56 protein-coding genes, 1 tRNA gene, 1 pseudogene and 1 riboswitch (2 of these 59 only partly in view) are annotated in these 54,470 nt (G+C 73.7%); of the genes and pseudogenes, 21 read left to right on the top strand and 37 right to left on the bottom strand.

From position 1 onward, the window contains the following. Positions 1-209, bottom strand: the start of a protein-coding gene (locus ACSNOA_RS25330; protein ID WP_436662012.1) for a BON domain-containing protein. The gene continues 478 nt to the left of window position 1, outside the view; only the first 209 of its 687 coding nucleotides appear in the window; its start codon is at positions 207-209; the stop codon falls past the left edge of the window. Positions 210-396: 187 nt separating this feature from the next. On the opposite strand from ACSNOA_RS25330, the gene ACSNOA_RS25325 reads away from it, so the two are divergent. Further along, a complete protein-coding gene (locus tag ACSNOA_RS25325) occupies positions 397-1,035 on the top strand; it encodes a maleylpyruvate isomerase N-terminal domain-containing protein (protein WP_436662010.1) in 639 nt (212 codons plus the stop codon). A gap of 139 nt (positions 1,036-1,174) precedes the next feature. Here ACSNOA_RS25325 and ACSNOA_RS25320 read toward each other — a convergent pair whose 3' ends face one another. Next, positions 1,175-1,579: a hypothetical protein gene (locus tag ACSNOA_RS25320; RefSeq protein ID WP_436662008.1), complete on the bottom strand. Its 405-nt coding sequence runs from the start codon at positions 1,577-1,579 to the stop codon at positions 1,175-1,177. 154 nt (positions 1,580-1,733) lie between these two features. Beyond that, on the bottom strand, positions 1,734-1,871 hold the full coding sequence (locus ACSNOA_RS25315) for a hypothetical protein (protein WP_436662007.1): 138 nt from the start codon (positions 1,869-1,871) through the stop codon (positions 1,734-1,736). 323 nt (positions 1,872-2,194) lie between these two features. Here ACSNOA_RS25315 and ACSNOA_RS25310 point away from each other — a divergent pair, with 323 nt between their 5' ends. After that, on the top strand, positions 2,195-2,557 hold the full coding sequence (locus ACSNOA_RS25310; protein WP_436662005.1) for an STAS domain-containing protein: 363 nt from the start codon (positions 2,195-2,197) through the stop codon (positions 2,555-2,557). Positions 2,558-2,588: 31 nt separating this feature from the next. Here the strand turns inward: ACSNOA_RS25310 and surE are convergent, their stop codons facing one another. Beyond that, on the bottom strand, positions 2,589-3,413 hold the full coding sequence (gene surE / locus ACSNOA_RS25305) for a 5'/3'-nucleotidase SurE (protein ID WP_436662003.1): 825 nt from the start codon (positions 3,411-3,413) through the stop codon (positions 2,589-2,591). Next, entirely contained in the window at positions 3,410-4,390 is a 981-nt protein-coding gene (locus ACSNOA_RS25300) for a PfkB family carbohydrate kinase (RefSeq protein WP_436662001.1), read from the bottom strand. Before ACSNOA_RS25300 ends, surE begins: the two co-directional genes overlap by 4 nt. Before the next feature lie 171 nt (positions 4,391-4,561). Between ACSNOA_RS25300 and ACSNOA_RS25295 the strand changes: the two genes are divergently transcribed. Beyond that, on the top strand, positions 4,562-5,032 hold the full coding sequence (locus tag ACSNOA_RS25295) for an SRPBCC family protein (RefSeq protein WP_436661999.1): 471 nt from the start codon (positions 4,562-4,564) through the stop codon (positions 5,030-5,032). Positions 5,033-5,065: 33 nt separating this feature from the next. Here the strand turns inward: ACSNOA_RS25295 and ACSNOA_RS25290 are convergent, their stop codons facing one another. The 5 genes from ACSNOA_RS25290 to ACSNOA_RS25270 form a co-directional block, all read right to left on the bottom strand. Beyond that, positions 5,066-5,584: a hypothetical protein gene (locus ACSNOA_RS25290; RefSeq protein ID WP_436661997.1), complete on the bottom strand. Its 519-nt coding sequence runs from the start codon at positions 5,582-5,584 to the stop codon at positions 5,066-5,068. Positions 5,585-5,722: 138 nt separating this feature from the next. Then, positions 5,723-6,790, bottom strand: a complete 1,068-nt coding sequence (locus ACSNOA_RS25285; RefSeq protein WP_436661995.1) for a coiled-coil domain-containing protein — start codon at positions 6,788-6,790, stop codon at positions 5,723-5,725. 4 nt (positions 6,791-6,794) lie between these two features. Next, positions 6,795-6,926: riboswitch (cyclic di-AMP (ydaO/yuaA leader) on the bottom strand. A 138-nt stretch (positions 6,927-7,064) separates the two neighbouring features. After that, on the bottom strand, positions 7,065-7,979 hold the full coding sequence (locus tag ACSNOA_RS25280) for a cation diffusion facilitator family transporter (RefSeq protein ID WP_436661994.1): 915 nt from the start codon (positions 7,977-7,979) through the stop codon (positions 7,065-7,067). 106 nt (positions 7,980-8,085) lie between these two features. Beyond that, on the bottom strand, positions 8,086-10,203 hold the full coding sequence (locus ACSNOA_RS25275) for a HelD family protein (protein ID WP_436661992.1): 2,118 nt from the start codon (positions 10,201-10,203) through the stop codon (positions 8,086-8,088). 124 nt (positions 10,204-10,327) lie between these two features. Continuing rightward, positions 10,328-11,266, bottom strand: coding sequence for an alpha/beta fold hydrolase (locus ACSNOA_RS25270; RefSeq protein ID WP_436661990.1), 939 nt, complete (start codon positions 11,264-11,266; stop codon positions 10,328-10,330). A gap of 145 nt (positions 11,267-11,411) precedes the next feature. Here ACSNOA_RS25270 and ACSNOA_RS25265 point away from each other — a divergent pair, with 145 nt between their 5' ends. Continuing rightward, the gene (locus ACSNOA_RS25265) at positions 11,412-12,110 is read left to right on the top strand and encodes a carbonic anhydrase (protein WP_436661988.1); all 699 of its coding nucleotides are present in this window, start codon (positions 11,412-11,414) and stop codon (positions 12,108-12,110) included. Positions 12,111-12,200: 90 nt separating this feature from the next. On the opposite strand, the gene ACSNOA_RS25260 is transcribed toward ACSNOA_RS25265, so the two are convergent. Further along, positions 12,201-12,530, bottom strand: a complete 330-nt coding sequence (locus ACSNOA_RS25260; RefSeq protein ID WP_436661986.1) for a hypothetical protein — start codon at positions 12,528-12,530, stop codon at positions 12,201-12,203. 318 nt (positions 12,531-12,848) lie between these two features. Here ACSNOA_RS25260 and ACSNOA_RS25255 point away from each other — a divergent pair, with 318 nt between their 5' ends. Together ACSNOA_RS25255 and ACSNOA_RS25250 are read left to right on the top strand one after the other, a co-directional pair. Further along, a complete protein-coding gene (locus tag ACSNOA_RS25255; RefSeq protein ID WP_436661985.1) occupies positions 12,849-13,340 on the top strand; it encodes a DUF3145 domain-containing protein in 492 nt (163 codons plus the stop codon). Between the two features lie 145 nt (positions 13,341-13,485). After that, positions 13,486-15,222 (top strand): glycoside hydrolase family 3 protein, encoded by a 1,737-nt coding sequence (locus ACSNOA_RS25250; protein WP_436662445.1) that lies wholly within the window; start codon positions 13,486-13,488, stop codon positions 15,220-15,222. A gap of 37 nt (positions 15,223-15,259) precedes the next feature. Here the strand turns inward: ACSNOA_RS25250 and ACSNOA_RS25245 are convergent, their stop codons facing one another. The 9 genes from ACSNOA_RS25245 to ACSNOA_RS25205 all read right to left on the bottom strand — a co-directional run bounded on the left by ACSNOA_RS25245 (position 15,260) and on the right by ACSNOA_RS25205 (position 25,375). Beyond that, positions 15,260-17,128 carry an NAD-binding protein gene (locus ACSNOA_RS25245; protein ID WP_436661984.1) on the bottom strand — a complete coding sequence of 623 codons (1,869 nt, stop codon included), beginning with the start codon at positions 17,126-17,128 and terminating at the stop codon, positions 15,260-15,262. 69 nt (positions 17,129-17,197) lie between these two features. Beyond that, positions 17,198-18,100: a MerR family transcriptional regulator gene (locus ACSNOA_RS25240; protein ID WP_436661982.1), complete on the bottom strand. Its 903-nt coding sequence runs from the start codon at positions 18,098-18,100 to the stop codon at positions 17,198-17,200. A 225-nt stretch (positions 18,101-18,325) separates the two neighbouring features. Then, entirely contained in the window at positions 18,326-19,552 is a 1,227-nt protein-coding gene (gene fabF, locus ACSNOA_RS25235) for a beta-ketoacyl-ACP synthase II (protein ID WP_436661981.1), read from the bottom strand. 2 nt (positions 19,553-19,554) lie between these two features. Further along, entirely contained in the window at positions 19,555-19,794 is a 240-nt protein-coding gene (locus tag ACSNOA_RS25230; RefSeq protein WP_007072348.1) for an acyl carrier protein, read from the bottom strand. Positions 19,795-19,879: 85 nt separating this feature from the next. Next, on the bottom strand, positions 19,880-20,824 hold the full coding sequence (locus ACSNOA_RS25225) for a beta-ketoacyl-ACP synthase III (protein ID WP_436661979.1): 945 nt from the start codon (positions 20,822-20,824) through the stop codon (positions 19,880-19,882). 58 nt (positions 20,825-20,882) lie between these two features. After that, positions 20,883-22,052: an acyltransferase domain-containing protein gene (locus ACSNOA_RS25220; RefSeq protein WP_436661977.1), complete on the bottom strand. Its 1,170-nt coding sequence runs from the start codon at positions 22,050-22,052 to the stop codon at positions 20,883-20,885. Between the two features lie 87 nt (positions 22,053-22,139). Beyond that, positions 22,140-23,390 (bottom strand): PucR family transcriptional regulator, encoded by a 1,251-nt coding sequence (locus ACSNOA_RS25215; RefSeq protein ID WP_436661975.1) that lies wholly within the window; start codon positions 23,388-23,390, stop codon positions 22,140-22,142. A 102-nt stretch (positions 23,391-23,492) separates the two neighbouring features. Continuing rightward, positions 23,493-24,185 (bottom strand): response regulator, encoded by a 693-nt coding sequence (locus tag ACSNOA_RS25210; protein ID WP_436661974.1) that lies wholly within the window; start codon positions 24,183-24,185, stop codon positions 23,493-23,495. Next, positions 24,182-25,375, bottom strand: coding sequence for a sensor histidine kinase (locus ACSNOA_RS25205; RefSeq protein ID WP_436661973.1), 1,194 nt, complete (start codon positions 25,373-25,375; stop codon positions 24,182-24,184). The genes ACSNOA_RS25210 and ACSNOA_RS25205 overlap by 4 nt, the downstream gene beginning before the upstream one ends. A 208-nt stretch (positions 25,376-25,583) precedes the next feature. Here ACSNOA_RS25205 and ACSNOA_RS25200 point away from each other — a divergent pair, with 208 nt between their 5' ends. Then, complete coding sequence (locus tag ACSNOA_RS25200) at positions 25,584-25,928, top strand: hypothetical protein (RefSeq protein WP_436661971.1); 345 nt, start codon at positions 25,584-25,586, stop codon at positions 25,926-25,928. 15 nt (positions 25,929-25,943) lie between these two features. Here the strand turns inward: ACSNOA_RS25200 and ACSNOA_RS25195 are convergent, their stop codons facing one another. Beyond that, on the bottom strand, positions 25,944-26,597 hold the full coding sequence (locus tag ACSNOA_RS25195) for a hypothetical protein (RefSeq protein ID WP_436661969.1): 654 nt from the start codon (positions 26,595-26,597) through the stop codon (positions 25,944-25,946). Between the two features lie 269 nt (positions 26,598-26,866). Between ACSNOA_RS25195 and ACSNOA_RS25190 the strand changes: the two genes are divergently transcribed. Then, positions 26,867-27,475, top strand: coding sequence for a copper resistance protein CopC (locus ACSNOA_RS25190; protein ID WP_436661968.1), 609 nt, complete (start codon positions 26,867-26,869; stop codon positions 27,473-27,475). Positions 27,476-27,481: 6 nt separating this feature from the next. On the opposite strand, the gene gltX is transcribed toward ACSNOA_RS25190, so the two are convergent. From gltX to ACSNOA_RS25175, 3 genes are read right to left on the bottom strand one after another with little or no spacing between them, the layout of a single operon-like run. Continuing rightward, positions 27,482-28,891: a glutamate--tRNA ligase gene (gene gltX, locus ACSNOA_RS25185; RefSeq protein ID WP_436661967.1), complete on the bottom strand. Its 1,410-nt coding sequence runs from the start codon at positions 28,889-28,891 to the stop codon at positions 27,482-27,484. A 49-nt stretch (positions 28,892-28,940) separates the two neighbouring features. After that, positions 28,941-30,218 (bottom strand): MFS transporter, encoded by a 1,278-nt coding sequence (locus ACSNOA_RS25180; protein WP_436661966.1) that lies wholly within the window; start codon positions 30,216-30,218, stop codon positions 28,941-28,943. Beyond that, complete coding sequence (locus ACSNOA_RS25175) at positions 30,215-31,543, bottom strand: GH1 family beta-glucosidase (RefSeq protein WP_436661964.1); 1,329 nt, start codon at positions 31,541-31,543, stop codon at positions 30,215-30,217. The genes ACSNOA_RS25180 and ACSNOA_RS25175 overlap by 4 nt, the downstream gene beginning before the upstream one ends. A 185-nt stretch (positions 31,544-31,728) precedes the next feature. Here ACSNOA_RS25175 and ACSNOA_RS25170 point away from each other — a divergent pair, with 185 nt between their 5' ends. Beyond that, complete coding sequence (locus tag ACSNOA_RS25170; RefSeq protein ID WP_436661962.1) at positions 31,729-32,175, top strand: SRPBCC family protein; 447 nt, start codon at positions 31,729-31,731, stop codon at positions 32,173-32,175. A gap of 242 nt (positions 32,176-32,417) precedes the next feature. Here the strand turns inward: ACSNOA_RS25170 and aceE are convergent, their stop codons facing one another. Further along, positions 32,418-35,162: a pyruvate dehydrogenase (acetyl-transferring), homodimeric type gene (aceE, locus tag ACSNOA_RS25165; protein WP_436661961.1), complete on the bottom strand. Its 2,745-nt coding sequence runs from the start codon at positions 35,160-35,162 to the stop codon at positions 32,418-32,420. Between the two features lie 175 nt (positions 35,163-35,337). Here aceE and ACSNOA_RS25160 point away from each other — a divergent pair, with 175 nt between their 5' ends. The 8 genes from ACSNOA_RS25160 (at position 35,338) to ACSNOA_RS25125 (ending at position 41,328) form a co-directional block, all read left to right on the top strand. Further along, a complete protein-coding gene (locus tag ACSNOA_RS25160; protein ID WP_436661959.1) occupies positions 35,338-35,715 on the top strand; it encodes a hypothetical protein in 378 nt (125 codons plus the stop codon). A gap of 26 nt (positions 35,716-35,741) precedes the next feature. Continuing rightward, a complete protein-coding gene (locus ACSNOA_RS25155; RefSeq protein WP_436661957.1) occupies positions 35,742-36,146 on the top strand; it encodes a YjbQ family protein in 405 nt (134 codons plus the stop codon). A 79-nt stretch (positions 36,147-36,225) separates the two neighbouring features. After that, positions 36,226-36,705, top strand: coding sequence for a MarR family winged helix-turn-helix transcriptional regulator (locus ACSNOA_RS25150; RefSeq protein ID WP_436661956.1), 480 nt, complete (start codon positions 36,226-36,228; stop codon positions 36,703-36,705). Positions 36,706-36,756: 51 nt separating this feature from the next. Next, complete coding sequence (locus ACSNOA_RS25145) at positions 36,757-39,318, top strand: thiamine pyrophosphate-dependent enzyme (protein ID WP_436661954.1); 2,562 nt, start codon at positions 36,757-36,759, stop codon at positions 39,316-39,318. Between the two features lie 113 nt (positions 39,319-39,431). After that, positions 39,432-39,869, top strand: coding sequence for a DUF3052 domain-containing protein (locus ACSNOA_RS25140; protein WP_436661952.1), 438 nt, complete (start codon positions 39,432-39,434; stop codon positions 39,867-39,869). 112 nt (positions 39,870-39,981) lie between these two features. Continuing rightward, positions 39,982-40,449: a peroxiredoxin gene (locus ACSNOA_RS25135; protein WP_436661950.1), complete on the top strand. Its 468-nt coding sequence runs from the start codon at positions 39,982-39,984 to the stop codon at positions 40,447-40,449. An 86-nt stretch (positions 40,450-40,535) separates the two neighbouring features. After that, positions 40,536-40,610 (top strand) — tRNA-Val (locus tag ACSNOA_RS25130). Positions 40,611-40,884: 274 nt separating this feature from the next. After that, positions 40,885-41,328: a hypothetical protein gene (locus ACSNOA_RS25125; RefSeq protein WP_436661948.1), complete on the top strand. Its 444-nt coding sequence runs from the start codon at positions 40,885-40,887 to the stop codon at positions 41,326-41,328. Positions 41,329-41,513: 185 nt separating this feature from the next. On the opposite strand, the gene ACSNOA_RS25120 is transcribed toward ACSNOA_RS25125, so the two are convergent. Beyond that, positions 41,514-42,011 (bottom strand): DUF1877 family protein, encoded by a 498-nt coding sequence (locus ACSNOA_RS25120; protein WP_436661946.1) that lies wholly within the window; start codon positions 42,009-42,011, stop codon positions 41,514-41,516. 101 nt (positions 42,012-42,112) lie between these two features. Between ACSNOA_RS25120 and ACSNOA_RS25115 the strand changes: the two genes are divergently transcribed. Further along, a complete protein-coding gene (locus ACSNOA_RS25115; RefSeq protein ID WP_436661944.1) occupies positions 42,113-42,283 on the top strand; it encodes a hypothetical protein in 171 nt (56 codons plus the stop codon). On the opposite strand, the gene deoC is transcribed toward ACSNOA_RS25115, so the two are convergent. Genes deoC through ACSNOA_RS25090 form a run of 5 tightly spaced genes read right to left on the bottom strand, consistent with a single transcriptional unit; the run spans position 42,280 to position 45,304 of the window. Beyond that, entirely contained in the window at positions 42,280-43,044 is a 765-nt protein-coding gene (gene deoC, locus ACSNOA_RS25110) for a deoxyribose-phosphate aldolase (protein ID WP_436661942.1), read from the bottom strand. The two genes, ACSNOA_RS25115 and deoC, sit on opposite strands and share 4 nt — an antisense overlap. Beyond that, on the bottom strand, positions 43,041-43,748 hold the full coding sequence (locus ACSNOA_RS25105) for a GntR family transcriptional regulator (RefSeq protein ID WP_436661940.1): 708 nt from the start codon (positions 43,746-43,748) through the stop codon (positions 43,041-43,043). The genes deoC and ACSNOA_RS25105 overlap by 4 nt, the downstream gene beginning before the upstream one ends. Positions 43,749-43,803: 55 nt before the next feature. After that, positions 43,804-44,202, bottom strand: coding sequence for an arsenate reductase ArsC (locus tag ACSNOA_RS25100; protein ID WP_436661938.1), 399 nt, complete (start codon positions 44,200-44,202; stop codon positions 43,804-43,806). Continuing rightward, complete coding sequence (locus tag ACSNOA_RS25095) at positions 44,199-44,936, bottom strand: aquaporin (protein WP_436661936.1); 738 nt, start codon at positions 44,934-44,936, stop codon at positions 44,199-44,201. Before ACSNOA_RS25095 ends, ACSNOA_RS25100 begins: the two co-directional genes overlap by 4 nt. Next, a complete protein-coding gene (locus ACSNOA_RS25090; RefSeq protein WP_436661934.1) occupies positions 44,933-45,304 on the bottom strand; it encodes an ArsR/SmtB family transcription factor in 372 nt (123 codons plus the stop codon). The genes ACSNOA_RS25095 and ACSNOA_RS25090 overlap by 4 nt, the downstream gene beginning before the upstream one ends. A gap of 98 nt (positions 45,305-45,402) precedes the next feature. Between ACSNOA_RS25090 and ACSNOA_RS25085 the strand changes: the two genes are divergently transcribed. Further along, complete coding sequence (locus ACSNOA_RS25085) at positions 45,403-45,873, top strand: ArsI/CadI family heavy metal resistance metalloenzyme (protein WP_436661932.1); 471 nt, start codon at positions 45,403-45,405, stop codon at positions 45,871-45,873. A 526-nt stretch (positions 45,874-46,399) separates the two neighbouring features. On the opposite strand, the gene ACSNOA_RS25080 is transcribed toward ACSNOA_RS25085, so the two are convergent. After that, positions 46,400-46,909, bottom strand: a complete 510-nt coding sequence (locus ACSNOA_RS25080; protein ID WP_436661930.1) for an N-acetyltransferase family protein — start codon at positions 46,907-46,909, stop codon at positions 46,400-46,402. A 523-nt stretch (positions 46,910-47,432) separates the two neighbouring features. On the opposite strand from ACSNOA_RS25080, the gene ACSNOA_RS25075 reads away from it, so the two are divergent. After that, positions 47,433-48,185, top strand: a complete 753-nt coding sequence (locus tag ACSNOA_RS25075; RefSeq protein WP_436661928.1) for an alpha/beta hydrolase — start codon at positions 47,433-47,435, stop codon at positions 48,183-48,185. A gap of 36 nt (positions 48,186-48,221) precedes the next feature. Here the strand turns inward: ACSNOA_RS25075 and ACSNOA_RS25070 are convergent, their stop codons facing one another. From ACSNOA_RS25070 to ACSNOA_RS25055, 4 genes are all read right to left on the bottom strand, one after another. Continuing rightward, a complete protein-coding gene (locus tag ACSNOA_RS25070) occupies positions 48,222-48,863 on the bottom strand; it encodes a hypothetical protein (RefSeq protein ID WP_436661927.1) in 642 nt (213 codons plus the stop codon). Positions 48,864-48,935: 72 nt separating this feature from the next. Then, positions 48,936-50,849, bottom strand: coding sequence for a transketolase (locus ACSNOA_RS25065; RefSeq protein WP_436661926.1), 1,914 nt, complete (start codon positions 50,847-50,849; stop codon positions 48,936-48,938). Positions 50,850-51,001: 152 nt separating this feature from the next. Then, complete coding sequence (locus ACSNOA_RS25060; protein WP_436661925.1) at positions 51,002-51,745, bottom strand: SDR family oxidoreductase; 744 nt, start codon at positions 51,743-51,745, stop codon at positions 51,002-51,004. Between the two features lie 104 nt (positions 51,746-51,849). Then, positions 51,850-52,455, bottom strand: a complete 606-nt coding sequence (locus ACSNOA_RS25055) for a Pr6Pr family membrane protein (RefSeq protein ID WP_436661923.1) — start codon at positions 52,453-52,455, stop codon at positions 51,850-51,852. Here ACSNOA_RS25055 and ACSNOA_RS25050 point away from each other — a divergent pair. After that, a pseudogene (locus tag ACSNOA_RS25050) lies at positions 52,431-53,312 on the top strand (phosphatidylglycerol lysyltransferase domain-containing protein); the annotation flags it as partial. The gene ACSNOA_RS25055 and the pseudogene ACSNOA_RS25050 overlap by 25 nt on opposite strands. Positions 53,313-53,328: 16 nt before the next feature. Here ACSNOA_RS25050 and ACSNOA_RS25045 read toward each other — a convergent pair. Continuing rightward, positions 53,329-54,470, bottom strand: the 3' portion of a protein-coding gene (locus ACSNOA_RS25045; RefSeq protein ID WP_436661921.1) for a glycosyltransferase. 139 nt of this gene lie beyond the right edge of the window; the window shows 1,142 of its 1,281 coding nt (coding positions 140-1,281); its start codon lies beyond the right edge, outside the window; the stop codon is at positions 53,329-53,331.

Here is a 54,470-nt window from a genome sequence, read left to right as displayed (position 1 = left end):
GCGACCGCGCGGACCCGGGCCACCCGGTGCGCGGCCCGCTCGGCGGCCCACTTCTTGGCGTAGCTGTCGACCCGGCCGCTCAGCGTGACCACACCCTCGGACACGGTCACGCCGATCTCGTGCGGTCGTACCCGTGGCTCCCAGGTCAGCTCGTCGAGGACGTCGGACTGGATGTCCTGGTCGGTACGCGTCACCGTCTCGGTGGCCATCTGTCCCCCCTCCCGTGGCGCGCGGCTTCCGGCACGGAGGCCGCCTTCAGGCGATGCTGCCGCCGCCCCGGGTGAGCCACCCTCACCCGCGTGGGGTGAGGACCGCGTTCCGGCGGCCCGGGCCGGTACCGCACGCGGGGCCGGCGGCTCCTAGGCTCGCCGTGGTCCCACCCCGAGGAGGTACGACATGGGTCCGATCAGAACGGCCTATCTGCACGCCGCGCGTTCGGCCGTGCGGCTGCTGGGCGATCCGGCGGTGGCGCAGCGCTGGGGCAGCCCGAGCGCGCTCGCCGAGTTCGGCGTCGCCGGTCTCGCGGGGCACCTCGCCTCGCAGGTCTTCCAGGTGGAGACGATGCTGGCCGAGCCCGTCCCGCCCGGTGACCCGATCGGGCTGCTCGACCACTACGCGCGGGGCACCTGGCTCGGCGCGGACGTGGACGCCGAGGTCAACGTGGGCATCCGCCGGGTGGGGGAGAGGATCGCCGAGGAGGGGCCCGCCGCCCTCACGGCCCGGACCGCGGAGGCGGTGGACCGGCTCGCCGGCGCGTTTACCATCGAGCCCGCGGAGCGGGTGGTCCACCTGGCCCGCGGGCCGTGGTCGCTCACGCTGGACGACTTCCTGACCACCCGGCTCATGGAACTCGCCGTGCACTCCGACGACCTGGCGGTCAGCGTCGACGTGCCCACCCCGGAGCTGGCTCCCGAGGTGATCGAACCGGTGCTGTCCCTGCTCGCCCGGCTCGCCGTACGCCGGCACGGCCAACCCGCCGTGCTGCGCGCCCTGACGCGCGCCGAACGCGCCCCCGCCCAGATCAACGCCTTCTGACTCCACCCCCACCCCCGCCGGGCGGGGCGGGGCCGGGCGGGTTGATCATGAAGTTATTGCCCCGACACGCCGGTGCGGATGGCAATAACTTCATGATCGACCGGGCGGCCGGGGCGGGCGCCCGGCGCGGCGCGGGGGTTCAGTCCAGGTTGACGGGGGAGTTGGGGCGGTCCACGTCGACGAACTCGATGTCGTCGACGGCCGGGTCGTCGCGGCTGCCGGCTGCCCGGGCGGCGGTGCCGGCGGCCCAGCCGACGGCCGCACCGACCAGAGCCGCGGCGACCAGCAGCGTCCAGGGCAGTGCCGGCCGGCGGCCGGCGAGCGCGTCGAAGGCGAGGGTCGCCCGGCGGCGCGCCTCGTCGGCGGCGGACCCGACGAGGTCGCTCGCCTCGTCGCCGAGCCGGTAGCCGCCCCGGCGGGCGGAGCGAGCGGTGTCGCGGACGCTGTCCCCGGCGGAGTTGACGGCGGAAACCAGGTGCTGCCACGCCTGGTCCGCGATCCGCTCGGGTCTGCTGCGGCGGTCGAGCAGGGTGCTTCCGAACATCGGGGTACCTCCTCGGGGGGCCGGACGGGACGGCCGGTGCCTGTTCGGCCGTCCGTCCCGGCTTGTCACGGTTGGCCTACCCGGTGCCCCGCCCCCCGACGACGCAAACCCCACGAGCCCGGGCCGGCGAGAACCCGCCGGCCCGAGCGGCGCCTCAGCGCAGGACGACCACCGTGGCGCCGCGGGCGAAGTCGTCGTCGTCATCGTCGTCGTCCCCGCCGCCGAAGCCGCAGGCCAGTACGAGGGCGAGCAGGGCGGCCACGCCGGCCAGGCTGGCAAGTCTCTTGATCATCGATCGTCCTCTCCGTCACGGTGGGCTCCCGGCCGATGCTAGGCAGCTCACGCAATGACGTGCCCCGGTGCGGGGCGTGCGGGACGTGCCGTTTCGGCCCCTGTGGGGGCCACCGGTTATCGTGGGTCGGTCGACGCGTCGTCGTGGCGAATCGTTGAACGAACAGACGAACAGGAAAGTCCGGACAAGGGCGACAAGACGTGTCCTGGTCCGCGAAATGCTCATCCCTCAGGGGTGGCGACCAAGGCCGTGAGAGGAATACTCTCGGTCGCGGCCCGCGTACTGATGAGGCGCCCGGGGGACGGGTGGGTGGAGGTGCTCGCGTGAGCCTGTCGATCGTGAAGTCGGTTCTGTCCGGTGGTGTCGTGGAGATCGTCCCGCGGGGCGAGATCGACGTCGACACCGCGTACGAGGTACGCGAGGCGATCGCCGAGGTGCTGGCCAAGGGGCGTCCGGAGCGAATCGAGCTCAACATGCGCCTGGTCACCTTCATCGACTCCGTCGGCATCAGCGCCATGGTCGCCGGCTTCCAGACCGCCGAGGTGAGCGGCGTCAAGCTGGTGGTCACCGAGCCGAGCCGCTTCGTGCACCGGCAGCTCTGGGTCACGGGCCTGCTCGGGCTGTTCGGCGCGCCCGAGCCCTACTACGCGGGCGCCCCGACGCCCGAGGTGCTGCCGGGCGCCTGAGGGCCACGAGACGAGCCGGCCGGCTGCCCGCTCACTCGCCGTCCAGACCGGACAGGTCCACGTCGTCCGCCTCCGTGACGGCCCGGATGGCCGTGACCGAGGCGTACCCCTGGGCGAGCAGCGCCACGTCGGTGCCGGCCTGCGCGGCCTGGCCCGGCTCCTGCAACGAGGTGCGGACGTAGCCGTGCCCGGTCTCGGCCACCGTCATCTGCACCTGCCCGAAGGTGGCCAGCGTGCCCCGGCGCACCCCGCGCAGCCGTCCGTGCGGCAGGTCGGGCGCGTTGACGTTGAGCACGCTCTCGGGTGGGGCCGCGGTGAGCCGGGGCAGCAGGTCCAGGGCGACCCGGGCGGCCGTCGACCAGTGCCGCTCCGAGTCGCGTACGCGCCCGGCGGCGGCCACGGCGGCGCCTCCGCTGGCCGCGGTGGCCTCGCCCGCGGTCAGCACGTCGAGCGAGACCGCCATGGCGCGGCAGCCGTTCGCGGCGCCTGTGAAGGCGGCGCCCACGGTGCCGGAGTGCAGGACGGCGCGGCCGGCGTTCGCGCCCCGGTTCACGCCGGAGAGCACCACGGACGGGGGCGGCCCGAACGCGCCGTGCACCGCGATGAGCGTGATGAAGCCGGGCGAGCCGCCGACGCCGTACGCGGGCACGCCCGGCAGGTCGGGCAGCGGGTGGTCGCGGACCACGACGTGCCCCTCCCGCTCGACCGCCGTCATGGCCGCGCTCATGCCGCTCGCCTCCTCGAGCGGGGCCGCCACGACCACGTCCAGCCCCCGGTCGACCGCCGCGCGGGCCAGCGCCTGGATGCCGGGCGCGCCGATCCCGTCGTCGTTGGTCACCAGCACGCGCACGGTCATCGCTCGGCCGCCCGGCCAGCCAGCTCGTCCGGGGTGGTGCGTTCCTGCGGCCGCGCGTCGGCGGGAACCAGCCGCACCCGGTCGACGAGACCGGCGATCGAGTCCGAGCGTCCGGTGCCGAGACCGTGCCGGGTGACGTTCAGCGCCCCCGCCGCCGCACCGGTCCGGATCGCGGTCCGCAGGTCGCCGCCGGCGGCCACCACGGCGGCGACCCCCGCCGTCATCGAGTCGCCCGCCCCCCGCGGGTCGGCCGCCTGGAGGCGGGGCATCTCGACCTCGAACACCTCGCCGTCGACCAGCGCCAGCGCCGGCCGGTCGGCCCGGCTCACCACCACGCTCTCGGCGCCCGCGGCGTGGAGGTCGTACATGGCCCGGGAGAGCTGGTCCTCGTCCTCGCCGGCAGCGCGACCGTCGCGGATCAGCTCCTCGTGGCTGACCTTGAGGAAGAACACCCCGCCGTCGAGTACGGCGGTGAGGTGCTCACCGGAGAGGTCGACGACCACCCGGCCGCCGTTGGCGCCGAGGTCGGCCGCGAAGCGCCGGTAGAGGTCGGGTGGGACGAGCGCGGGGTCGTTCGGTCCGCTGAGGACGCTGACGGGTGCGCGCAGCCCCTCACCGAGAGCGAGGTTGTACAGCTCGTCGAGCTCGTGCCGGCTCAGGGGCTGGCCGGGCACGTCGACGATCTCCTGCCGGGAGCCCTCGCGCCGGTCGTGGACGTACCCGCCGCTGCCGCCGGAGTCGCGGACCACCACCTTGAGGTCCACCCCCTCGCTCACCAGCAGCGGCTCGAGCACCTGACCGATCTCGCCACCGAGAGCCGTGCAGAGCACCACCTCGCCGCCGAGGGAAATGATCATCCGGGCCTGCCACACGCCCTGGCCGCCGGGGTGCAGGTGGATCTCCGGCTGTCCGGTGGGCTGGTCCACCGTCACCGTGAGCAGCGGTGTGGGGGCGAAGACCATCACGTGCCCGCTCATCCGCCGTACCCGCCTGTCGTTCCGCTCGTTCGTCGCCGCGTCATCGCGCCAGTGTGCCCGGCCAGGTGACGGTCGCGCGGCAGGTAACGAAAACATCGGTGAATGTCGGGGGCATTGCGAGCGCGGCCCGCGTACGCGACGATCGGGCGACCGACGGCGGCAGGAGACGGTGTGCTCAGGCGCGATTCCTTCACGTACACCGTCCAGGCGCGCTGCACGCCAGCCGACGCCGCCGCGCTGCTCGGCGACCTGAGCCGGCAGGGCGAGCTGCACCCGTTCATCGTCCGGGTCCGCCGGCTTCCGACGCGGCCCGGGGCGCACGCCAGCTACGCCATCAGCGACCGGCTCCCGGCCGGCCCGGTGCGGCTGCGCACGACCTATCGGGCCGACGTGTTGATCAGCACGCCGGAGGAGATCGTCACGGTGGCCCGGCAGTGGCCGGCCACGACCGTACGCAACCACACCCGGCTGCGCGCCGAGCCGGGCGGCCTGGTCCGGGTCGACGTCGAGATCACCCTGGCCGCGCCGGCGCCGCTGTTCCCGTACGCCTTCCGGCAGGCCCGGGCCGCGCACCTCGCGCTCGCCACGCGGCTCGCTGCCGTGCTCGATCACGACCCGGACGACCCGACCCCGCCGGAGTGACCCGGCCGGCGCACGGGACGCCCGGGCGCCGTTTCAGGCCGCGCCGCGTCCGGCGGATGCGGGTGTCCGGCGTGTACCGCCCGGCGTGGCCCGGCGCAGCCGTCCCCACGGCTTGTAGGTGGACAGCACGGTCGCGACGACCATCAGGCTGGTCGACACGGCGGGCGCGATCACGAGGTCGGCCCGGTCCTCGGGCGGCAGGGCGGCGCCGAGATCTCCCGCGGCGCGCAGGTTCGGCGTGAGGAGGAACAGCACGAGCAGGACCATCACCGTCGTGATGACCAGCTTGACCAGCACCCAGCGGTGGCGGAGCAGCCCCCACGGCGTGAGCAGCGCGCTCGCCACACCGACCACCCACGTGAGCACGCTGAGCGGCGCGAACAGCGTCGTGCCGACGAGCGCCGCGACGGGGTAGACCACGGCGGGATCGGCACCGCGCAGCACGGCGATGCTGAGCGTGAGCAGCACCAGGTCGGTGCCGAGCCACCCGAGGGAGGTGACCAGGTGCAGGGTGAGCAACGCCTTGCGGGTGGTGGGTCTGGTCCGGGTCATGCCCCGATGCTGCCGGCCGGCGCGCCCCGGATCGTCCGGCGGCGGACGACACCGCTCCTACGTCCCGTGACGTACCGGAGGGGGCGGGGGCGCGTACGCGGGTGGCCCGCCACACGGCGGACCACCCGGGAAGCGAGGTCAGTACACCGAGAGGTGCACGTGGTTGGTGTGGTCGCTGGACGGGTCGCCGCCCGCACCGCTGTACGACTTCCACCCGCTGCTGGGCAGCCAGATCTGCCGGTACCAGATCACGTAGAGCACGGCGAGCCGGTCGGAGTTGCGGATGAAGTACGCGGCCAGGTTGTTGCCGTACGTCTTGTCCCCGCCGGTGGCGTCGCCGCCGAACCCGTTCTTCTGCGCCGCGAAGTCGCAGGCGCGGCCCTTGGGATGCTCGCCGGAGCCGCCGTTGCGGTGGCAGGAGACGTACCGGGTGAACCCGGCGGCCTTGGCCTGGTTGAGCGCGTGCAGCATGCGGGGGGTGATGCACCCGTCCGCCGGTGTGGGGTCGTTGACGCTGCACGACTCGGACGGCCACGAGCCGTCGGAGTTGCGCGGCGCCGGTGCGGCGTTCGCCGTGGAGGTGCCCCGGTTGGAGCCGCCGGAGGCTGCGGCCGCGGAGGCGTTGGCGACCTCGAGGGCGCGCTCGGCCTGCTCCTTGCGCTTGGCCATCACAGCGACCTGCCGGCGCTGCTCGGTGATCTCCCGGTCGAGCGCGGCCCGGGTGCTGTTGACCTCGTCGCGGGTGTCCCGCAGATCCCGTAGCGCCCGGTCCTCCTTGGCGGCGACCACCTCGAGTTCCGCGGCGCGGTCGAGGAAGCCGTCCGGCGTGTTGCTGTTGAGCAGCGCCGACACGGTGCTGAGCCGGCCCGTGCGGTAGGCCACCTCGGCGATCTCGCCGACCTTGCCGCTGCGCTCGGCCAGCTCGGCCTCGGTGGTCTTGAGCTGGGTGGTGAGCTGCTTCTGCCGCGCCACCGAGCGGGCGAGGGCGCTCTTCGCGTCCAGCCAGCCCTTGCTGGCCGCCTCGAGTTGGGCGCGCAGGCTGGGGGTGCCGCCCTCCGGGTCCTGGCCGGGGGCCGCCGCGGGTAGGGCGGCCGGGAGAGCGGCCGCCGCGGCGCTCGGGGTGATCGCGACGCAGAGGGCGAGCGTCGCGGCGATGAGGGCCGCCATCCGGGCGGCGTGTCGTCGTACGGGTGCCACTGCTGGCATGCACATGTCCTTCCGTCAGCCGCCGACCGGGTTAGCTGACGGGTTCGGGACGGAAGATCCCTACCGCTGACGCGGATGCACCCCACGAACGTGGTTCCCCGGCTCGCCCTTCCGGGCGATTAGGCGACGACCGCCGCCGGCACCGGTGGGTGCCGCCTGGCGGAGGCCGGGACAGAGCCTACCGGGACAGGTGGGGCGGACGCAGCAGTTGTGACTGTGTGTGCCCATGTGGTGACGTGGACGTTCGGTCGTCCGGTCGGAAAGCCGTCAACGGCTACCACTCGACCGGGCCGCAGGCCCCCGGGGCGGCCCCGGGCTCGATCTGCAGCGTGGCGTGCTCGATGTGGAAGTCCTCGTGCAGGGCGCTCCGCGCGGCGGCGAGCACCGCGCCGACCTCGGCGTCAGGCGCCATCGTGAGGTGGGCGGAGGCCACCTCCATGCCCGAGGTGAGCGTCCAGACGTGCAGGTCGTGGACGCCGGCCACGCCGGGCACCGCGGCCAGCCGATCGTGCACCGCGGTCACCTGGAGGTGCTCCGGCGCGGCCTGCACCAGGATCCGCACCGCGGCCCGCCCGAGCCGCCACGTCCGGGGGAGGATGAACACGCCGATGGCGACGGCGACCACCGGGTCCGCCCACCACCAGTCGGTCACCGCGATGAGCGCCGCCGCGCCGATCACGCCGAGCGAGCCGAGCAGGTCGCCCAGCACCTCGACGTACGCCCCCTGCACGTTGATGCTCTCCCGCGCGCCCGAGCGCAGCAGCGCGAACGCGCCCACGTTGGCGAGCAGGCCGAGGACGGCGACGGCGAGCATGGGGCCGGCCAGCACCTCCGGCGGGTCGCCGAACCGGCCGACCGCCTCGACCACGACGTAGACGGCGACGCCGGAGAGCAGCACCGCGTTGCCGAGCGCGGCGAGCACCTCGAGGCGGTAGAGGCCGAAGGTGCGTTGCGGATCCTGGCTGGCCCGCCGGCTGGCGGTGATCGCTGCGAGGGCCATGCCGATGCCGAGCACGTCGGTGAACATGTGCCCGGCGTCGGAGAGCAGGGCCAGCGAGCCGGTGCGGAACGCGGCCACCGCCTCGACCACCATGAGCCCGGCGAGCAGGCCGAACGCGGCCCAGAGGCGGCCACGGTGGTGCTCGGCGGCGTTCGCCACCGACCCCCCGTGGTCATGACCTGCGCCCACCGACTCACCCTTCCGCCGCCGCTCCGGACCGGTCAAATATATGCTCACATAGCTATGTGTGCAACTGTCGGGTCGGAATCCCGCCCACTCGCGGGCGGGCGCTCCGTCAGCCGGTCGGCTCGATCGTGGTGAGCCGCTGCGTGGCCCGGGAGAGCGCCACGTACAACGTCCGTACCCCGGAACCCGCGTCGGCGCGGATCTCGCCTGGTGCGATCAGCACCACCCCGTCGTACTCCATACCCTTCGCCTCCAGGCTGGTCACCACCTGGAGCCGGGGCGCGCCGAGGGCGCCGAGCCAACCGGCCACCTCGCCCCGCCGCGGAGCCGGAGTGATCACCCCGACCGTCCCCTCCACCTCGCCGAGCAGCGCCGTCACGGCCGTCACGGTGGTCGTCTCCAGCTCCGCGGCGGGCACCGTGAGCTCCACGGGGTCGACCCCGGTCGTGCGGACGGCGGTGGGCAGCGGCAGGTCCGGGTCGATCCGGCGGATCTCGGCCGCCGCCACGGCGAAGATCTCGGCCGAGTTGCGGTAGTTCGTGGTGAGGGTGAAGTGGTGCCGGCGCCGGCGGCCCAGCGCCTGGTCCCGGGCCCGGGTCAGCTCCGCCGGGTCGCCGGTCCACGCCGTCTGCGCCGGATCGCCCACCACCGTCCAGGACGCCAGCCGTCCGCGCCGCCCGATCATCCGCCACTGCATCGGCGAGACGTCCTGCGACTCGTCGACCACGACGTGCGCGTACTCCCGGTAGTCCGCCGGGCGCTCGCGGGCCGCCTCGCGGGCGGCGCGCTGCCGGTCGGAGGACGTGCTCAGCTCACGGACGCCGCCCGCGAGCTGGAACGGGTCCCGCTTCGGCCGGGCCGGCTGCACCGGCTTGCCCAGCAGCGCGTCCAGCTCGTCCAGCAGCGCGATGTCGGCGATGGTGAGCCCGTCCGTGTCCAACGTCCGGTACGCGGCCTCCAACAGCCGGATCTCGGCGCCGGGAAGCAGGCCCCCGGCGTACCGGCGCAGCCGCTCCGGACGGGCCAGCCAGCCCAGCACGTGCCGCGGGTGCAGCCGCGGCCACCAGGCCTTGAGGAACTCCCGGAACTCGGGCCGGTCGACGATCTCGTCCTCGAAGACGCGCTGCTCCGGCAGGCGGCCGATGCCCAGCCGGCGGGCCTGCGCCCAGAGCGCCGCGAGGACGCCGTCGAAGCCGGCCCGGCGCGCCTCGTTGCGGCGGGCACCGCGCGGCAGCGCCCGATCCCGGATCGCGTCCAGCTCCCGCCGGTCCAGCCGCAGCAACTCGCCCCGGTAGAGCAGCCGCAACTCCGTCGGGCCGTCCGGCACCGCGTCGCGTGCCGCCCGTTCCAGCACCCGGCGCATGCGCAGCGACCCCTTCACGGCGGCCACCTCGGGCGGGTCGGTGCGGGTGGCGCTCATCCCCGGAAAGAGCGTGCCGAGCGAGTGCAGGGTGGCCGTGTCCTCGCCGAGGGAGGGCAGCACCGAGGCGATGTACTCGACGAAGACCGAGGACGGGCCGACCACGAGGATGCCGCCGCCGGCGTAGCGGCTGCGGTCGGAGTAGAGCAGGTACGCGGCGCGGTGCAGCGCCACGGCCGTCTTGCCGGTGCCGGGGCCGCCGGAGACGATCGTCACCCCCGAGCCGGGGGAGCGGATGGCCTCGTCCTGCTCCCGCTGGATCGTGGCCACGATGTCGCGCATGCCCCGGCCGGTCGCCCGGGAGAGCGTGGCGAGCAGCGCGCCGTCCCCGACCACCGCCATGTCCGGTGGGGCGGCGCCCGGGTCGAGCAGGTCGTCCTCGATCCGGGTGACCCGCTCGCCGCTGGACTGGATCATCCGGCGGCGCACCACGCCGAGCGGCTGCGCGGGCGTGGCCTGGTAGAACGCGGCGGCGGCCGGGGCGCGCCAGTCCACCACCAGCGTCGTCGCGTCCTCGTCCCGGATGCCGAGCCGCCCCACGTGCAGCACCTGACGGTCGCGCAGGTCGAGCCGGCCGAAAACCAGCCCCTCGTGTTCGGCGTCGAGGAGGTGCCGCCGCTGCGCCGCGTGGAAGACCATGGCGTCCCGCTCGACCAGCGCCCCGAAGTTGCCGACCCGGGCCAGCCGGTAGCCCTCCTTCTCCGCGCGGACCGCCGACCGCCGCAGCTCGGCGAGTCGGGCGTACACCCGGTCGAGATGCCGCTGCTCGACGGCGATCTCCTGCGCCAGGGTGGTCTGGTCGGTCACGCGCGCTCCTGAGTCCCGTCGGCGGCGGGCACCGCGGTACGCCGCGGGCCGCGCGCCGGGCCAACCGCACGAGGGTACGGCCCCGGCCGGCCGCACCGCCTCCGAGGTGCGACGGAGCGCGTCGTCAGGCCCCGGCCGCGGGCGCGACCCGCCCGGGCGGCAGGGGCCGGCCCCGCACCTGACCGAGCACCGCGAGCAGGGCGGCGTTCACCTCGTCGGGCCGCTCCATCATGAGCATGTGCCCCGCACCGGGGCAGACGGTCAGGTCGGTGGCCGGCAGCGCGGCGGCGATCGACTCGGCGCACGGCGGCGGGGTGAGTCGGTCCCGGTCGCCGACGAGCGCGGCGGCCGGCAGGTCGGCCAGCTCCGCCAGGGTCTCCAGCCGGTGCTGCGCGCCGAAGGAGGCCCGGAAGCCGCCGATCGAGCGGAGCGAGGCGCGGGCCACCGCCGAGGTGACGAGGCGGATGTCGGTCGGGTCGCAGTGATCGCCGAAGAGGAGCCAGCGGATGCTCGGCCGCAGCGCTCGCAGCAGCGCCCGGGGCGGCCGCCACGACCCGCAGCGGGCCAGGACCCCGGCGCCCGTGGTCTCGGCGAGCCGGATGAGCCGGGCGATGCGCGGTGTGAGCCCGTAGGCGGTGTGGGTGTGCCCCTCGGCCGTCGTGGACACGAACACCAGGCCGGCCACCCGCGTCGCGAAGTGCTCGGGGTGCCGGTGGGCGTACTCCATGATCGTCATGCCGCCCATCGAGTGCCCCACGAGGACCACCCGCCCGGTCGGCGCGACCTCGTCGACCACCGCCGCGAGGTCGTCCCCGAGCTGGGCCAGGGTCGCCGTGCGCAGCGGCATGCAGCTGGACCGGCCGTGCCCGCGGGCGTCGTACGCCACCAGCCGCACCGACGTGCCGACCGCCTCCCGCACCGCGGTGAGCTGCCGGTGCCAGCTCCGCGCGTCGAGCGTCCAGCCGTGCAGGAGGATCGCCGTGACCTCGGCGTCGACCGGGCCGGTCGACTCGACGTGCAGGCGCACGCCGTCGGGGAGGAGGACCTCCGACTGATCCGTCATCGTCACCTCCCCAGGCCGCCCGGAACCGTGCACCGGGATACCCGGTGGTAACACCGGCTACCCGCCATGACACCACGCCAACCGCCGCGGTGAGAAGATTCCCAACCTCCCGCGCGGGCCCGCGACGGCCGCCAGGCTGGTGGGCATGGACGCGCCGGGGGAGATTGGGGGAAGGCGCGACGGCGGGACCGGCGGCCGGCGGGCCGGGGCGCTGTCGGGCGGGCGACCCGCGGGCGGCACGCCCCGCGCCGCGCTCGCCGAGCTGCTCGCCGGCAACCGGCGCTTCCTGAGTGGCCAGCCCATCCACGGTCACGACGTGACGGCCGCCGCGGCGAGCGCCTCCGGCGAGCAGCAGCCGTACGCGGTCGTCCTGGGCTGCATCGACTCCCGGGTGCCGCTGGAGGCGATCTTCGACCAGACCTTCGGCTCGATCTGCGTGATCCGCACCGGCGGGCACGTGCTCGACCGGGCGGTACGCGGCTCGATCGAGTACGTCGTCGGTGAGCTGGGCGTACCGCTGGTCCTGGTGCTGGGCCACGAGCGGTGCGGCGCCGTGGCGGCGACGGTGGCGGCGCTGCGCGAGGGCCGCCGGCCGGCCGGCTCGCTGGCCCACCTCGTCGATGAGATCACGCCGGCTGTGTTGGAGGTCGGTGTGGACGACCCGCAGGTGCATCCGCTGGCGATCCGCCGCCACGTGCTGCGGACGGTCGCGGCGCTGCGCGCCGACGACCTGCTCGCCGCCCCGGTCGCCAGCGGCCGGGTGGACGTGGTCGGCGCCCTCTACGACCTGGCCACCGGCCAGGTGACCCCCCTGTCCCCGGACCCGCCCCGCCCGTCCGCGTGATCATGAGGTGTGCGGCCGGTTCGGTGTGGAGACGCAGAACCGCCCGTCGGGGAGTCCCGACGGGCGGTTCGCGATGTGCTTCGGGGAGGCTCAGGCCTCGAAGACGCCGGCCTCGACCAGGCGCTTCTCGGTCGCGTCCCAGCCGTCGCCGGGGTGCGCCTCGGCCAGAACGTTGAGCTCGGCCCGGATCTTGGCGGCGTGACCCGCGGCGGCCAGCGTCCGGATCTCCTCGACGAAGGCCTCGGAGTCGGTGCGCAGGTGCGCGGTCTTGCCGTTGGTCAGGTTCCGCACGTAGGCGTGCTTGCCGCCGTTGAGCGGGATGAGGTACTTGAACTCGCCCAGCACGCTGAGGGCGCCACCCTGGCCAGCCTGGCCGGCCCGGACGGACGCGCGCGCGGTCTTAGAGGTGTTGCTCGCCACGGAGGTACTCCTTGCAAGACGTACGGGAGGACTGGACGTCCGGGGGCTGTGCGGGCGACACCGGATGGATGGGCCCGCGAAAGACGTGCGCGGCACAAGCCGCCGATGGAACTGTACACGAACACGATCCCTGACTGGTCATCGCGCCGTCAGGGGTTCCAACCGCCGCCACCCGTACGGCTATTCCGGCGACTTCCCGTCGGCAATTTTCCGATTCTCTGGCGCACCATCCGTCACAGCAGTCATCATGTGTACCAGGAACCACTCGGTGGATCGAGGTCGTAGGGGAAGACGCACCTCGCTCTCCGGGAGGTCACCGTGCCAACGCGTGGCGTCGTATACGTCCACTCGACCCCGCTCGCCGTGTGCTCGCACGTCGAGTGGGCGATCGCGCGCGTCCTCGCCGCGCCGGTCAACCTGCAGTGGACCGCACAGCCCGTCGACCCCGGCGCCCGCCGGGCCGAATGCGGGTGGACCGGCCGTCCGGGAACGGGCGCCGAACTGGCTGCTGCCCTCCGGCAGTGGCCCATGCTGCGTTTCGAGGTGACCGAGGAGCCAAGCCCGGGCGCCGACGGCGAGCGGTTCATGCACGTCCCGGGGCGGGGTCTGTTCCGGGCCACGGTCGGCGCGGCCGGTGACATCCAGCTCGGCGAGGACCGGCTCCGCAGCATCCTGGCGACCGCCCGGGCCCCCGAGGCGATCGCGCACGCCCTCGACAAGGCGCTCGGCACGGCGTGGGACGCCGAGTTGGAGCCCTACCGGTACGCCGGCGACGGCGCGCCGGTGACGCTGCTCACCCGGGTCGGCTGACCGGGCCGCCCTCGCCGGTCAGCGCGCGGGGCAACCCGGACGCGGCGCGGCAGGTGGGACGGCCCACCACCGGGCGGCGGCGCGCGGAGCGACGCCGTCCGGGTGAGCGAGGTCAAGTTGCCCCGATACGCGGTGAACTGGTGGGATAGGCGGCGTGTCGATTCGCCCGCGTCGCGCCGCCGTCGCCGTCGCCGCCCTGACCGCACTGCTCGCCTCCGGCTGTTCGGGGAGCGAGCCGGAACGGCCCGGTCCGGCACCCTCCGCGTCCACCACGACGCCCGCGCCGACGCCGAGCGCCACACCGTCGGACGACCCGGCCGCCCGCGCCGCCGCCCTCGTGGGCACGCTCGCCGACGAGGACCTGGTCGGCCAGGTGCTGATGCCGTACGCCTACGGCAGCGCGGCGACCACCGTGTCGCCCGGCTCGGCGGCCGGCAACCGGGCCCTCGCGGGCGTGGACACCCCCGCCGAGATGATCGCCAAGTACCGGCTCGGCGGGCTGATCCTGGTCGGCTTCAGCGCCGACGACCCGACGAAGGGCAACCAGGAGACCACGAACGTCGACAGCCCCGCCCAGGTGCGACAGCTGACGACCGGGCTGCGCGAGGCCGCGGCGAAGCTGCCCACCGGTGCGGCGCCGTTCCTCGTGGGCACCGACCAGGAGTTCGGCGTGGTGACCCGGATCAGCGACGGGGTGACGGTGCTACCGAGCGCGCTGGCCGCCGGGGCCGCCGGTGACCCGGCGCTGACCGAGGGCGCCTGGCGCGCCGCGGGCGCCGAGCTGGCGGCCATGGGGATCAACCTCGACTTCGCCCCCGTCGCCGACGTGCTCGCCACCCGCAGCACGGTGATCGGCTCCCGGTCCTTCGGCGGCGACCCGAAGCGGGTCTCCCCGCAGGTGCAGGCCGCCGTCCGTGGCCTCCAGGGCTCCGGCGTGGCGGCCACCCTGAAGCACTTCCCGGGGCACGGGCACAGCGCCGACGACTCGCACGAGGAACTTCCGGTGCTCACCCAGTCCCGGGCGACGCTGGAGGCGGGGGCGTGGCCGTCGTTCAAGGCCGGCGTCGACGCCGGCACCATGGCCGTCATGTCCGCCCATCTCGACGTGCGGGCGGTCGACCCCGGCACCCCGGCCACCTTCTCCCACAAGCTCCTCACCGACGTGCTCCGCGGCCAGCTCGGCTTCCAGGGCGTGGTGATCACCGACGGGATGAACATGGCGCCCGCGAAGCGCTGGTCTCCGGGAGAGGCCGCCGTGCGCGCCCTCAACGCCGGCAACGACCTCATCCTCATGACCCCCAACGTCACGCAGGCGTACGACGGACTGCTCGCCGCCCTGCGCGACGGCTCGCTGCCCCGGGCCCGCCTCGTCGACGCGGTGACCCGCGTGCTCACCATGAAGTTCCGGCTGGCCGGCCACCCGGCGCCCGCGATGTCCACGCTGAACGACCCGGCGCACCGCAAGGCGGCCGACGCGCTGGCCGCCGCCGCGGTGACCGTGCTGCGCGGTTCCTGCGGCACCACGCCGGTCCACGGCCCGGTGACCGTCAGCTCGTCCGGCGGCCGGGACGGGACCCGGGCGCTGCTGACCGACGCCCTCAAGGCGGCCGGGGTACGGGTGGTGCCCAGCGGCGGGACGGTGGTGCACCTCGTGGGCTACGGCGACGGCGCCGGTGACCTGCGCGCCGACGCCGCCGTGACGGTCGCCATGGACACCCCGTACGTGCTGGCCACCGCGAAGTCTCCGACGCTGCTGGCCACCTACTCGTCGAGCCGCGCGTCGATGACGGCCCTGGCCCGCGTCCTGGCCGGCAAGGAGCGCCCGGGCGGCCGATCGCCGGTCGCGGTGTCCGGCCTGCCCGCCACCACCTGCGGGACCTGAGCCGGCGACGGCCTGACCCGCGGCCGGTGGCCGTGGGTCAGGCCGGGCGTCCGGTCTCCGTGCGGCCCGTCCCCGTGCGGTCCGTCCCCGTGCGGTCCGTCCCCGTGCGGTCCGTCCCCGTGCGGCTCGCCCCGCGGGCCGGGGCCGTGAGCAGCGGCAGCGGTGCCGGCTCCGCCAGTGGCGGCGGGTCGGCGCTGGGCACCGTTCGGGGAAGCAGCGCGGCCAGGCCCGCCCGGGTCGCCACCACGATGAGCCGGTCGGTCCGCACCAGCGGACGCCGGTCCGGCAGGGACCAGATCGTCTGGCCGCGGCCGGTGCGCATCGCGATCACGCGTACCTCCCCGGGCACCGAGATGTCCGGGCAGTACCGCCCCTCGATGTCCGAGCCCGCGCCCACCGGCAGCTCGGCGACGAGCAGGACCCGCCGGCCGACCGAGATCGTGTCGATCACCTCGCGCCCCATCATGGCGGCGGCGAACGCCGGCGCCGCGAGGTACGACACGCTGCGGGACCGGGTGAGGCCGAAGGTCCGCTGGACGCGCTGGGCGAAACCGTCGTCGAAGAGCCGCAGCACGACACGCAGGGCCCCGTCCGGCTGGCCGGCGGTGCCCCGGGACCGGTGGACCGAGCGCCCCAGCAGGGCGGTCTCCAGGTTGGTGACGTCGTCCCCGGTGAGCACCACCAGAGCCCGGCACGTCCGCGCGGAGGCGGCGCGGAGCGTCTCCGGGCTCGTCGCGTCGCCGACCACCACGGGCAGCCCGAGTTCCCGGGCGACCGCGACGCCCCGCGCCGACTCCGCCCGGTCCACGCCGACCACCGTCACCCCGAACGAGTGCAGCTCCTGGAGCACGCGGGTGCCGACGTTGCCGAGCCCGACCACGATCACGTGGTCGTCGACCGGATCGGCGAGCCCACCGGCGGCCACCTTCAGCCGCGCGTGCACGAGGGCGTCCACCACCAGCGCGGTGACCGTCGGCACCAGCGCGACGCCCGCGACGGCCAGCACCAGCGCGGTCACCTTCTCGACCGGCGGCGCGGCCGGGTCGGCGTCGGCGCCGCCCAGGGCCGTGAGCAGGGCCAGGTAGGCCGCCTCGGCGGGTGCCAGGCCGCGGGCGTACGCGAGGACCGCGGCGGCCACGGCGAACAGCACGGCCATGCCGCCCAGCGCCAGCCGCAGGTTGCGCCCGAAAAGCAGCCCGGTGGTGCGCAGCAGGCGCGGCCGGCGGCGCCGCGGCTCGGGCCCGCGCCGCCCGTACGCCCGGACGAGGACGAGGTCGGCGCTGTCCTCGTCGGCCGGCAGGGTGACCGGGTCGAGGCCGCCGGTGTCCGCCAGCGCGCAGACGATGTCGGCGGTGGTCCCCTCGACGGCGCGCCGGCTCGCGGCCCGGACCAGTTCGCCGTCGGCCAGCCGGAGATAGGTGGGAGCCTCGTCGCCGAGTGTCGCCGCCACGAACGCGGGCGCCGCGATCTCCGACCCGGACAGCACGGCGCAGTCGCCGAGCATGCTCGCCACACCCTCGCCGAGCACCGTGTTGAACAGGCGCACCACGAGCCGTACGTCCAGGTCGAGCTCCCGCACGATCATCGCGGCGTCCACGTTGCCGACGTCGTCGGCCCCGACGAGCGCGACCGCGGCCGCCTGCCGCACGCCGGCTCGTTCCAGCACCTCCGCCGTGAGCCGGCGGGCCACGAGGACGTCCGGCCGCAGCCCCGGCTCGCCGGTCTGCGGCCCGAACTCGGCGATGTCCGCAGCGTGGTTCCCCGTGAGCGAGGGCAGCACCACCGTCACCGGGACGCCGTACCGGTCGACCAGCTCGGCGACCAGCCGGCGGGCGAGCGCGCTGTCGCCGCAGACCACGAATCGCGCGGCGGACGGCTCCGTCGCCGGTGTGGTGTCGTCGGACACGCCCGGATCGTAGCCGCAGCGCTCCACTGGAGACGGCCCGCGCCGGGCGGCGCGGGCCGTCGGGAAACCTCAGCGGTCGGCGCGCAGCGCGGCGATGAGCCACTCCACGGCCGGCACGGCGGGCGGGAACGGTGGCTGCCGGTTGAGCACCCCGATGAGCTGCCAGTACCGCTCGACCCGGCGGTCGGTGAAGACGGCCATGCCGTCGGCCAGCCTGCGCCGCTCCGCACGGGAGAGCGCCGGGTCCACCATCGCGTCCAGCACCTCCCGCGCCCGCTCGGAGTCCGGGGCGATGCCGGCGGCCAGCGCCGACCGGGCCGACTCGATGGACAGCATCGGTTCCGGCGGCGGGGCGTCCTCGCCCGCCGAACCGGCCACGGCCATCTCGCGGGCGCGCCGGCGGAAATCCGGGTCGGCGACCAACTCGGCCAGCTCCAGCCAGGCATCCACCTCCTCGTCGGTGGGCTCGTCCGGCAGCTCCGCCGGCATCGCCCGCATGGCCTGCGCGATGCCGGTTCCCGGGCCGTCGTCGAGCCCGGCGAAGACCTCCGTCACGAAGTCGTCGATGATGCGTTGCCGCTCCTGCGCGGAGAGGCGGGCCAGATCGCTCATGATTCTCCATTCCTCGGTCGTGACCCCACGTCGGGTGAGCGACCGCAGCACCGCCCGGCGTACCCGCAGCGTCCGGATCTCCGCGTCCAGCGCGCGGACGTGCGCCCGCGCCACCTCCCGGACGCTGGTCTGCCGGTCCAGGATCCGGCGTACGTCGTCCAGGCCGATCCCCATTTCGCGGAGGCTGCGCAGCAGCTCCAGCCGCGCCACGGCGGCCGCGTCGTAGAGCCGGTAGCCGCCGGTCGACCGGGCGGTCGGTGGCAGCAGCCCCTCGTCGGACCAGAAGCGGATGGTCCGGACCGGAAGGCCGGTCCGGCGGGCGAGCTGCCCGATGCTGAACAGGTCGGTGTGGTCGTCCACGCGGCCCAGCCTCCCGTCTCCAGCCGCTGGAGAGTCAAACCGACCGGCGGAATTTCGGCTCGCGCCGGCCGGGCCGCTCCTGACACCCTCGGCGGATGGGCGAGGCCGAGGGATTCCGGCACGTCGAACGCGCCGACCGACACGCGGAAGGGCCCGCGCTCGCTCCGAGCGCGGGCCCTTCTTCCGTACGGTCGTTGCCGGGGGTCGTGCCGTGCCTCTGCGGTCTCAGGCTCGCGAGAAGACGAGAGCCACGTTGTGACCGCCGAAGCCGAACGCGTTGTTCAGCGCGGCGGGGATCTCCATGTGACGGGCCTTGTGGGCGGCCACGTCCAGGGTGAGATCCTCGTCCGGGTCGTCCAGGTTGATCGTCGGCGGAACGACACCGTCGCGGATCGCGAGGATCGTGGCGATCGACTCCAGGGCGCCGGCAGCGCCGAGCAGGTGCCCGGTCATCGACTTGGTGGCGGCGAGGACGGGGTGGTCGCCGAGCGCCTTGCGCAGCGCGCCGATCTCCAGCATGTCGCCGATCGGGGTCGACGTGGCGTGCGCGTTGACGTGCACGATGTCCCGCTTGTCGATGCCCGCGTCGGCGATCGCCTTCGCGATCGCCCGGATCGCGCCCTCACCCTCGTTGTGGGGCTGCACGATGTCGTACGCGTCCGAGGTGATGCCCGAGCCGGCGAGGCGCGCGTACACCCGGGCGCCCCGCGCGGCGGCGTGCTCGGCCCGCTCCAGGACGACCACGCCCGCGCCCTCGCCGAGGACGAAGCCGTCACGGCCCTTGTCCCACGGCCGGGACGCCTTCTCCGGCTCGTCGTTGCGGGTCGACATGGCCCGCATCGAGGCGAAGCCGGCGATCGGCAGCGGGTGGATGACGGCCTCCGTGCCGCCGGCCACCACCACGTCGGCGCGGCCCGACCGGATCATGTCCAGGCCGAGCGCGATCGCCTCCGCACCGGTCGCGCAGGCACTGGCCACCGAGTGCACACCGGCCTTCGCGCCGAGCTCGAGCCCGACCCAGGCGGCCGGGCCGTTCGGCATGAGCATCGGCACGGTGTGCGGGGACACCCGGCGCGGCCCGGAGGCCTCGAGGATGTCGTCCTGGGCCAGGAGGGTGGTGGCCCCGCCGATGCCGGAGCCGACGCTGACCGCCAGCCGCTCCGGGTCCAGTCCGGAGTCGGCGAGCCCGGCGTCCGCCCAGGCCTGCTGCGCCGCGATGATGGCGATGGCCTCGGAGCGGTCCAGCCGGCGCAGCCGCACCCGGTCCAGCACCTCGGACGGCTCGACGGCGAGCTGCCCGGCGATCCGTACCGGCAGTTGCGCCGCCCACTCCTGGGTGAGCGGGCTCACCCCGGAGCGGCCGGCGAGCATGGCGTCCCAGGTCGACGCGACGTCCCCGCCAAGCGGGGTCGTCGCGCCGAGCCCGGTGACGACGACGTCGGGGCGAGTCATGATCAGGACTGCGCCTCGATGTAGCTGACCGCGTCACCGACGGTCTTGAGGTTCTGCACCTCGTTGTCCGGGATCTTGACGCCGAACTTCTCCTCGGCCGCCACCACGACCTCCACCATGGAGAGCGAGTCGACGTCCAGGTCGTCGGTGAAGGACTTCCCCTCGGCCACGTCGTCCGGGTTCACCCCGGCAACCTCTTCGAGGATCTCGGCGAGGCCGGCGGTGATCTCGTCACGGGTCATTGCGGTTGGTTCCTCTCCATCGGGATTGTCGACGGCCGACGACGCCGGCCGTCACTCCTCGGCGCTTCGCGCCCGAGGGGGTCTCTCACGGGCAGCGGACGACCTGGCCGGCGTAGGTCAGGCCGCCGCCGAAGCCGAACAGCAGCACCGGGGCCCCGGACGGGATCTCCCGCCGCTCGACCAGCTTCGACAGGGCCAGCGGCACGCTCGCCGCCGAGGTGTTGCCCGACTCGACGATGTCCTTGGCGATGATCGCGTCGGGAATGTCGAGCCGCTTGGCGATGCCGTCGATGATCCGCGCGTTCGCCTGGTGCGGCACGAACGCGGCCAGCTCCGAGGGCGCCACCCCGGCCCGCTCGCAGGCCTCCAGCGCCAGCGGGGCGAGCGACGTTGTCGCCCAGCGGAACACCGCCTGCCCCTCCTGCTGGACGTACGGCCGCCAGCCCTCGATCCGGACCGCCTCGCTCTTCTCCGGCACCGAGCCCCAGAGCACGGGGCCGACCCCGGCCGGCTCGTCGTCACCGGTCGCGGTCACCACCGCGGCGCCCGCGCCGTCACCGAAGATGATGCAGGTGGACCGGTCGGTCCAGTCGGTGAAGTCGGAAAGCTTCTCCGCGCCGATGACGATCGCGTTGCGCGACGCGCCGGCCCGGATGGCGTGGTCGACGGTGCCCAGCGCGTACGAGAAGCCCGAGCAGGCGGTGTTGACGTCGTACGCCCCGGGCGCGGTGATGCCCAGCTTGGCGGCCACCCGGCAGGCCACGTTCGGGCTGCGGTCGACCGACGTGCAGGTGGCGACGACCACCAGGTCGATGTCGGCGGCGGTGAGGCCGGAGTTGGCCAGCGCCTTGCCGGCCGCGGCGGCGGCCATGTCGGCCACCGTCTCGCCGTCGGCGATCCGTCGGCTGACGATGCCGACCCGGTCACGGATCCACTCGTCGTTGGTGTCGACCATCTGGGCGAGGTCGTCGTTGGTGACCACCCGGGCAGGCTGGTAGTGCCCCAGGGCGACGATGCGGCTTCCGGCCATCAGTGCATGCCTTTCGTTCGCGACTGCGGGACTCGCAGACCCGGCTCGTTCCTCGCGCTCACAAGTGTCCGCCGAGGCGGGCGAGCGGCTGCCCCGGGGCTACCGGGTCGTTCTGGTCGGCGAGCCATTCGGTGAGCACGCCGCCGTCGTGGGCGATCACCTCGACCGCCCCCTGCCGGGTGGCCACGTGGCCGATCACCTGGCCGGTCCGGAGCGTCCCGCCCTCGGCGAGGCCCTCGGCCGGCGCGAACGCGCCGGCGGACGGGGCGACCACCACCCGGAAGGGGCGGGTCGGCCGGTGGCTCGGCGCCGCGCCGTGGCGCGCGATCAGGTCGCGGGCCGCGGGCAGGTCGTCCGGGGTGTTCAGGGTGACGATCTCCGGGGCGCCGGCGCCCTTGAGCTCCCGCTTCACGAGGCCGGCCAGGGTGCCGGCCGGCGGAAGCTCGATCACGCCGGTGACGCCGAGGTCGGCCAGCGTCCGCATGCAGAGGTCCCAGCGGACCGGGGCCGTGACCTGGCGGACCAGCCGCTGCACCATCTCCCGGCCGTGGTCGACCGCGGAGCCGTCGAGGTTGGACAGCAGGATCCGGGCCGGGTCGGCCGGCGTGATGCCGGCGGCCACCGCGGCGAGCGCGGCCTCGGCCGGGGCCATGTACGGGGTGTGGAACGCCCCGGCCACCTGCAGCTTGATGATCCGGGCCCGGGTGGGGGGCTCCGCGGCGAGCTTGTCGAGGTTGTCAACGGCCCCGGCGGCGACGACCTGGCCGGCGCCGTTGCGGTTGGCCGGGTGCAGCCCGTGCGCCTCGATGGCGGCGAGCACCTCGTCGGGGTCCCCGCCCAGCACGGCGGCCATCCCGGTCGGCTCCAGGGCGCAGGCGGCGGCCATCTCCCGGCCGCGTACGCCGGCCAGGGTGACGGCGGCCTCGGCGGGGAGCACACCGGCCAGCGCGGTGGCGCCCAGCTCGCCCACGCTGTGCCCGGCGGTGACCGCGACGTCGTGCATCGGAAGGTGCTCGGCGGCCAGCAGGGCGGCGGCCACCAGCAGCGGCTGGGTGCGGGCCGTGTCCTTGATCTCGTCGGCGTCGGCCACGGTGCCGAGGTGCACGAGATCCACCCCGGCGAGAGCCGACCACCAGCGCAGTCGGGCCTCGGCGCCGGGCAGGTCGAGCCAGGGCGTCAGGAAGCCGGGTTTCTGCGAACCCTGGCCGGGGGAGAGTACGGCGAGCACGTCTATGACTCTCCCGGATACGCGTGGGTAGCGCTGTGCGGGGTTCGACCAAACCGCACTAGAACCTTTGGCCGGATCCTACAAAAATCAACGGTGATCGTCACTTGTCTGTGACGTTTTGCCGACGGCTGGGCCCATTGTCTGGGTCGGGACCATCGGGACCAGTGGGTCGAGGCGGCCGACCGTCAGCGCCACCTGGAGCGCGAACGCGTCCCGCGGCGCCAGCGGCGCGAAGCCGGTCACCTCGGCGATGCGGCGCAGCCGGTAGCGCACCGTGTTCGGGTGGACGAACAGCGCCCGTGCGGCGCTCTCCAGCGTTCCCCCGGCGGCGAAGAACGCGTCCAGTGTCTCCAGCAGTTCACCGCCGGCGCGGACCAGCGCCGCGTACACGTCGTGCCGCAGCCGCCGGCGTGCCTCCGCGTCGCCGGCCAGCGCGCGCTCCGGCAGCAGGTCGGACGCCGGGACGGGCCGCGGTGCTCCCGGCCAGGCCGGCGCGGCCCGGAACCCCGCCAGCGCGGACCGCGCCGACTCGGTGGCGCCGTCGAGGCTCGGCACGGCCGGACCGACCACCACCGGCCCGTCGCCGAACGCGCCGAGCAACTTCCCGGTGGCGGCCACCGGGTCCGCGGCGCCGCCGAGCACGATGACCAGCCGGTCGCCGTGGACGCCGCCGATCACCTCGACGCCGATCCGCCGGGCCTGGCGGTACACGGTGTGCAGCACGGCCGAGACCTCCCCGCCCGGTGAGCGCCCGACCGCCACCGCGACCGGCGGGGCGTCCGCCCAGCCCAGGGCCGCGGCCCGGCTGGCCAGGACGTCCGGCGAGTCACCGCGCAGCAGCGCGTCCACGAGCAGCGCCTGCAACCGGGCGTCCCAGGCGCCGCGCGACTCCGCGGCGCGGGCGTACACCCGGGCGGCCGCGAAGGCGATCTCCCGGGAGAACCGCAGCACCGCGTCGCGCAGCTGCTGCTCCTCGCCCTCCGCCGCGAGGTGCGGCACCTGCTCCTCGACCACGTCGATCGTCACCTTGATCAGCGCCACGGTCTGCTGGAGCGTGATCGAGCGGGCCAGCGCCTGCGGCGCGGCCGCGAAGACCTCGTCGGAGACCTCCTGGGTGCTGTCCGCGCTGCCGCCACCGGAACGCAGCCACTGCACCAGCGACCGGGCGCCGGCCTGGGCCACGACCATGACCCAGGAGCGCTGGTCGGCCGGGAGGGCGCGGAACCAGGGGAGCGTCTCGTCCATCCGGGCCACACTCGCCGTGGCGAGAGACCCCGCCGACCGTTCGATACGCCGCAGTGTGGCGCTCAACTCCCCGTCGCCCGGCTCGTTCCCCATCCCATCAGCCTGACACACGCCCTGGCCAGGATCGACGCGCCCGGTACCGGTCGGCCGCGGCGGGGCCGTCGCGGACCCGGCCACCGGGCCGGGAGGTGGACGTCAGGCCGGCGGCGGCGCGGGCAGGCCCAGCTCCTGCGCCAGGATGGCCGCCTGCACCCGGCTGCGCAGCTCCAGCTTGGCGAGGATCCGGCTGACGTGGGTCTTGGTGGTGCTCTCCGCCATCGCGAGGTGGTCGGCGATCTGCTGGTTGGACAGGCCGAGGCCCAGGCAGGCCAGGACGTCCCGTTCCCGCCGGGTGAGGGCGTCCACGGCCGCCGCCGGCGCGTCCCCGGCGGGCGGGGCGGTGGCCGCGAACGCCCGGATCAGCCGCCGGGTCACCGCCGGGGCGATGAACCCCTCGCCCCGCGCCACCGTCCGCACCGCCGCCAGGAGTCCCGCCGCGTCGGTGTCCTTGAGCAGGAACCCGGCCGCCCCGGCCCGCAGCGCCCCGAAGACGTACTCGTCGAGGTCGAACGTGGTGAGCACCAGCACGTCGGCGAGGCGGTCGGCGACGATCTCCCGGGTGGCGGCGACGCCGTCACGGCGCGGCATGCGTACGTCGAGCACGGCGACGTCGGGACGTAGCGACCGGCACAGCCGGACCGCCTCGTCGCCGTCGCCGGCCTCGCCCACCACCTCGATGTCGGCGGCGGCGGCCAGGATGAGGCCCAGTCCGGCGCGTACCGCGGCCTGGTCGTCGGCGAGCACCACCCGGATCGTGGCGTCGCCGCCGCGGCTCGCCGGGCCGGTCATGACCCCTCCCGGGCGGTGGGCAGCGCCGCCCGGACGCGCCAGCGGCCGTCGTGCGGGCCGGCGGCGAACCGGCCGTCCAGCAGCACCGCGCGTTCCCGCATGCCGATGAGGCCGGCGCCGGCGCCGGGCAGCCCGCCCCCGCCGGCGCGCAGCGGGTTCTCCACGGTGACCACCACCTCCGCGGGCCGGTACGCGATCTCCAGGTCGGCCTCCCCGCCGCCGTGCTTGAGAGCGTTGGTCAGGGACTCCTGCACGATCCGGTAGGCCGCCAGGTCGACGCCGACCGGCAGCGCCTCCGGTGCGCCGCTGGTGCTGACCCGCACCGCGAGCCCGGCGGTCCGTGCCCGCGCGACCAGCCCGTCCAGCTCGCTGAGCCGGGCCGCGACCGCCCCCTCGGGATCGGCGCCGGGAGCGGGCGGCTCCGCCGGCGCCCGCAGGACGCCGATCATCTGCCGCATCTCGGCGAGGCCCTGCACGCTGTTCTCCCGGATCACGCGCAGGGCCGCCTCGACCTGCGTCCGGTCCAGGCCGGGCACGGAGAGCGCGGCGGTCGCGTGGATGGCCACGGCGCTCAGGTGGTTGGCGATCACGTCGTGCAGTTCCCGGGCCATCCGCGCGCGTTCCGCGGCGACCGCCTGCCGCCGGTCCAACTCGGCGAGGCGCGCGGTCTGCTCGGCCCGGGTCCGCTCGGCGGCGGCCTGGTCGCGGTACTGCCGCACACTGATGCCGGTCAGCACCGGCATCAGTCCGGCCAACGCCACCGGGGTGCCGAAACCCACGCCGCGCCAGGTGCCGACCAGCAGGACGCCGAGGGCCGCGCCGAGCACGCTCAACACACCGGTCACCCGCAGGAGCCACCGCCAGACGCGGGGCGGGCCGTACACGCACGCGTCGTACAGGACCTGGGTGTAGACCAGCACCGTGCTCAGCGAGCCGCCGAGCACCAGGTCGACCACGACGGCCGCCGTGCCGAGGGCCAGGCTGGCCCGGGAGGCCACGCGGCGCAGGGCGACCGCCGCGCAGGCCGCCCCCAGCGGCGGCAGGAACACCGTCTCGGGCAGGCTTCGGTGCCACGGCAGCTGCGGCTGGGTGCCCAGGGCGAACAGCACCAGGCCCCCGACGAGCGCGGTGGCGGCCAGGGCGAGGTCCCGGCCCCGGGTGCCGGAGGCGAGCCACGGGGGCAGTCGCATGCGTCGATCTCACCACATCGGCCACGGCTCTCCCTCCGTCCGCCGGAGGAGGCGCCGCGCCGGCACGTCCACCGAAGGAGGTACGCGGACAGCCCGGCCGCCCGGCGGTCCGGGTACGCCCTGCGCAGGCCGTCCGGCCCGGCCAGTACGGTGACAGGGCACGTCGGCGCGACCGCCGGCGGGCGACAGCGAGTGTGAGGAGACCGGGATGGCGCAGGGGGAGGCCGAGCACGGCTGCGCCCGTGGGGAACCCTGCCGGCCGGGCCACCACGACCAGCAGCCGTCCGCGAAGCACCGTCGGCTCACCGGTGGTCTGCCCTCGTACCCGGCGGATCCGGCGGGGGCCCGTCCCGCCGAGCGGGCCGAGGACGACGCGCCGGTGCCGCGCCAGCGGGCCGGGGAGCCGGTTCCGTCCGCGGAACCCGAGCCCGTGGCCGACGAGCCGGGCTGCCGCAGCGACCTGCCCGGGTGGGCCGGGGCGCACCGGCACGGGCCGGTCCGCCCGCCGCAGCGCGGCGGGCGTCGCGAGCGGCCGCCGCGGCGCTGGTGCTGATCCTCCGGAGGCGGGTCAGCGGGTGCGGCGGCGGATCAGCAGCGCGATCCCGGCGAGGCCGGTGGTGATGACCAGTACGACCGCCACGTTGAGCAGCAGCAGTCGCTGAAGCGCGCCGAACGCCTCGTCGATGTCGCGGCCCGGGTTCAGCGAGTCCTCCGGGATGACCCGCTCGCCGCCGCCCACGCCGCCGCTCACCGTGTCGAACTCGCGCTCCAGCGGGACACCGGCGGTGCGCAGCGTCTCGGACATGGACAGCCGGCCGAGGAACCAGCCGGCCGCGACCTTGCGCGAGTCCGGCTGCTTGGCGGGCCGGTAGATCCGGGGCCCGCCGACGGCCTTCGGGTAGAGGTCGTACGTCTGCTTCGGAGTGTCCCCGGCCAGCACGACGACCGTGTACTTCGGACCGAGGTCGGCCTTCTTCGGCACGCTGGCCGTGGCCGTGCGCCCGAGGAAGTTGACCTGGTCGATCACGGCGTTCACCAGCGTCTGCTGGGTGTCGATACGCAACCGCAGCGGCGCGGCGAGCCCGGTGCCGCTGATGTCGACCCCGGGCGGCGGCGGTGGCGGCTTCGGTGCCGCGTGGGCGGCGCCGGCGAAGCCGAGGGACAGGGCCGCGGTCAGCGTGGCGGCCAACACGGCGACAAGCCGCCTCACCTGTCGGACCATCGCCGCCTCCTCGCCCCGTTCGATGGATGGCTTCGCTGCGCCTGACGTCGGTCGGCGACGGTGACCGGACCGAGCGGCCGGGCGCCCCACCTCAAGACTCCGCAGAATGTTGAATGGTTGCAGCACGTGGAACAGTAATTGGAACTATCTGCGATCTCGGCCCGACAAAATGAACAGCCGTTGATCAGCGGGCGGATCGTACCTTTACGGAGGAGTCCATGGGGGGCAGGGTCGCACGTGTGGCGCGCGCCGTGCTAGCGGTGTCCGGCGTGGCGCTCGGTGTGTCGTTGGTGCTGCCGGCGACACCGGCCGCCGCGCACAACTCCTTGACCGGCAGCGATCCGCGCGACGGGGCCCGGATCGCGACCGCGCCGGCCCGCGTCGAGTTGCGGTTCCTGTCCCGGCTGGACCCGGGTACGACGAAGATCACAGTCACCGGGCCGGACAATGTGGCCGCCACGGGCGGCGCGCCGACCTTCTCGGGCAGTCGCGCGACCGTGCCGTTCAAGCCCGGCAAGGCCGGGCTCTACATCGTGGCCTACCAGGTGGCGTCGGGCGACGGGCACCCGGTGAAGGGCGAGGTGCGGTTCACGCTCACCTCGGGCACCCCGGCCGACCCCTCGGCCACGGCGTCACCCACCACGTCGCCCACGGGCGGGACGGCGCCGGCGACGTCGGCGCCCGCCGCGACACCGTCCGGCGCGGTCCCGCCGCCGAACACGGCGGGACCGGACGCCCCCACTCCCAGCGCGGCCGCGGTGCCCGCCGCCGACGAGCGGGACGAGACCAGCGGCTGGCTCTGGGCGATCGGCGCCCTCGTGCTGCTCGCCGCCCTGGCCGCCGGCTTCCTGCTACGCCGCCGCGCCGCCCGTCGCTGAGCGTCGTCAGACCAGGCGTACGCGGGCGGCGCGCAGGCGGGCGAGCGTGCGCTCGCGGCCGAGCACCTCCAGCGACTCGAACAGCGGCAGCCCCACGGTCCGGCCGGTGACGGCGACGCGGACCGGCGCCTGCGCCTTGCCGAGCTTCAGCCCCCGCTCGGCGCCGACCGCCTCCAGGGCCGCCTTGATCGGCTCCGCCTCCCAGGACGGCAGCGCCTCGAAGGCCGCCGTGGCGGCGTCCAGCAGCTCGGCGGAGCCCTCCTTCATGGCCTTGGCCCAGGCCGCCTCGTCGATCAGCGGGTCGGCCAGGAAGAGGAAGTCGACGTTCGGCACGATCTCGCTGAGCACCGCGATCCGGGTCTGCGCCAGCGGCGCCACCGCGGCGAACACCGTCGCGTCGAACTCGGCCGGCTGCCACGGCGGCGGGGCGATCGTGTCGGTGCCGGTGAGCCACGGGCGGCAGGCGGCCACGAAGTCCTCGACCGACAGCGCCCGGATGTACTCGCCGTTGAACGCGCGCAGCTTCTTCTCGTCGAAGAAGGCGGGGGAGGGGTTCACCCCCTCCAGCCGGAACTCCTCCTCGATCACCGACCAGGGCACGATCTCCCGGTCGCCGGAGGGGGCCCAGCCGAGCAGCATCAGGTAGTTGCGCATCGCGTCGGCGAGGTAGCCCTCGTCCCGGTACGCCTCCAGGGCGACCTTGTCCCGCCGCTTGGACAGCTTCTGCCGCTTCTCGTTGACGACCACCGGCACGTGGGCCCAGACCGGCGGCTTCACGCCGAGGGCGTCCCAGAGCAGCTGCTGCTTCGGCGTGTTGGGCAGGTGCTCCTCGGCCCGGATCACGTGGGTGATCCCCATGGACATGTCGTCGACCACGTTGGCGAGCAGGAAGACCGGGGACCCGTTGCCGCGGGCGATGACGAAGTCCTCGATGAGCTTGTTCTCGAACGTCGGCTCGCCGCGGATCAGGTCGACCACCACGGTCTCGCCCTCGTCGGGCGTACGGAAGCGCAGCGCGCGACCCTCGCCGGGCGTGAGCCCCCGGTCGCGGCAGTAGCCGTCGTAGCCGGAGTACTGGGAGCCGGTGCGGGCCTGCACGTCCTCCCGGGTGCAGTCGCAGTAGTACGCGCGGCCACCCTCGTAGAGGCGCTGCGCCGCGGCACGGTGCTCGCCGGCGTACGACGACTGGAAGTACGGGCCCTCGTAGCTGCCTCGGGCGATGCCGATCCAGTCGAGGGCCGACAGGATGCCCTCGGTCCATTCGGGCCTGTTGCGGGCCGCGTCGGTGTCCTCGATGCGCAGCACGAACACGCCGCCCTGCTGCTTGGCGTAGATCCAGTTCTGCAGCGCCGAGCGGGCGCCGCCGACGTGGAACATACCGGTCGGGGAGGGGGCGAAGCGTACACGTACCGTCACGTCCTCCAGCCTACGGCGGCGCGCCACCGCTTTCCGGCAGGGGGCCGGTTCAGGGAACCGACCTGATCTTGAGTACGAGGGCGCTGCCGAGCAGTGTGACGGCCGCCGTGACCGCGTACAGGGTGGGGTAGCCGCCCAGGTGGACCACGATCGGGGCGGAGAGCGCCGGGCCGAGCACCTGCGGGGCCGAGTTCGCGATGTTGATCACCCCGAGGTCCTTGGCCCGGTCGGTGGCCGCCGGAAGCACCTGGGTGATGAGCGCCGCGTCCACGGCGAGGTAGACCCCGTAGCCGGCGCCGAGCAGCAGCGCCGCGACGATCGACATCGACCAGGTGGGCGCCACGGCCAACAGCAGCGCGGCCACCATCATGATCAGCCCGGAGACGATCACGAAGACCTTCCGCCGCCCGGAGCGGTCGGACAACCGACCGGCCACCACGGCGGTGAGCACCATCCCGAGCGTGTAGAGCAGGATGAGCACGAGCAGCGCGCCCTCGGGATCGGCCACCCGCACGCCGTCGGTGAGGAAGTACAGCAGGTAGAGCGTGCCCAGGGCGTTGCCGGTCTGGACCAGGAACCGGGTGAACCAGGCCCAGGCGAAGTCCGGGTGCCGGCGCGGGCTGATCCACATGGAGGCGAGCAGCGCGCGCAGCCGCAGCGGCGCCCGGTGCGCGCGGGGCAGCGGGTCGTCCTCGGTGAGCAGCGCGAACGGCAGCGCCAGCAGCAGCACGGCCAGGCCGATGGCCGCGTACCCGGCCTCGTTGCCGGTCACCACGGCGGTGACCAGCACCGCGCCGACCACCAGGCCGAGCGCCTGCGGGATGCCCACCCAGCCGGAGACGCCGCCGCGTTGGGCGACCGGGACGCGGTCGGGGATCGCCGCCGTGAGGCTGGCCAGCATCGCGTTGAAACACACCTGGGCGGCGACCCAGCCGACCGCCACCCCGGCGATGGTGTCCTGCCGGGCCAGCAGCACGAGGGCCAGCGCGCCGAGCACCGCGCCCGTGGCGGTCCACACGTGCCGGCGGCCGAGGTGCCGGTTCGCGATCCGCAGCACCGTGCGGTCCGACAGCGCGCCGGCGAGCGGGTTGGCCAGCACCGCGGCGAGCGCGCCGAGGCCGGTGACGACGGCTAGCGCGGCCTCCTTGTCGCCGGGCACGATCCGCTCGACCTGCTGCGGCAGCAGCACCTGGATCGGGGTGAAGAAGGCCATCCAGACGCCGAGGTTGGCCGCGAAGACCAACGCGATCCAGCCGCACCGGACCGGCACCGTCGGCTCGGCGAGCGCCGCCGGCAGCGAGGCCGGCGTCGGATCCAGCGTCGTCATCGCCGCACCAGGTCGCGGAACCAGGCGTACGAGGACTTCGGCGTACGCCGCTGCGTGGCGTAGTCGACGTGCACGAGGCCGAACCGCTTCGTGAACCCCTCCGCCCACTCCCAGTTGTCGAGCAGCGACCAGACGAAGTACCCGGTCACCGGCACGCCGGCGTCGATCGCCTCGCGTACGGCCCGGACGTGCCCGTCCAGGTAGGCGATCCGCTCCGCGTCGTGCACCCGCCCGTCGGCGTCCGGCACGTCGTCGTACGCGCAGCCGCTCTCGGTGACCTGGATCGGCGGCAGCGCGTCGCCGTACGTGTCCCGCAGCCACCGCAGCAGGTCGCGCAGCCCGTCCGGGGCCACCGGCCAGTCGAAGGCGGTGCGCGGGTACCCGGCCAGCGGCACGATCTCGAACGGCAGCGGCGAGCCCTGCGCGGGAGCCCGGATGCCGGTCGGGTTGTAGTAGTTGACCCCCAGCACGTCGATCGGGGCGGCGATGGCGTCGAGGTCGCCGTCGCGCACCACGCCGGGGTCGAGGCCCGGCCCGTCGGGGTAGCCCCGGCCGAGCAGTGGGTCGGTGAAGAGCCGGTTGTGCAGCGCGTCGTACGCCGCCCCGGCGGCCCGGTCGGCATCGGAGTTTCCGGCGAGCCGCACCGGCGAGTAGTTGTTGGCGATGGCCACCGGGCTCGTGGTGCGGGCGCGCAGCGCGGCCACGGCGAGGCCGTGCCCGAGCAACTGGTGGTGGGCGACCGGGAAGGCGTCGAAGAGCAACGCCCGGCCCGGTGCGTGGGTCCCCGTGCCGTGCCCGAGGCTCATGTGGACGAACGGCTCGTTCAGGGTGATCCAGAGCTTCACCCGGTCGCCGAGACGGGCGGCGGTCAGATCCGCGTACGTGGCGAAGCGGGCCGCCGTGTCCCGGTGCAGCCAGCCGCCCGCGTCCTCGAGGGGTTGCGGCAGGTCCCAGTGGAAGAGCGTGGCGACCGGCTCGACCCCGGCGTCGAGCAGCGCGTCGACCAGGCGGTCGTAGAAGTCCAGACCGGCCGGGTTGGCGGTGCCGGCACCGGTGGGTTGCACCCGGGGCCAGGCGACGGAGAAACGGTACGCGGACACCCCGAGGTCCGCGAGCAGACCGACGTCCTCGGCGTACCGGTGGTAGTGGTCGCACGCCTCGTCGCCGGTGCTGCCGTCGACGATCCGGCCGGGGTCGCGCGCGAAGGTGTCCCAGATGGACGGTCCCCGGCCGTCGGCCGTGGTCGCGCCCTCGATCTGGTACGCCGAGGTGGACACACCCCAGCGGAAGCCGGGCGGAAACGGGGGCAGTGGCGCGGTCGTCATGTCGCCCTCCCACGACGTGAATCGTGTTCGGGACTCTAGGGCGCGCACCGCCGATGCGCCATAGGCCCGCCGGCGGGCTGGCGCAAGGGTTTTCGGCGTGTCTTTTCCAAACCCGTCCAGGTAAGTCCGATTTTGCGCATACAGTGCGGATTATCGCGGATGTCCTTAGTGGGGGAAAGACGGAAATGATCCTCGTGGAACGCAGCGCGCACGTGGCGGCGCCGGTGGAAGCGGTCTGGGACGTCGTACAGCGGGCCGAGCAGCTGCCGGCCTGGCTGGCGGGGGTCCGTGCGGCCGAGGTCCTGTCGGGGGAGGGATTCGGCAGACGGCAGCTGGTCCAGGCCGGGCGCGGATCGGCGCACGAGGCCGAGGTGATCGCCTATCAGGAGCCGACCCTGATCGGGTGGCGCGAGCGGGCCAAGGGCGCCGGCGCCCGGGCCGAGGCGCGCACGGAGATCTACGTACAGCTGACCCCGGACGAGGAGGAGGGCGGGACGATCGTGCGGCTCATCGTCGTACGGTGGCCCGCCGGGCCGGTCAAGGCCGCCCTGCTCCGGCTCGGCCTGCGTCGGGTCGGTGCCGACCTGGAGGAGTCCCTCGCCCGGCTGACCGACCTGGCCGCCGTCGGTTGACCGGACGTGTCCCGGCGTCGCCCGCGATGGTGATGGTCCGGCGTTCCCGCCAGGGACGCCGGACCATCGTCGACTTCCGCCCCCGTTCCCACCGTCGATCATGCAGTTGTGGTGGGGGATGGAGCGAGGCAGAACACGACGTCTCCGGCACCACAAGTGCATGATCGCCGGGGCGGACCCGCCACTCGACGTGAAGAAAGGGGCCCGGCGCGTGCGCGCCGGACCCCTTTCTGTCGATCAGGTCAGCTGTCGCCGCCGGTCTCGCCGACCGGGGCCGCGTTGACGTCGTCGATCGCGTACTTCTTGGCCGCCTCGGCGGGGACGGTGGCCGGCACCTTGCCGCGGAGCGCGAGCTGCCGCAGCGTGCCGACCACCACCGACTCGGCGTCGACGTGGAAGTGCCGGCGCAGCGCGTGCCGGGTGTCCGACAGGCCGAAGCCGTCGGTGCCCAGCGAGGTGTAGTCGCCGGGGACCCAGCGGGCGATGAGGTCCGGTACCGCCCGCATGAAGTCGCTCACCGCGACCTTCGGCCCCTCGGCGTCGGCCAGCTTGCGGGCCACGTACGGCACCCGCTGCTCGGCGCCCGGGTTGAGCAGGTTGTACTCCTCGCACTCCACCGCGTCGCGGCGCAGCTCGGTCCAGGAGGTCACCGACCACACGTCGGCGGCCACTCCCCAGTCCTGGGCGAGCAGCTGCTGCGCCTTGAGCGCCCACTGCATGCCGGTGCCGGAGGCCAGGATGTTCGCCTTCGGCGCGTCGCCCTCCACGCTCGGCGCGGGGGAGTAGCGGTAGATGCCCTTGAGAAGGCCCTCGACGTCCACGCCCTCCGGCTCGACCGGCTGGAAGATCGGCTCGTTGTAGACGGTGAGGTAGTAGAAGATGTTCTCCTGGGCCTCGCCGTACATCCGGTGCAGGCCGTTCTCGACGATGTGGGCGATCTCGAACGCGAACGCCGGGTCGTACGCGACCACCGCCGGGTTGGTGGCGGCGATCAGGTGCGAGTGGCCGTCCTCGTGCTGGAGCCCCTCACCGTTGAGCGTGGTGCGGCCGGCGGTGGCGCCGAGCAGGAAGCCCCGCGCCATCTGGTCGGCGGCCGCCCAGAGCCCGTCCGCGGTGCGCTGGAACCCGAACATCGAGTAGAAGATGTACATCGGGATCATCGGCTCGTCGTGCGTGGCGTACGACGTGCCGGCCGCGGTGAACGAGGCCACCGAGCCGGCCTCGTTGATGCCCTCGTGCAGGATCTGCCCGCCGACCGCCTCCTTGTAGGACAGGAACAGCTCCCGGTCCACGGAGGTGTAGCGCTGGCCGTGCGGCGAGTAGATCTTCTGCGTCGGGAAGAGCGAGTCCATGCCGAAGGTGCGGGCCTCGTCCGGGATGATCGGCACCCAGCGCTTGCCGAACTCCTTGTCCTTCATCACGTCCTTGAGCAGACGGACGAAGGCCATGGTGGTGGCGACCTTCTGCTTGCCGGAGCCGCGCTTCACGTCGGCGAAGCGCTCCGGGCCGGGGATGGCCAGCCGCTTGCCGGTGGTGCGTCGCGTCGGCAGGTAGCCGCCGAGCTGGGAGCGACGCTCCTTGAGGTACGCGATCTCGTCGGACTTCTCGCCCGGGTGGTAGTACGGCGGGAGGTAGGGGTTGTCCTCCAGCGCCGAGTCCGGGATGTCCAGGTAGAGCCGGTCGCGGAAGGTCTTCAGGTCCTCCAGCGTCAGCTTCTTCATCTGGTGCGTGGCGTTGCGGCCCTCGAAGTGCGAGCCGAGCGTCCAGCCCTTGATCGTCTTGGCGAGGATCACGGTGGGCTGGCCGGTGTGCTCCACGGCCGCCTTGTAGGCCGCGTAGAGCTTGCGGTAGTCGTGGCCGCCCCGCTTGAGGTTCCAGATCTCGTCGTCGCTGAGGTGCTCGACCATCTTGCGGGTCCGCGGGTCGCGCCCGAAGAAGTGCTCCCGGACGTACGCCCCGGACTCCGCCTTGTAGGTCTGGTAGTCACCGTCGGGGGTGGTGTTCATGAGGTTGACCAGCGCGCCGTCGGTGTCCGCGGCGAGCAGCGGGTCCCACTCGCGGCCCCAGACCACCTTGATCACATTCCAGCCGGCGCCCCGGAAGAAGGCCTCCAGCTCCTGCATGACCTTGCCGTTGCCGCGGACCGGGCCGTCGAGCCGCTGCAGGTTGCAGTTGATCACGAAGGTGAGGTTGTCGAGCTCCTCGCGGGCGGCCACGCCGATCGCGCCGAGCGTCTCCGGCTCGTCCATCTCGCCGTCGCCGAGGAACGCCCAGACGTGCTGGTCCGAGGTGTCCTTGATGCCGCGGTGGTGCAGGTAGCGGTTGAAGCGGGCCTGGTAGATGGCGTTGAGACCGCCCAGACCCATGGAGACCGTGGGGAACTCCCAGAAGTCCGACATGAGCCGCGGGTGCGGGTACGACGGCAGCGCGCCACCGGGGTGCGACAGCTCCTGCCGGAACCCGTCGAGCTGGTCCTCGCTGAGCCGGCCCTCGAGGAACGCGCGCGCGTACATGCCGGGGGAGGCGTGCCCCTGGTAGAAGATCTGGTCGCCGCCACCGGGGTGGTTCTTGCCACGGAAGAAGTGGTTGAAGCCCACCTCGTAGAGCGACGCGGAGCTGGCGTAGGTCGAGATGTGCCCACCGACGCCGATCTCGGGACGCTGGGCCCGGTGCACGAGCATCGCCGCGTTCCACCGGATGTAGGCACGGATCCGCCGCTCGACGTGCTCGTCACCCGGGAACCACGGCTCGCGCTCCGGGGGGATGGTGTTGATGTAGTCCGTGGTGGTCAGGGACGGCACCCCGACCTGACGCTCCCGGGCCCGCTCCAGCAGGCGCAGCATGACGTAACGGGCGCGCTTGGTTCCGCGCTCGTCGATGACACCGTCAAGCGACTCGACCCATTCGCTTGTTTCGTCAGGGTCGATGTCCGGAAGCTGGCTCGGCAGGCCGGCGGTGATCACCGGGCGCTTGCGTTCCGTAGCCACAGGCGGTCCCTCGGTTCTGTGTGGGATAGGTCTCTAGCGCCATCCTGCCCCCTCGTGGGACCCGGCGTCACGTCTGGTCCCCCCGACGCGACGCTCAACACAGGTACCCGCCGGTAACTTTGTGCGACGGTCGACCCGGCCGGGCCGGTTGTCCGGTCCGCCTATCCTGCCGGGCATGTGGGGATCGAGGACGCTCGGCGTGGCCATGACGGCGGTCGGCGTCGTCGGCGCCGCGACCGGCGCCGTGGCCGCCTGGTCCGCGTCGCCGGTGGCGGCTCTTCTGATCACGGCGCTGGGCGTCACGGTGGCCCTGCTGGGCATCGGCCTGTTGCGTGACCTCCGGCGCCCGCGGGCCGCCACCCGGCGGCGGGACGGCGCGGGCGGTCTGCTGCTGTACCCGCCGACCGGCGACGCCGGCTCGAACCACGCCGACTGGTCCGACCGCGGTGGACGGGACTCCGGCGACTCGTCCGGGGCCGACGCGGGCGGTGGCTGGTCGGGCTCGGATTCCGGGGGCTGGTCCGGTGGGGACTCGGGCGGCGGCGGTTACTGACCCCACCCTGGGGCAGAATGCGACGTATGCGTAGTGACGTGATCACCGTCCAGACCGGTTCCCGGCCGGCCGTCCGCGACATCACCGCCGAGGCGCAGAGCTTCGTCTCCGGCGAGGGCGACGGCCTGCTGCACGTCTTCGTGCCGCACGCGACCGCCGGGCTCGCGATCATCGAGACCGGGTCCGGCTCCGACGACGACCTGCTCACCGCGCTCGGCGACCTGCTGCCCGCCGACGACCGCTGGCGGCACCGGCACGGCTCGCCGGGCCACGGTCGCGACCACGTGCTGCCCGCGTTCGTGCCGCCGTACGCCACGCTGCCGGTCCTGGGCGGCCGGCTCGCGCTCGGCACCTGGCAGTCGCTCTGCCTCGTCGACACCAACGGCGACAACCCGACCCGCCAGGTCCGCTTCTCGTTCCTCGCCGGCTGAACCGTACGCGTCGGACCCGCCGCCGACCCACGTCGCACGGGCTGATCAACTCTGGGTTTCCGCACGTAGACTGGACGGCATGAGCCACCGCACCGGCAGCGGCGTTCCCGAGCCGGGGGACCGTTCCGGGCTGGCCGGCGACGCCGTACGCCGGATGATGCACGTCGCCTCGGCCATCCGGCACCACCAGGACGTCGAGATCGCCGATCTCGGCCTCACCCCGGCCGCGGCCCGCGCGCTGTACGAACTCGACCCGGACCGGCCGCTGCCGGCCCGGGACCTCGCCGAGGTGCTGCAGTGCGACCGATCGAACGTGACCGCCCTCGTCGACAAGCTGGAGCAGGCCGGCCTCGTGCAACGGCGGGTCGACCCCAGCGACCGGCGGCAGAAGACACTCCTCGTCACCGACGCCGGGCGGCGGATGCGGCAGCGCGTGCACGAGGTGATGTCGGACTCCCGACTGCTGGCCGGGCTCACCACCGCGGAGCTGGGCGTGCTGCGCGACCTGGTGTGGAAGGTGTCCGATGGCGGCTGCCCGCCGGAGCGCGGGGCGTCCTGACCTCCCTCGGGCGGTGTGTGTCCGGCTGGGCGCGAGGGCCCCTCGTCGGTAATGCTGTCCGACGTGACCACCCCGCAAGATCTCGACGACCGGTTCCGGCAGACGCTGGCCGCACTGGGCGGCCCCGGCCCGCGGCGTGACCCGGCCGAGCCGGTCACCGACGGCGCGACGCTGACCGGCGCACGAGCCCTGGACCTTTTCGACGCCCAGGTCACGAGCCGGCAGTTGGACCTGGCCGGACGCTGGCTGCGCAGCTTCGGCGAGGGTTTCTACACGATCGGCTCGGCCGGCCACGAGGCCAACGCCATGATCGCCGCCGTGCTGCGGCCCACCGACCCGGCGCTGCTGCACTACCGCTCCGGCGCGTTCTACTGCGTCCGCGCCGCCCAGGCCGCGCCCGAACCGGCCGGGACCGCAGCGGCGCCCGACGCCGGGACCACCGGGGCCGACGGTGCGGACGCCACCGAGGCGCCGGCCGCACCGCAGGCGGGCGGCGAGGACGCCGACTCCCCGACCGGCGCGGCGACCGGCCATGAAACGGAGGTGGCCGGCGAGGTCCGCGACGCCCCGACCGGCGCGGCGACCGGCCACGGAACGGAGGCGGCCGACGGCTCCGAGGGCGCCGGAGACCGGCACGAGCGCCCCTGGGCGTACGCGGCCGCGGCGCGGGACGTGCTGCGCGGCATGGTCGCCTCGGCGCGGGAGCCGGTGGCCGGTGGCCGGCACAAGGTCTTCGGCCATCCCGACCTCGCCGTGGTGCCCACGACGTCGACGATCGCCTCGCACCTGCCCCGGGCGGTCGGCATGGGGCTCGCCGTCGAGCGGCTGCGGCGCACGGAGACCCGGCGGGCCGGCGGCGCGGTGCGCATCGGAGGCGCCGACGACGCGCCCGCGCCCTGGCCGCCGGACTCGATCGTGGTCTGCTCGTTCGGCGACGCCTCGGTCAACCACGCCAGCGCCACGGCCGCGCTCAACACGGCCGGCTGGTACGACCACACCGGCCTGCGGATCCCCGTGCTCTTCGTCTGCGAGGACAACGGCCTCGGCATCAGCGTCCGGTCGCCGCAGGGCTGGGTGGAGACGGCGCTGCGGTCCCGGCCGGGGATCCGCTACTTCGCCGCCGACGGGGCGAACCCGGTGGAGGCGTACGCGGTGGCCGAGGAGGCGGCTGGGTGGGTCCGCCGGCACCGCCGCCCCGCCGTGCTGCACCTGCGCACCGTGCGGATCATGGGCCACGCCGGGGCGGACGCCGAGACGGCGTACCGCAGCCCCGCGGAGATCAGCGCCGACCTCGACCGTGACCCCGTGGTCGCCCTGGCGCGGGCGCTCGTCGAGGCCGGGGTGGCCACCGCCGAGGAGCTGCTGGCCCGGTACGACGACATCGGCTGGCAGGTGCGGCGAATCGCCGAGGAGGTGATCGGCGAGCCGAAGCTCACGAGCCCGGCCGAGGTGGTGGCCCCGCTGGCGCCCCGGCGTCCGGCGCGGGTCGCGCGGGCGGTCGCCGACGCGGCGGCCCGCGCCGCCGGTCCCGGCGCGGTCGCGCGGGCCGAGGCGTTCGGCGGCAAGCCGCCGGAGCTGTCCGGCCCGCTCACCCTCGCCCAGAGCATCAACGCGGCGCTCGCCGACGGTATGCTCGACCACCCGCGGATGGCCGTCTTCGGGGAGGACGTGGCCGCCAAGGGCGGCGTCTACGGGGTGACGAAGGGCCTGCGCGACCGGTTCGGGCCGGCCCGGGTCTTCGACACCCTGCTCGACGAGACCTCGATCCTCGGGCTCGGCCTGGGCGCCGGGCTGGCCGGGATGCTGCCGGTCCCCGAGATCCAGTACCTGGCGTACCTGCACAACGCCGAGGACCAGCTGCGCGGCGAGGCGGCCACCATGCAGTTCTTCTCGCAGGGGGCGTACCGCAACCCGATGGTGGTGCGCGTCGCCGGCCTCGCCTACCAGGAGGGGTTCGGCGGGCATTTCCACAACGACAACTCGGTGGCCGTGCTCCGGGACGTGCCGGGCCTGGTGATCGCCGTGCCGGCGCGGCCCGACGACGCCGCGCCGATGCTGCGTACCTGCCTGGCCAGCGCGGCGGTCGACGGCAGCGTCTGCGTGTTCCTGGAGCCGATCGCGCTCTACCACACCCGTGACCTCTACGCCGACGGCGACGGGGAGTGGCTCGCCGGCTACGCCGAGCCGGGCGCCTGGGCGGCCGCGCACGTGCCGGTCGGCCGCGCCCGCGTGTACGGGGTGGGGTCGGCCGAGGACCTCACGATCATCACCTTCGGTAACGGCGTACGGATGTCGCTGCGGGCCGCCGCGGCGCTCGCCGACGAGGGGGTGGGCACCCGCGTGGTGGACCTCCGCTGGCTGGCCCCGCTGCCCGTCGGTGACATCATCCGGGAGGCCTCGGCGACCGGGCGGGTGCTGGTGGTGGACGAGACGCGCCGGTCCGGCGGGGTCGGCGAGGGAGTCATCGCCGCACTGGTCGATGCCGGATATGTCGGTGCGGCGCGGCGGGTCGCCGGAGTTGACTCGTTTGTACCATTAGGTCCGGCCGCGCGTCAGGTTCTGGTCTCCGCGGAAGCCATTACCGAGGGTGCCCGGACGCTGCTGGCACGGTAAATTCCGTTCCACCCGGTGCGCCACTTGCGCAGGGAGGCACAACTTGTGTGGACTTTGCCTGACGGCGTCGACCAGGCGCCGCGAGCAGGGACGAGATGAGGAGGCACGCGACAGTGAGCGCGACCGCTGGTCAGGCCGCCGACGGGGTACGCAGCCTGGCGGACCGGTTCGGGATCGAGCCGGGCATGGTCGTCATGGAGATGGGGTACGACGACGACGTCGACCACGACCTCCGCGACGCCCTGACTGACCGCTGTGGAGAGCTGGTCGACGAGGACACCGACGAGGTCGTCGACGCGGTGCTGGTCTGGTACCGCGACGGCGACGGTGACCTCTTCGAACTCCTCGTCGACGCCCTCGGCCCGCTGGCCGACAACGGGGTCGTGTGGCTGCTGACGCCCAAGGCCGGGCGCGAGGGCCACGTCGAGCCGAGCGAGATCGCCGAGTCCGCCCCCACGGCCGGCCTCCAGCAGACCTCGACGATCAACGCGGGCCGGGACTGGAGCGGCGCCCGCCTCGTCCTGCGCCGCGGGGCCAAGGGCAAGAAGTAGCGGCCACGCGCGCCGCCCGGACAGGGGCGGCGGGCCGCCCGGTCGCCCGGCGGGACCACCGCCGGGTGTGGCACGCTGGTGCCGTCCCGACCCCCATCCGAGGAGCTTCCGCATGCCCATCGCGGTTGGCGCCGAGGCGCCCGACTTCGTGCTGAAGGACCAGAACAACCAGGAGGTCCGGCTCTCCGCCTTCCGGGGCCGCCGCACGGTGCTGCTGGTCTTCTACCCGCTCGCCTTCACCGGCATCTGCCAGGGTGAGCTGTGCGAGGTCCGGGACAACCTCGACGAGTACGTGAACGACGAGGTCCAGGTGCTGACCGTCAGCGTCGACTCGGTCTACAGCCACAAGGTGTGGGCCGACCGCGAGGGCTACCAGTTCCCCATGCTCGCCGACTTCTGGCCGCACGGCGCTGTCGCCCAGGCGTACGGCGTCTTCAACGAGGTCGCCGGAGTCGCCAACCGGGGCACCTTCGTGATCGACAAGGCCGGCGTGGTCCGGTTCGCCGAGATGAACATGCCGGGGGAGGCCCGCGACCAGCAGGGCTGGCGCAAGGCGCTGGCCGAGGCCGCGGCAGCCTGAACCCGCTGACCGGCCACGCCGTGCGCCCGGGCCGGAGGCGAGCAGGGTAAGCTTGCCAGCCACCGGCCCGCCGTACGGGGGCGTCCGGGCGCGTAGCTCAGTGGGAGAGCACTCGCCTTACAAGCGAGGGGTCGCAGGTTCGAAACCTGCCGCGCCCACCACATTCGACCAGGTAAAACCCGCCCGATCTCAGGATCTCTTCCTGATCGGGCGGGTGCCTGACATCTACCGCTGACATCAACGAGTTGAGCCGAACGCCTCGCCCAACTTCCGCAGTGCCTCTGTCTGCTCGGTCAGCCCGCTGTGCTCGTAGATCCTCATCGTGAGGATCTGTCAAACGAACGGAGACCTCTCTGTTGCCGACGACTTGACACAGAGAGGTGCCGTTCGTCTTACAGTCCCGGGACCAGCCAGCGGTGGCCGTAGGCTTCGAGCATGAGCCGGAGCCTCACTGGGATTGCCGCCGAGCTGGAGGCGCTCACGCTGCTCGACTTCGACCCCATGAACATCAACGCCGACGGCGCTGGCCGGCTACAGGCGATCTGTGCCGAGCTGATCGAGCGGGACGACCCGGAACGGTGGGCACCGCTGCTTTACTCACTCATGGAGCGCCTCGACGCCGCGGACATGGGCAGCCCAGGCCCGATCGTGCACGCTTTGGAGGCATGGAGCGGCTACCCTCCGTTGCTCGCCGAATCGTTGCGCCGCAAGCCGACCCCGTTGACCGTCTGGATGGCCAACCGCCGACTCAACACCGGCTCTTCCGACGCCCCCGAGTGGTTTGAGCTGCTGCGACTGGCGGCCGGGCATTCGGCGGCGTCGCCCGAGGCCCAAGCAGACGCGCGAGACTTCCTCGAACACCAAGCCAGCCGCCTGTAGCGCCGGAAGGCGACAGCATCCACGGCCGGGCTCGACAGGACAGCCGGCTGCCGGCGATGTCGGGTCTCAGGACCTGCGTGACAGATCAGTCTCGGGACGTGGGTGACACGTCCGGCTAGACGATCTTGTGTGAGAGTAGTCCGCTGGGGGTCGAGCGGCTAGCCTTCCTGCGCCGCGCTGCTGGCCTAATACCAGAAGGCTTTGATCACGGCGTCTCCCGCTCGCGCTGCCCCCCGGTAGAAGGTGCGCAGGGCGTCGTGATGGCCGAGGTAGATCTTCCTGGCCGCGTTCTCGTCCTCCCACCCGATGTACGGCGTGGAGAGCATCATTCCTGCTATGCGCCAGCGTTCGTCGAACGAAAGGGTCTGAAGGAAGTCTGCGGTTCTGTGCACTTCGGCCGGGTCGAGGAGAACGAACGGTGGTTGGTCTTCTGCGGGGCTGTGTATGTGGCGCCCGCCGAAGATCGGCAGGTTGTTGGCCGGGTTTGTGCCGTCGCTGTGGTCCAGGCCCATGGTGTAGAGCTCGTGGACGTTGCCGAAGTCCTTGTCGATGGAATGGGCGACGCCAGCTGCGTACTCCTTCTGGTGCGCCTCCCAGGCGGTAGACATGAAGTCAAGCAGCGACGAGAAGTCCTCCGGGACCTCGTTGGTGGCGGTGGCCCGCAGGTGCATATGGAAGCTCACCGAACTGCTACTCCTTGCCTTGTCAGCTGCGTGAGACCGGCGCGGCTGCTCTGTCCGCTGTCCGTCGCGGAGGCTCTGGTTCACCGGCTTTGAATCTAGCGATGGCCTTGGTGGTGGATCGAGGGGACTTGGGCGACGAGCTGGTCGCCGTCGTAGACACGGAAGGTGGTGTCGAAGGCCTCGACGGTGCGGGTTGCTCCGGCGTGGGCGTTGCCGACGTGGATGCGTTGGCCGGCGATGACGAGGGTTCCTCGGCAGTAGCCGTCACCTAGTACGTACCTGCCGGCTCTGCGTGCTGCGTGACGAGCGGGGTGCCGTGCCGCAGGCGGTGCTCCAGGTCGTCGAGAATCGTGGCGGTCGCGGTGGCGCCGAACCTGGTCACGCCGAGGTCGGCCATCGCGAGGAGCACGTCCAGTGTGCGGACCCCGCCGGCTGCCTTGACCTGGACCGCTGGCGACACCGAGGCGCGCATGAGGCGCAGATCCGTCATCGTGGCTCCGCCGTCGGCGAAGCCTGTGGACGTTTTGACGAAGGCGGCGCCCGCGCGTTCGGCGGCCTGGCAGCCGGCCACCTTCTCCTCGTCGGTGAGGTAGGCGTTCTCGAGGATCACCTTCACGGGAACGCGGGCCGCGGCGGTGACGACCGTCCGAATGTCGTTCTCGACGAACGCTACGTCTCCGGATCGTAGCCGTCCGATGTTCAGCACCATGTCGATCTCGGCCGCGCCCTGTTCGATCGCCAGGCGGGTCTCGGCCACCTTCACGGGCGTGGCGGTGCTGCCGTGCGGGAAGCCCACAACGGTCCCTACAAGAACTCCTGTGTCGCCGAGGCGAGCCACGGCGACGGGCACGTCACACGGCCGGACGCACACGGAGGCGACCCGGTAGCGGGCCGCAAGGTCGCATCCGGCTTCGATGTCGTCGGTGGTCAGCTGTGGCCGCAACAGCGAGTGGTCGATCATCTTGGCGACTTCAGCAACGGTACGCATGGTTCCTTCCATCTCCGTTCGCTCGCTGAGAAGGGCAGAGGTCACGACTGGTCGACGTCGAAGAGCACGTCGAGGCCGTACCGGTTGCCGGCGTATCGGCTCTCGGTGCGTTCCAGGGGATGCCCGTGCTGATCGTCGATGAGACGCCGCTCGACGAGTACGGGCGATGCGAGCGGAACCTGGAGCAGATTCGCGTCGTCGCTGGTTGCGCAATCAGCGGTGACGGTGGCTCGGCCACTGGAGGGGACGCGGCCCAGGCGTACCAGTGCCGCGTGCATCGACGCGGTGAGGTCGGCCTTCAGCAGGGCGGACAGTGCGGCCGTGAAGACGGCCGTCTCGACGGCGATGGGCGTTCCGTCGGCGAGCCTCACCCGGCGTACCTCGATCACGCCGTTCCGGCCGGGCCGCAACTCGGCATTCTCCGAGGCTGTGGCCGCGCGCGTCTTCGTACTGATCAGTCGTGACGTTGCTGCCTTACCCTCCCGCCGCATCTGTTCGGTGAAGCGGACGAGGCTGTCCGCGCGGCGATTCGGCTGCGGGGGTGCCACGAATGCGCCGCGCCCGGATTCGCGATAGACCAGACCGGCGTTGACGAGCCGCGTCACCGCCCCCCGCGCCGTCATTCGGCTCACCCCGAACTCGATGGCCAGCTGCGACTCCGATGTCACGGGTGCATGCGGTGCCAGGTCGCGGATGCGCTGCCGCAACGCCTGCTCGATGGCCTGGTAGCGGGGCACGGCGTGGGGCACGAGACCAGTATGGCTGTATATACAGGAGCCGACGTGTGACAGACGGCGGCGCCTTTCACGACAGTTCGGCCACCAGCGCGCTCACCCGACTCTTGATGTCGTCGCGGATCTCGCGGACGACGTCGAGCGGTTGTCCGGCGGGGTCGGTGAGCTTCCAGTCCTCGTAGCGTTTTCCTGGGAAGACCGGGCAGGCATCGCCGCAGCCCATGGTGACGATGACGTCGCTGGTCTCGGCGGCGTCCCAGGTGAGGCGTACGGGCGTGTGGTCGGTGATGTCGATGCCGACCTCGCGCATCGCCTGGACGGCGACGGGGTTGATCCGGTCGGCGGGCTCGCTGCCGGCGGAGCGCACGTCGATGGTGTCGCCGGCGAGGTGGCGGAGCCAGCCGGCGGCCATCTGGGAGCGCCCGGCGTTGTGGACGCAGACGAACAGGACGCTGGGCTTGCCGCTCATCGCGCTTCGGTCTCCTCGGCTAGCTGGGGCAGAAGGACGGCGTCGGCGGCGCGCTCGGCATGGGGGTACCAGGCGGCGAGGGCGGCGACGGCGACCAGGCCGCCGACGAGTTGGGCGGCCACGAAGCCGGGCACCGAGGTGGGGGCGATGCCGGCGAAGGTGTCGGTGAAGGTCCGGCCGATGGTGACGGCGGGGTTGGCGAACGAGGTGGACGACGTGAACCAGTAGGCCGCACCGATGTAGGCGCCGACGGCGGCCGGGGCCGCAGAGGAGCGGCCGGTGCGGGCGAGGGCGAAGACGAGGACGACCAGACCGGCGGTGGCGACGATCTCGGCGAGCCACAGGTGCCCGCCCGTGCGGCGGGTGTGTGACCAGGCGACGGCGGGAAGGTCGAACATGAGGTTCGCCAGCACGGATCCGGCGACCGCGCCGGCTGTCTGGGCGGCGCAGTAGGCGGCGAGGTCGGCGCTGGTGAGGCCGGTGCCTGCGGGGCGGCCGAGCCACCAGTCGACGGCGGACACGACGGGATTGAAGTGCGCGCCGGACACCGGCCCGAACGTCAGGATCAGCGCGCCGAGCGCCAGCGCGGTGGCGATCGCGTTCTCCAGGAGTTGGAGGCCGACGTCGCCGGGGGAGAGCCGGGCGGCGGCGATCCCCGACCCGACCACGGCGGCGACGAGCAGCGCGGTGCCGGCGAACTCGGCCGACGCACGGCGGGCGAGGGCGCGGCTCACTCGCTGCCGCTGGCCGTCGCGGCGGGCAGGTCGAGCAGCGCGCCGAGCTGACGGAACGCCTCCGGCCTGACCCTGTACCACACCCACGTGCCGCGTCGTTCGGAGTCGACCAGGCCGGCCTCGCGCAGCACCTTGAGATGGTGGGAGATGGTCGGCCCGGACAGGTCGAACGCCGGGGTCAGGTCGCACACGCACATCTCCGGCACCGAGGCGATCATCGACATCAGACGCAGCCGGACGGGGTCTCCGAGTGCCTTGAACATCGGCGCGACCACCGCGGCCTGCTCGGCGTCCATCGGGCGCACCGCGAGCGGCGCACAACAGGCCACCGCTTGGAGGTCCACGACCGGCAGAGCTTGTTTCGACATTTCTCTAGCTTGACAGACATCAAAACAGGGTGCAACGCTGGGTGCTGCTTCGAAAACCATCTAGACAGGGCCTCGCCCGTCCCAGCAGGAGGTATCCCATGTCCCGTGTCCAGCTCGCCCTGCGCGTGGCCGACCTCGAAGGCTCGGTCGCCTTCTACGCCAAGCTGTTCGGCGTCGACCCGGCCAAGCGCCGCCCCGGGTACGCGAACTTCGCCGTCGAGAACCCGCCCCTGAAGCTCGTGCTCATCGAGGGTGAGGCCGGCCAGCCCACCGTGATGGACCACCTGGGCGTGGAGGTGTCCAGCACCGAGGACGTCGACGCCGCCACCCGGCGCCTCACCGCATCCGGCCTCGTCACGCTCGAGGAGAACGACACCGAGTGCTGCTACGCCCTCCAGGACAAGGTCTGGGTGCACGGCCCCGGCAACGAGCCCTGGGAGGTCTACACCGTCAAGGCCGACGCCGACACCCTCACCAAGACCACCGACGGCGAGTGCCGCTGCGGCGAACCGACCGACGCCGAGGCGGAGAGGGAGCCGGCGACCAGCGGAGCCTCGCGCTGCTGCTGAACGGGGAGACGTCGTACACGCCGACACAGCGAGAAATTCGTGTGCCACCAGGCCGGCCCGGCGCTAGCGTTCCTCACCGTGGACGTGGGGTTCGGTAAGCCGCCGGGCCGGCGCGACGGGATTCCCGTCATCTCCGAGCCCCGGCCGGAGCTGACGTGGGGCGTGTTCGGGCGGGTCGCCGCCGGGCGAAGCGCGGTCTTCTGGCCGGGGGGCCCGGTGGACCGGGCGCATCGCCGCCCTCGGCCGCGCCGGAGGAAGAGGACGCCAGGGCCGGACGAGTGCGCCGACCTGAGGCGCTCCGAGACCCTCGCCTCCCTGCGTCGGCCGTTGTGGAAGGGCCGGGCCGGCCGTTCTTCGGGGCTACCGGACCGGACGACGCGGGTGCAGCCGAGCTGGCCGGAGTCACCGCTGGTGAACGGCCTCCGAACGCGACGCCGAAACGCAGCGGAGAGCATCGCCGCCCGGCGAACCCGCCGATGGCCGGTCACCGCCCGGCGCAACCGTTCCGCGGTGGTGGGGCTACCGGTCAGGCGACGACGGGGCTGCGGCGTTCGATGAGGGTCACGTCACGCCACGTGCCGTGGTGGCGGCCGATGCGCTGACGGGTGCCGACCGTACGGAACCCGCAGGCGGCGTGCAGCGCGAGGCTGGCGGTGTTCTCGGGGAAGACGCCGGACTGGATGGTCCAGATGCCGGCCCGCTCGGTCGAGGTGATGAGGGCGCCGAGGAGCGCGCGGCCGATTCCCCGGCCGCCCGCGGCCGGGTGCACGTAGACGGAGTGCTCGACGACGCCGGCGTAGACGCACCGGTCCGACACGGCCGAGCAGGCGATCCAGCCGAGGACGCGGCCGGCCGGGTCGACGGCGGTCCAGCGGTGGTCCGGCAGCCGCGTGGCGGTGAAGTGCTCCCAGGTCGGTGGTTCGGTCTCGAAGGTGGCGTTGCCGGTGGCGATGCCGAGCCGGTAGATCTCCAGGACGGCCTCGGCGTGCTCGTCGCCCATTGCGGTGATCGTGACGCCGGCAGGGATGGTCGTCATGGGCGTACGGTCTCCTTCGCCGGCGGGCGTACGGCGGCCGCGTCGGGGGCGGCCGGCAAGGGGAGCAGGGTCTGTCTCGACACGGATCCACCTTGACAGACGATGCCCGTGCCCATGGGCGTGGACGCCGCCGTTGCCTGCGGTCCCCAGATCGTCCCTGCTCACCACGCTGGTTCCGTCCTGGCTCGCCCCCGCACGATCGTCGCGGTGCGTGAGGTAACGACGAGTCACCGCGGCCGGACCCGGCCGTACACCCTTCTTGATGCTTTGCTCTGCACCCGCCGATGCACCACCGCATTGAGCTGCCGCGACAGGATCGGGGCTGCGAGCCGGCGGAAGACGCGCCGTAACGCCGGGTGACCGGTGCGTATATGGGTGCAGAGCAAAGGGGGCGAAGGGGGGTGGCGGCGGAGCCGGCGAGGCGACTCAGCGTGACGAGAGCCGACCGTGAGTCGGTGCCAGCACGGAGCGGTCGTGCCGTTTCCCGATTGGCAGGAGCCGGGCCGGTCGGCAGAATCCGATCATGGGAGACACGCCGAGCTTTCTCCGCCCCTTCGTCCTGACCCCGCCCGAGTGTCACCACGAGCGGGACGGAAACGTCGACTGGTACGTCCCGGACGGCGACGAGCCGCGGCCCGCCGTGGTCCTCGTCCACGGCGGGCCTCTTCCTCCCGACCTCCAGCCCGGGCCGCGTGACTGGCCCGTCTACCGCGGCTACGGCAAGCTGCTCGCCTCGCTCGGCCTGGTCGCGGTCGCCGTCGAGCACCGGTTGCGCGTCGTCGACGGCCCGGACGGTCCGGTCTTCGACTACCCCCTCGCCGCACTGGACGTCACCTCGGCCGTGGACCGGGTGCGCGCCGACCCCCGCGTCGACGGTGAGCACCTCGCCCTCTGGTTCTTCTCCGGCGGCGGAATGCTGAGCAGTCCGTGGCTCCGCGAGGCCCCCGCCTGGTTGCGTACGGTCGCGTTGACCTACCCGGTCCTCGCGCCGCTGCCGGGCTGGCGGGTCGACCCGCTGTTCGCAGCGGCCACGGCGCTCGCCGAGGCGGCTGCCCCCGTACCGCCGCTGCTGCTCACGAGGGTCGGCCGCGAGCGGGACGAGGTGGCCGCGACGGTCACGGCGTTCCTCGACACGGCGGCCGAGAGCGACGTGCCGGTGGAGGTGCTCGACGTGCCGGACGGGCAGCACGGCTTCGACATGCTCGACCACACCGAGCAGTCCCGGCGGGCGGTCGAACGGGCGGCCACCCGGGTGGCGGCGCTACTGGCCCGGTGACGCCCCCAGGCGCGGGTCCCGGGACCGGTCAGCGGGTCACCGCCGTCCGGGCGCACGGCACAGCACGTCGTACGCGTACTGCCAGGGCTTCGTGGCCATCAGCGAGGACGTCCGACGCGACGTCCCGTCCGCCGTCCGGACCGACACGACGACCGGCACCGGCTCGTTCGGCACCCCGTCGGCGCAACTGAACGTCAGCCGTACGGTGAACGGCCGGGTGCCCGGACGCACGACGTCCGACCTGAGCGAACGGAGGGTCAGAGGCCCGTGCGCGACCCGGAGGTCGGTCAGCTCCACCGGCAGGGGACCGGAGTTAACCACCAGGATGGACGACGTGACCTCGGCGAGCGGCCCACTGCCGCCGCCACCGGTCATCTGCCCCTCACCCACGACCTGCAGCGACACGGTCGACTCGTCGGCCAGACGATCGTGCCGCACCGTCCACCAGCGGGTGGCCACGCCGCCCGCGACCGCCGCGGGGACGAGCAGGACCACGACCAGCGGCAGCGGTATTCGTCGCGACCGCCACCGTCGCCAGCTGGCCCGCAGCCGAGCGGGAAGAGCCGGTGGCGCCGGTTGACCCGGGCGCGTGGCATCGAGGTCGATGAGCGGGCCGTCGCCGTCGCTCGACCGCCCGTCGACCGGCTCGACCCTCTGCCGCCCACCACCGTCGCGCACGCCGAGCACGGTACCGGCGTGCCGCCCGTCCCGGCGGCCCGGCCAGACGGAAGCGCCTCGTGGGCGGGCGGGTCAGCCGCGCACGAGGTACCGGGCCGCGGACGCGATGTGGTCGCCGTCGATGCCCGCCCAGGCGAGCTGTTCCTTGCTCGACCCGGAGCCCGGCATCCCGCGTACGGCGAGGTGGACGACCGACGGCATGGCCCGCCCGTCCGCGACGAGGCTGTCCTTGACGGCGGAGCCGAGACCGCCCTCGGCGCGGTGGTCCTCGGCCACGACGATCCGCCCGGTGTCCGCCGCGGCCGCGGCGATCGTCGCGTCGTCGATCGGCTTGACGGAGTAGCAGTCGACGACGCGGGCCCGGATCCCCTCGCCGGCCAGCGCGTCGGCGGCCGCGAGGCAGGCGTGCAGGGTGACGCCGGCGCCGATGAGCGTCACCTCGTCCTGGTCGGACGAGCGCAGCACCTTCGACCCACCGACCGGGAAGCTCTCCCCGTCCGGGTAGAGCACCGGGTACTTGCCCCGGGTGGTGCGCAGGTAGCTGATCCCGGGCAGGACGGCCGCCGCCTCGGTGAGGGCGACCGTGCTCGTGGCGTCGCTCGGGTACAGCACCGTCGAGCCGTCCACGGCGCGCATCATGGCGAGATCCTCGAGCCCCATCTGGGACGGCCCGTCCGGGCCGATCTCCACGCCGGCGTGCGAGCCGACCAGGCACATGTCGACGCCGGAGACGGCGCCCATGCGGATGAAGTCGTACGCCCGGGTCAGGAACGCGGCGAAGGTGGACGCGAACGGGCGGTAGCCGCGCACCGCGAGGCCCGTCGCGGCGGCGATCATCTGCTGCTCGGCGATGAACATCTCGAAGTACCGGTCCGGGTGGGCACGGGCGAACTCGAACGCGTACGTCGAGTTGCTGACCTCCCCGTCGAGCGCGACCACACCCGGGTTGCGTGCCCCGAGAGCGACCAGCGCGTCCCCGTACGCCTTGCGGGTCGGCACCTTCTCACCCAGGTCGTACCGGGCCGGCGTCGGCGGTTCCGTCGGCTGGGTGGTGACGGGCCGGGCCGCCGGGTCGCTCGTGGGACTGGAACCGTCGGCCGTGAACGGCTCGGGCCGCGGCCCGCGTACGGTCAGGTGGCGCTCGCCGCCGAGCTCGCGAACCGCCCGCTCGGCCATGTCCGGCGGGAACGGCTTGCCGTGCCAGTCGTTGCTGTCCTCCACCTCGGAGAACCCGCGCCCCTTCACGGTGCGGGCCAGGATCACCGTGGGTCGCTCGTCGCCCGGGTCCCCGACCGTGGCCATGGCGTCGTCGATGGCCGCCAGGTCGTGGCCGTCGACGACGAGCACGCGGGCGCCGAACGCCTCGGCCCGGCGGGCGTACACGTCGACGTTCCAGCCCAGGTCGGTGGGCCCGCGCTGGCCGAGCCGGTTGACGTCGACCATGGTCACCAGGTTGGCGAGGCGGTAGTAGGACGCCTTGTCGAGCGCCTCCCAGATGGAGCCCTCGGCCATCTCGCTGTCACCGCAGAGCACCCACACCCGGTAGGGCTGCCGGTCGAGGTACTTTCCGGCGAGCGCGACCCCGACGCCGTCGGGCAGCCCCTGGCCCAGCGAGCCGGTGGCCACGTCGACCCAGGGCAGCGCCGGCGTGGGGTGGCCCTGGAGGCGCTGCCCGAACCGGCGGTAGCCCTGCATCAGCTCGTCGTCGGAGATCACACCGACCGCCTTGAACAGCGCGTACAGCAGGGGGGAGGCGTGCCCCTTCGACAGGATCAGGTGGTCGTTCGCGGACGATCGGGGGTCGTCCCAGTCGTATCGGAGATGCCTCGTGGCGAGTACGGCGAACAGGTCGGCCGCGGACATGCCGGACGTCGGATGCCCGGACCCGGCACTGGTGCTGGACCGGATCGAATCCACCCGTAGCTGCGCCGCCAGTTCGGCGGCGGTCCCGAGGTCGAGGGTGGCGGTGGGCGCGGTGAGCGTCACGATGCCTCCTGTTGCTGCGCGAACCCGATGCTGCCGCCGCGCTTACCCCCGAAGAACCCGATCAGACGTCGCCGTCCGCCGGGGCACGCTCGTGGTACCGGGGGATGCTGGTCGGGGCGCGCCGGGTCGACCGGCGCGCCCCGGCGTCGTGGTCAGCTCGTGAAGCCACCGTCCACGTTGATCACCGCGCCGGTCACGTACGCGGCCTCCGGCGCGGCCAGGTGCGCGACGGTCGCCGCGATGTCGGCGGGCCGAGCGTAGCGGCCGAGTGCCGTGAAACCGGCGATCGCCGCTGCGTTCGGGCCGTCGGCCGGGTTCGCGTCGGTGTCGGTCGGGCCCGGGTTCACCACGTTGACGGTGATGCCCCGCGGTCCCAGCTCCCGGGCCAGGCCGCGGGTCAGGCCCGCGAGGGCGGTCTTGCTCATCGCGTACGCCGCGAGCCCCGGGAAGACGGCCCGTTCGCCGACGTTGCTGCCGATGCTGATGATCCGCCCGCCGTCGCCGAGGTGCCGGGCCGCCGCCTGCGCGGCGACGTACGGCGCCCGGACGTTCACGGCGATCGTCTGTTCCAGCGCGTCGGTGCCGAGGTCGTCGATTCCGCCGACGAGGAACACGGCCGCGTTGTTCACGAGGATGTCCAGCCGGCCCAGCACGAGGGCCGTCCGGTCGACCGCGTGGCGGACGGCGTCCGGGTCGGCGTTGTCCGCCTGCACGGCGAGGGCCCGCCGGCCCAGCGCCTGGATCTGCTTCACCACGGTCGCGGCCTGGTCCGCGCTCTCCCGGTAGGTGAGCGCCACGTCCGCGCCGTCCTGCGCGAGGCGCAGCGCGATGCCCGCGCCGATGCCTCGCGCGCCGCCGGTGACCAGGGCGACCTTTCCGTCAAGTGTCGTCGTCATGCAACGATCATCGAGTCGCGGACGGCGTCGGTCTGGCGGCCATCGGACCGCGCGTTCCCCGCCCAACGCGAGGTCCGATCACCGCCAGCCGCACGGCGCCGTGATCACGAAGGTTGGGCGGGGCGGGGGCGGGACAGGCGCGTCGCGGCCAGGCCGAGCAGGAGCACGACGGCCGCGAACACCAAAGCGTTCGCCACGACCGTGGGACAGCCCAGCCGGGGCACGTCGAGGAACGGGTAGAGGTAGCGGTCGTCGGCCCGACTGAAAAGGGCGCCGCGGACCAGGACCGCCGCGAGCCAGACCAGCGGATAGGCGAGTAGGCCGACCGCGTACGCCCACGGGAGCGGCCGCCGCGGGCGGCGGGTGAGCCACTCGGCGGCGGCCAGCGGCGGCGCCACCGCGTGCAGCAGCAGGTTGCCGGCGTCGGACACCGGCCCCCGCGCGTCGGCGGTCGCCGCCATCGTGTAGCCGCTCCACGGGTTCGCGAGCACCAGCACGAACACCAGGCCGGTGACCACGAGGTAGATCGTGAGCGCGGTCCGCAGCCGGTCGCCACCGCCCGACAGCAGCACGGCGAGGTAGGCCAGGTCCACCTGGACGGTGAAATAGAGCAGCAGCTCCAGCGGCTCGTCCCAGGCCGCCACGAACGCCAACGTCAGCCCGACCGCGAGCACCACGACGGTGCTTGCCCGCAGGACCCGGCCGGTCACGGGGCGGACGCTACCATCGGCGCATCGACGGACGCCACGACGACGAACTGCGCCGGGTACGGGCGATCCTGGCCACCGACGCCGACCGGGAGCCGGACGCCGAACTCGCGCTCCTCGGCGACAAGCGGTTCCGGTTCTCGGCCTCCGGCGACAGCTTCCTCATGTACGGGGTGTGTGGCCGGTCGTGGATCGTCTTCGGCCAGCCGGTCGGGCCGCCCGCGGAGTGGCCCGACCTGCTGCGCGACTTCTGCGCGGCGGCGCGCCGCGCCGGCCGCCGGCCGGCCGTCTACCACGTGGGCGAGGCGCTCCTGCCGCCGCTGCGCCAGGCCGGCCTGGCCGCGCACCCGATGGGCCGGTCGGCGAGCGTGCCGCTGGCCGACTTCACGCTGGCCGGCCCCGCGCGGGGCAGGTTGCGCCGCAACTGGTGGGGGGCGGCCCGCCGGGGGGACCTCTCGTTCGCCGTGGCGCCCGGCGGGGACCTCGTCGAGGAGCTGCGTCCCGTCTCCGACGCCTGGCTGGCCGGGCGCCGGGACATGGGCTTCTCGCTGGGCGGTTTCGAGGCCGCCCACGTGGCCCGGCTGCCGGTCGCCGTGGTGCGGCAGCGGGGCCGGGCCGTCGCGTTCGCGGCGCTGCTGAGCACGCCGCACCGCTGGGGCGTGGACCTGATGCGGTACCGGCCGGACGCGCCGCGCGCGGTGATGGACCACCTCCTCGTGGAGGTGCTGCACGAGGCGCGCGACCGCGGGCTGCGCAGCGTCGAGCTGGGCCTCGCCCCGCTGGCCGGGCTGACCGGCGCCGACCCGCTGTGCTGGCTGGGCCGCGCGGTGTACGCGTACGGGGAGCGGTGGTACGGGTTCCGCGGGCTGCACCGGTTCAAGGCGAAGTTCGACCCGGTCTGGTCACCCCGTTACGTGGCCGCGCCACGCCAGTGGCACCTTCCGCTGGTCCTCGCCCAGGTGGGCCGGCTGTCGACGCGCCCGACACCGCCGTGTAGATCGCCAGCAGCTCCGTGAGGTAGCGCTCGCCGGTCCACGCGGCGGCGCCGGCCCGCCCCTCGGCGACCACCCGCCCGCGCAGGTCCGCGTCCGTGAGCAGCCGGACGAGCAACGTGCCGAACGCGTCCGGTGTGGCGGCGGCGAGGGGGCGGCGGGTTCCCGTGCCCGGTCGCCCGGCGAGCCCGCCGTCCACCATGGCCACCGGCAGCCCGTACGCCTCGGCCTCCGCGAGCACGAGCCCCTGGGTGTCGGTGGTCGACGCGAACGCGAGCACGTCCGCCACGCGGTAGTACGCGCCGACCCGGTCGCGTGGAACCGGGCGCAGCGGGTGCAGCGCGTCGGCGACGCCGAGCCGGCACGCGGACCGGCGCAGGGGCCGCCCGCTGCCCCGGACGCCGAGCAGCACCAGGCGGGCGGCCGGCAGCGCGCGCCGTGCCCGGGCGAACGCCGCGAGCAGCAGCTCCGGATCCTTCTCGGCCGACGCGCGGCCCACGGCGAGCAGCACCGGCGCGTCGGCCGGGATGCCGAGCCGGGCCCGCAGGCGCCGACGGTCGTCGGCGTCGGGGGCCGGTGGCGCGACCGGTGTGGGCAGCACCGCGATCGGGGTACGCCCGGCCATCGGCGCCATCGCCGTCGCGGTCTTCGGCGACGGGGCGAGCAGCACGTCCATGTGCGCGAGCAGGCACCGGCCCAGCTCCGCGAGCCGGGCCTGCCGGCCCGCACCGGGACGGGCCAGCGCCCACAGGTCCCGCGCCCCCCAGCGCAGCCCGAGCCGCAGCCCGGCGTACGCGGCCCCGATCGGCACCTCGGGGTAGTGCGCCGCGTACGCGATGAGGTCGGTGTGCCAGGTGAACACGACGGGCAGGTTGCGGGCGGCCGCGTACCGCAGGCCGGCGACGCCGACGGGACCGGTGGTGTGTACGTGCACCACGTCCACGGCGGCGTCCGGGAGGCGGGGCAGGGCCAGCCGGTACGGCCGGGTCGGCACCGGGACCGAGGGCAGCTCGCCCGGCCGCCGCC

The organism is Micromonospora sp. URMC 103 (assembly GCF_051386435.1).
Classification (GTDB): Bacteria; Actinomycetota; Actinomycetes; order Mycobacteriales; family Micromonosporaceae; genus Micromonospora.
This window is presented reverse-complemented; position numbering and strand designations above follow the sequence as displayed.

Bases quoted from the DNA above. Each gene is read 5' to 3' on its own strand.
- ACSNOA_RS25325 (WP_436662010.1), top strand. From the start codon at position 397: ATGGGTCCGATCAGAACGGCCTATCTGCACGCCGCGCGTTCGGCCGTG.
- ACSNOA_RS25320 (WP_436662008.1), bottom strand. From the start codon at position 1,579: ATGTTCGGAAGCACCCTGCTCGACCGCCGCAGCAGACCCGAGCGGATC.
- ACSNOA_RS25315 (WP_436662007.1), bottom strand. From the start codon at position 1,871: ATGATCAAGAGACTTGCCAGCCTGGCCGGCGTGGCCGCCCTGCTCGCC.
- surE (WP_436662003.1), bottom strand. From the start codon at position 3,413: ATGACCGTGCGCGTGCTGGTGACCAACGACGACGGGATCGGCGCGCCC.
- ACSNOA_RS25300 (WP_436662001.1), bottom strand. From the start codon at position 4,390: ATGAGCGGGCACGTGATGGTCTTCGCCCCCACACCGCTGCTCACGGTG.
- ACSNOA_RS25290 (WP_436661997.1), bottom strand. From the start codon at position 5,584: ATGACCCGGACCAGACCCACCACCCGCAAGGCGTTGCTCACCCTGCAC.
- ACSNOA_RS25285 (WP_436661995.1), bottom strand. From the start codon at position 6,790: ATGCCAGCAGTGGCACCCGTACGACGACACGCCGCCCGGATGGCGGCC.
- ACSNOA_RS25270 (WP_436661990.1), bottom strand. From the start codon at position 11,266: ATGACGGATCAGTCGGAGGTCCTCCTCCCCGACGGCGTGCGCCTGCAC.
- ACSNOA_RS25265 (WP_436661988.1), top strand. From the start codon at position 11,412: ATGGACGCGCCGGGGGAGATTGGGGGAAGGCGCGACGGCGGGACCGGC.
- fabF (WP_436661981.1), bottom strand. From the start codon at position 19,552: ATGACTCGCCCCGACGTCGTCGTCACCGGGCTCGGCGCGACGACCCCG.
- ACSNOA_RS25230 (WP_007072348.1), bottom strand. From the start codon at position 19,794: ATGACCCGTGACGAGATCACCGCCGGCCTCGCCGAGATCCTCGAAGAG.
- ACSNOA_RS25225 (WP_436661979.1), bottom strand. From the start codon at position 20,824: ATGGCCGGAAGCCGCATCGTCGCCCTGGGGCACTACCAGCCTGCCCGG.
- ACSNOA_RS25215 (WP_436661975.1), bottom strand. From the start codon at position 23,390: ATGGGGAACGAGCCGGGCGACGGGGAGTTGAGCGCCACACTGCGGCGT.
- ACSNOA_RS25210 (WP_436661974.1), bottom strand. From the start codon at position 24,185: ATGACCGGCCCGGCGAGCCGCGGCGGCGACGCCACGATCCGGGTGGTG.
- ACSNOA_RS25205 (WP_436661973.1), bottom strand. From the start codon at position 25,375: ATGCGACTGCCCCCGTGGCTCGCCTCCGGCACCCGGGGCCGGGACCTC.
- ACSNOA_RS25200 (WP_436661971.1), top strand. From the start codon at position 25,584: ATGGCGCAGGGGGAGGCCGAGCACGGCTGCGCCCGTGGGGAACCCTGC.
- ACSNOA_RS25195 (WP_436661969.1), bottom strand. From the start codon at position 26,597: ATGGTCCGACAGGTGAGGCGGCTTGTCGCCGTGTTGGCCGCCACGCTG.
- ACSNOA_RS25180 (WP_436661966.1), bottom strand. From the start codon at position 30,218: ATGACGACGCTGGATCCGACGCCGGCCTCGCTGCCGGCGGCGCTCGCC.
- ACSNOA_RS25175 (WP_436661964.1), bottom strand. From the start codon at position 31,543: ATGACGACCGCGCCACTGCCCCCGTTTCCGCCCGGCTTCCGCTGGGGT.
- ACSNOA_RS25170 (WP_436661962.1), top strand. From the start codon at position 31,729: ATGATCCTCGTGGAACGCAGCGCGCACGTGGCGGCGCCGGTGGAAGCG.
- ACSNOA_RS25160 (WP_436661959.1), top strand. From the start codon at position 35,338: ATGTGGGGATCGAGGACGCTCGGCGTGGCCATGACGGCGGTCGGCGTC.
- ACSNOA_RS25155 (WP_436661957.1), top strand. From the start codon at position 35,742: ATGCGTAGTGACGTGATCACCGTCCAGACCGGTTCCCGGCCGGCCGTC.
- ACSNOA_RS25150 (WP_436661956.1), top strand. From the start codon at position 36,226: ATGAGCCACCGCACCGGCAGCGGCGTTCCCGAGCCGGGGGACCGTTCC.
- ACSNOA_RS25145 (WP_436661954.1), top strand. From the start codon at position 36,757: ATGCTGTCCGACGTGACCACCCCGCAAGATCTCGACGACCGGTTCCGG.
- ACSNOA_RS25135 (WP_436661950.1), top strand. From the start codon at position 39,982: ATGCCCATCGCGGTTGGCGCCGAGGCGCCCGACTTCGTGCTGAAGGAC.
- ACSNOA_RS25125 (WP_436661948.1), top strand. From the start codon at position 40,885: ATGAGCCGGAGCCTCACTGGGATTGCCGCCGAGCTGGAGGCGCTCACG.
- ACSNOA_RS25115 (WP_436661944.1), top strand. From the start codon at position 42,113: ATGGCCTTGGTGGTGGATCGAGGGGACTTGGGCGACGAGCTGGTCGCC.
- ACSNOA_RS25100 (WP_436661938.1), bottom strand. From the start codon at position 44,202: ATGAGCGGCAAGCCCAGCGTCCTGTTCGTCTGCGTCCACAACGCCGGG.
- ACSNOA_RS25090 (WP_436661934.1), bottom strand. From the start codon at position 45,304: ATGTCGAAACAAGCTCTGCCGGTCGTGGACCTCCAAGCGGTGGCCTGT.
- ACSNOA_RS25085 (WP_436661932.1), top strand. From the start codon at position 45,403: ATGTCCCGTGTCCAGCTCGCCCTGCGCGTGGCCGACCTCGAAGGCTCG.
- ACSNOA_RS25080 (WP_436661930.1), bottom strand. From the start codon at position 46,909: ATGACGACCATCCCTGCCGGCGTCACGATCACCGCAATGGGCGACGAG.
- ACSNOA_RS25075 (WP_436661928.1), top strand. From the start codon at position 47,433: ATGGGAGACACGCCGAGCTTTCTCCGCCCCTTCGTCCTGACCCCGCCC.
- ACSNOA_RS25060 (WP_436661925.1), bottom strand. From the start codon at position 51,745: ATGACGACGACACTTGACGGAAAGGTCGCCCTGGTCACCGGCGGCGCG.